General features: G+C 72.7%; 54 protein-coding genes (2 of these 54 only partly in view). 29 read left to right on the top strand and 25 right to left on the bottom strand.

Translation table 11 applies throughout. The features are described from left to right. A protein-coding gene (locus Aru02nite_RS19525; RefSeq protein WP_203659650.1) for an arylsulfatase crosses the window boundary here: on the bottom strand, positions 1-1,497 show its 5' portion. The gene continues 843 nt to the left of window position 1, outside the view; only the first 1,497 of its 2,340 coding nucleotides appear in the window; its start codon is at positions 1,495-1,497; its stop codon lies off the left edge, out of view. Between the two features lie 173 nt (positions 1,498-1,670). On the opposite strand from Aru02nite_RS19525, the gene Aru02nite_RS19520 reads away from it, so the two are divergent. The 9 genes from Aru02nite_RS19520 to Aru02nite_RS19480 all read left to right on the top strand — a co-directional run bounded on the left by Aru02nite_RS19520 (position 1,671) and on the right by Aru02nite_RS19480 (position 13,052). Continuing rightward, entirely contained in the window at positions 1,671-3,332 is a 1,662-nt protein-coding gene (locus Aru02nite_RS19520; RefSeq protein WP_203659648.1) for a SulP family inorganic anion transporter, read from the top strand. 70 nt (positions 3,333-3,402) lie between these two features. After that, positions 3,403-3,624 (top strand): hypothetical protein, encoded by a 222-nt coding sequence (locus tag Aru02nite_RS19515; protein WP_203659646.1) that lies wholly within the window; start codon positions 3,403-3,405, stop codon positions 3,622-3,624. Positions 3,625-3,839: 215 nt separating this feature from the next. Then, positions 3,840-5,093, top strand: a complete 1,254-nt coding sequence (locus Aru02nite_RS19510; protein ID WP_203659644.1) for a YeeE/YedE family protein — start codon at positions 3,840-3,842, stop codon at positions 5,091-5,093. Between the two features lie 66 nt (positions 5,094-5,159). Then, the gene (locus Aru02nite_RS19505; RefSeq protein ID WP_203659642.1) at positions 5,160-5,660 is read left to right on the top strand and encodes a hypothetical protein; all 501 of its coding nucleotides are present in this window, start codon (positions 5,160-5,162) and stop codon (positions 5,658-5,660) included. Beyond that, positions 5,660-7,030: a hypothetical protein gene (locus Aru02nite_RS19500; RefSeq protein ID WP_203659728.1), complete on the top strand. Its 1,371-nt coding sequence runs from the start codon at positions 5,660-5,662 to the stop codon at positions 7,028-7,030. The genes Aru02nite_RS19505 and Aru02nite_RS19500 overlap by 1 nt, the downstream gene beginning before the upstream one ends. After that, positions 7,027-8,352 (top strand): vWA domain-containing protein, encoded by a 1,326-nt coding sequence (locus Aru02nite_RS19495; protein ID WP_203659640.1) that lies wholly within the window; start codon positions 7,027-7,029, stop codon positions 8,350-8,352. The genes Aru02nite_RS19500 and Aru02nite_RS19495 overlap by 4 nt, the downstream gene beginning before the upstream one ends. Positions 8,353-8,362: 10 nt before the next feature. Next, a complete protein-coding gene (locus Aru02nite_RS19490; RefSeq protein ID WP_203659638.1) occupies positions 8,363-9,478 on the top strand; it encodes an ATP-binding protein in 1,116 nt (371 codons plus the stop codon). Continuing rightward, positions 9,475-12,243, top strand: coding sequence for a DUF5682 family protein (locus tag Aru02nite_RS19485; RefSeq protein WP_203659636.1), 2,769 nt, complete (start codon positions 9,475-9,477; stop codon positions 12,241-12,243). The genes Aru02nite_RS19490 and Aru02nite_RS19485 overlap by 4 nt, the downstream gene beginning before the upstream one ends. A 92-nt stretch (positions 12,244-12,335) precedes the next feature. Beyond that, positions 12,336-13,052 (top strand): VIT1/CCC1 transporter family protein, encoded by a 717-nt coding sequence (locus tag Aru02nite_RS19480; RefSeq protein ID WP_203659634.1) that lies wholly within the window; start codon positions 12,336-12,338, stop codon positions 13,050-13,052. A 110-nt stretch (positions 13,053-13,162) separates the two neighbouring features. On the opposite strand, the gene Aru02nite_RS19475 is transcribed toward Aru02nite_RS19480, so the two are convergent. Further along, entirely contained in the window at positions 13,163-14,158 is a 996-nt protein-coding gene (locus tag Aru02nite_RS19475; RefSeq protein ID WP_203659632.1) for a GlxA family transcriptional regulator, read from the bottom strand. 53 nt (positions 14,159-14,211) lie between these two features. Between Aru02nite_RS19475 and Aru02nite_RS19470 the strand changes: the two genes are divergently transcribed. The 5 genes from Aru02nite_RS19470 to Aru02nite_RS19450 all read left to right on the top strand — a co-directional run bounded on the left by Aru02nite_RS19470 (position 14,212) and on the right by Aru02nite_RS19450 (position 20,611). Then, complete coding sequence (locus tag Aru02nite_RS19470; protein WP_239076796.1) at positions 14,212-15,081, top strand: NAD(P)H-dependent oxidoreductase; 870 nt, start codon at positions 14,212-14,214, stop codon at positions 15,079-15,081. A 471-nt stretch (positions 15,082-15,552) separates the two neighbouring features. Continuing rightward, positions 15,553-16,512 (top strand): phosphatase PAP2 family protein, encoded by a 960-nt coding sequence (locus tag Aru02nite_RS19465; RefSeq protein ID WP_203659630.1) that lies wholly within the window; start codon positions 15,553-15,555, stop codon positions 16,510-16,512. Between the two features lie 145 nt (positions 16,513-16,657). Continuing rightward, positions 16,658-18,079, top strand: a complete 1,422-nt coding sequence (locus Aru02nite_RS19460; protein WP_203659628.1) for a sigma 54-interacting transcriptional regulator — start codon at positions 16,658-16,660, stop codon at positions 18,077-18,079. Continuing rightward, positions 18,076-20,034: a vWA domain-containing protein gene (locus Aru02nite_RS19455; protein WP_203659626.1), complete on the top strand. Its 1,959-nt coding sequence runs from the start codon at positions 18,076-18,078 to the stop codon at positions 20,032-20,034. The genes Aru02nite_RS19460 and Aru02nite_RS19455 overlap by 4 nt, the downstream gene beginning before the upstream one ends. Then, entirely contained in the window at positions 20,027-20,611 is a 585-nt protein-coding gene (locus Aru02nite_RS19450; RefSeq protein ID WP_203659624.1) for a DUF3592 domain-containing protein, read from the top strand. Before Aru02nite_RS19455 ends, Aru02nite_RS19450 begins: the two co-directional genes overlap by 8 nt. 34 nt (positions 20,612-20,645) lie before the next feature. Here the strand turns inward: Aru02nite_RS19450 and Aru02nite_RS19445 are convergent, their stop codons facing one another. Continuing rightward, the gene (locus tag Aru02nite_RS19445) at positions 20,646-21,014 is read right to left on the bottom strand and encodes a rhodanese-like domain-containing protein (protein WP_203659622.1); all 369 of its coding nucleotides are present in this window, start codon (positions 21,012-21,014) and stop codon (positions 20,646-20,648) included. Positions 21,015-21,100: 86 nt separating this feature from the next. On the opposite strand from Aru02nite_RS19445, the gene Aru02nite_RS19440 reads away from it, so the two are divergent. Further along, on the top strand, positions 21,101-21,619 hold the full coding sequence (locus Aru02nite_RS19440; RefSeq protein ID WP_203659620.1) for a hypothetical protein: 519 nt from the start codon (positions 21,101-21,103) through the stop codon (positions 21,617-21,619). A 43-nt stretch (positions 21,620-21,662) separates the two neighbouring features. On the opposite strand, the gene Aru02nite_RS19435 is transcribed toward Aru02nite_RS19440, so the two are convergent. Both Aru02nite_RS19435 and Aru02nite_RS19430 read right to left on the bottom strand, forming a co-directional pair. Next, a complete protein-coding gene (locus Aru02nite_RS19435; RefSeq protein WP_203659618.1) occupies positions 21,663-24,509 on the bottom strand; it encodes a penicillin acylase family protein in 2,847 nt (948 codons plus the stop codon). A gap of 622 nt (positions 24,510-25,131) precedes the next feature. Continuing rightward, positions 25,132-25,911: an HAD-IIA family hydrolase gene (locus Aru02nite_RS19430; protein ID WP_203659616.1), complete on the bottom strand. Its 780-nt coding sequence runs from the start codon at positions 25,909-25,911 to the stop codon at positions 25,132-25,134. A gap of 137 nt (positions 25,912-26,048) precedes the next feature. Here Aru02nite_RS19430 and Aru02nite_RS19425 point away from each other — a divergent pair, with 137 nt between their 5' ends. Further along, entirely contained in the window at positions 26,049-26,264 is a 216-nt protein-coding gene (locus Aru02nite_RS19425; RefSeq protein WP_203659615.1) for a hypothetical protein, read from the top strand. Positions 26,265-26,605: 341 nt separating this feature from the next. Here the strand turns inward: Aru02nite_RS19425 and Aru02nite_RS19420 are convergent, their stop codons facing one another. Continuing rightward, positions 26,606-27,823: an amidohydrolase gene (locus Aru02nite_RS19420; protein WP_203659613.1), complete on the bottom strand. Its 1,218-nt coding sequence runs from the start codon at positions 27,821-27,823 to the stop codon at positions 26,606-26,608. Positions 27,824-27,869: 46 nt separating this feature from the next. On the opposite strand from Aru02nite_RS19420, the gene Aru02nite_RS19415 reads away from it, so the two are divergent. Beyond that, positions 27,870-28,541, top strand: coding sequence for an HAD family hydrolase (locus Aru02nite_RS19415; protein ID WP_203659611.1), 672 nt, complete (start codon positions 27,870-27,872; stop codon positions 28,539-28,541). Here Aru02nite_RS19415 and Aru02nite_RS19410 read toward each other — a convergent pair. Then, positions 28,520-29,581 carry a phage baseplate protein gene (locus Aru02nite_RS19410; RefSeq protein ID WP_203659609.1) on the bottom strand — a complete coding sequence of 354 codons (1,062 nt, stop codon included), beginning with the start codon at positions 29,579-29,581 and terminating at the stop codon, positions 28,520-28,522. The two genes, Aru02nite_RS19415 and Aru02nite_RS19410, sit on opposite strands and share 22 nt — an antisense overlap. A gap of 263 nt (positions 29,582-29,844) precedes the next feature. Here Aru02nite_RS19410 and Aru02nite_RS19405 point away from each other — a divergent pair, with 263 nt between their 5' ends. Then, positions 29,845-30,627: a M50 family metallopeptidase gene (locus tag Aru02nite_RS19405; RefSeq protein WP_203659607.1), complete on the top strand. Its 783-nt coding sequence runs from the start codon at positions 29,845-29,847 to the stop codon at positions 30,625-30,627. 13 nt (positions 30,628-30,640) lie between these two features. Here Aru02nite_RS19405 and Aru02nite_RS19400 read toward each other — a convergent pair whose 3' ends face one another. Continuing rightward, positions 30,641-31,117 (bottom strand): MarR family winged helix-turn-helix transcriptional regulator, encoded by a 477-nt coding sequence (locus tag Aru02nite_RS19400; protein WP_203659605.1) that lies wholly within the window; start codon positions 31,115-31,117, stop codon positions 30,641-30,643. 75 nt (positions 31,118-31,192) lie between these two features. Here Aru02nite_RS19400 and Aru02nite_RS19395 point away from each other — a divergent pair, with 75 nt between their 5' ends. Further along, positions 31,193-32,011 carry an SDR family NAD(P)-dependent oxidoreductase gene (locus Aru02nite_RS19395; protein ID WP_203659603.1) on the top strand — a complete coding sequence of 273 codons (819 nt, stop codon included), beginning with the start codon at positions 31,193-31,195 and terminating at the stop codon, positions 32,009-32,011. A gap of 2 nt (positions 32,012-32,013) precedes the next feature. Here the strand turns inward: Aru02nite_RS19395 and Aru02nite_RS19390 are convergent, their stop codons facing one another. Further along, on the bottom strand, positions 32,014-32,997 hold the full coding sequence (locus Aru02nite_RS19390; protein ID WP_203659601.1) for a DUF5937 family protein: 984 nt from the start codon (positions 32,995-32,997) through the stop codon (positions 32,014-32,016). 75 nt (positions 32,998-33,072) lie between these two features. Here Aru02nite_RS19390 and Aru02nite_RS19385 point away from each other — a divergent pair, with 75 nt between their 5' ends. The 4 genes from Aru02nite_RS19385 (at position 33,073) to crcB (ending at position 36,796) form a co-directional block, all read left to right on the top strand. Beyond that, complete coding sequence (locus Aru02nite_RS19385; RefSeq protein ID WP_203659599.1) at positions 33,073-34,356, top strand: MDR family MFS transporter; 1,284 nt, start codon at positions 33,073-33,075, stop codon at positions 34,354-34,356. Positions 34,357-34,507: 151 nt separating this feature from the next. Continuing rightward, positions 34,508-35,731, top strand: coding sequence for a phosphoglycerate dehydrogenase (serA, locus tag Aru02nite_RS19380; RefSeq protein ID WP_203659597.1), 1,224 nt, complete (start codon positions 34,508-34,510; stop codon positions 35,729-35,731). A gap of 187 nt (positions 35,732-35,918) precedes the next feature. After that, on the top strand, positions 35,919-36,431 hold the full coding sequence (locus Aru02nite_RS19375) for a fluoride efflux transporter FluC (protein WP_203659595.1): 513 nt from the start codon (positions 35,919-35,921) through the stop codon (positions 36,429-36,431). After that, entirely contained in the window at positions 36,428-36,796 is a 369-nt protein-coding gene (gene crcB, locus Aru02nite_RS19370; RefSeq protein WP_203659593.1) for a fluoride efflux transporter CrcB, read from the top strand. The genes Aru02nite_RS19375 and crcB overlap by 4 nt, the downstream gene beginning before the upstream one ends. 45 nt (positions 36,797-36,841) lie before the next feature. Here crcB and Aru02nite_RS19365 read toward each other — a convergent pair whose 3' ends face one another. After that, a complete protein-coding gene (locus tag Aru02nite_RS19365) occupies positions 36,842-37,591 on the bottom strand; it encodes a hypothetical protein (protein WP_203659591.1) in 750 nt (249 codons plus the stop codon). Between the two features lie 288 nt (positions 37,592-37,879). On the opposite strand from Aru02nite_RS19365, the gene Aru02nite_RS19360 reads away from it, so the two are divergent. Next, positions 37,880-38,110: a hypothetical protein gene (locus Aru02nite_RS19360; RefSeq protein WP_203659589.1), complete on the top strand. Its 231-nt coding sequence runs from the start codon at positions 37,880-37,882 to the stop codon at positions 38,108-38,110. A 211-nt stretch (positions 38,111-38,321) separates the two neighbouring features. On the opposite strand, the gene Aru02nite_RS19355 is transcribed toward Aru02nite_RS19360, so the two are convergent. The 4 genes from Aru02nite_RS19355 to Aru02nite_RS19340 are packed head-to-tail and all read right to left on the bottom strand — an operon-like array spanning position 38,322 to position 42,423. Continuing rightward, positions 38,322-39,215 (bottom strand): carbohydrate ABC transporter permease, encoded by an 894-nt coding sequence (locus Aru02nite_RS19355; protein WP_203659587.1) that lies wholly within the window; start codon positions 39,213-39,215, stop codon positions 38,322-38,324. After that, positions 39,212-40,210 carry a carbohydrate ABC transporter permease gene (locus tag Aru02nite_RS19350; RefSeq protein ID WP_203659585.1) on the bottom strand — a complete coding sequence of 333 codons (999 nt, stop codon included), beginning with the start codon at positions 40,208-40,210 and terminating at the stop codon, positions 39,212-39,214. The genes Aru02nite_RS19355 and Aru02nite_RS19350 overlap by 4 nt, the downstream gene beginning before the upstream one ends. Next, a complete protein-coding gene (gene ngcE, locus Aru02nite_RS19345; RefSeq protein ID WP_239076805.1) occupies positions 40,207-41,613 on the bottom strand; it encodes an N-acetylglucosamine/diacetylchitobiose ABC transporter substrate-binding protein in 1,407 nt (468 codons plus the stop codon). Before ngcE ends, Aru02nite_RS19350 begins: the two co-directional genes overlap by 4 nt. 57 nt (positions 41,614-41,670) lie before the next feature. After that, on the bottom strand, positions 41,671-42,423 hold the full coding sequence (locus Aru02nite_RS19340; RefSeq protein ID WP_203659581.1) for a sugar isomerase domain-containing protein: 753 nt from the start codon (positions 42,421-42,423) through the stop codon (positions 41,671-41,673). A gap of 234 nt (positions 42,424-42,657) precedes the next feature. On the opposite strand from Aru02nite_RS19340, the gene Aru02nite_RS19335 reads away from it, so the two are divergent. Next, positions 42,658-43,659 carry an N-acetylglucosamine kinase gene (locus Aru02nite_RS19335; RefSeq protein WP_203659579.1) on the top strand — a complete coding sequence of 334 codons (1,002 nt, stop codon included), beginning with the start codon at positions 42,658-42,660 and terminating at the stop codon, positions 43,657-43,659. On the opposite strand, the gene Aru02nite_RS19330 is transcribed toward Aru02nite_RS19335, so the two are convergent. The 3 genes from Aru02nite_RS19330 to Aru02nite_RS19320 form a co-directional block, all read right to left on the bottom strand. After that, on the bottom strand, positions 43,604-44,443 hold the full coding sequence (locus tag Aru02nite_RS19330; protein ID WP_203659577.1) for a TrmH family RNA methyltransferase: 840 nt from the start codon (positions 44,441-44,443) through the stop codon (positions 43,604-43,606). The genes Aru02nite_RS19335 and Aru02nite_RS19330 overlap by 56 nt on opposite strands. An 84-nt stretch (positions 44,444-44,527) precedes the next feature. After that, positions 44,528-45,721 carry an SPFH domain-containing protein gene (locus tag Aru02nite_RS19325; protein ID WP_203659575.1) on the bottom strand — a complete coding sequence of 398 codons (1,194 nt, stop codon included), beginning with the start codon at positions 45,719-45,721 and terminating at the stop codon, positions 44,528-44,530. Continuing rightward, positions 45,721-46,158: an NfeD family protein gene (locus Aru02nite_RS19320; RefSeq protein ID WP_203659573.1), complete on the bottom strand. Its 438-nt coding sequence runs from the start codon at positions 46,156-46,158 to the stop codon at positions 45,721-45,723. The genes Aru02nite_RS19325 and Aru02nite_RS19320 overlap by 1 nt, the downstream gene beginning before the upstream one ends. Positions 46,159-46,329: 171 nt before the next feature. On the opposite strand from Aru02nite_RS19320, the gene Aru02nite_RS19315 reads away from it, so the two are divergent. Further along, entirely contained in the window at positions 46,330-47,631 is a 1,302-nt protein-coding gene (locus tag Aru02nite_RS19315; protein WP_203659724.1) for a serine hydrolase domain-containing protein, read from the top strand. A 197-nt stretch (positions 47,632-47,828) separates the two neighbouring features. Next, a complete protein-coding gene (locus tag Aru02nite_RS19310) occupies positions 47,829-48,992 on the top strand; it encodes a C40 family peptidase (RefSeq protein WP_203659571.1) in 1,164 nt (387 codons plus the stop codon). A gap of 9 nt (positions 48,993-49,001) precedes the next feature. Here the strand turns inward: Aru02nite_RS19310 and Aru02nite_RS19305 are convergent, their stop codons facing one another. Continuing rightward, positions 49,002-49,850, bottom strand: a complete 849-nt coding sequence (locus Aru02nite_RS19305) for a DUF3097 domain-containing protein (RefSeq protein ID WP_373324911.1) — start codon at positions 49,848-49,850, stop codon at positions 49,002-49,004. Positions 49,851-49,899: 49 nt separating this feature from the next. Continuing rightward, on the bottom strand, positions 49,900-50,541 hold the full coding sequence (locus tag Aru02nite_RS19300) for a LysE family translocator (RefSeq protein ID WP_203659569.1): 642 nt from the start codon (positions 50,539-50,541) through the stop codon (positions 49,900-49,902). A 55-nt stretch (positions 50,542-50,596) separates the two neighbouring features. On the opposite strand from Aru02nite_RS19300, the gene Aru02nite_RS19295 reads away from it, so the two are divergent. Further along, complete coding sequence (locus Aru02nite_RS19295) at positions 50,597-51,385, top strand: Rv1486c family protein (RefSeq protein WP_239076794.1); 789 nt, start codon at positions 50,597-50,599, stop codon at positions 51,383-51,385. A 32-nt stretch (positions 51,386-51,417) separates the two neighbouring features. Here Aru02nite_RS19295 and Aru02nite_RS19290 read toward each other — a convergent pair whose 3' ends face one another. After that, a complete protein-coding gene (locus Aru02nite_RS19290; protein ID WP_203659567.1) occupies positions 51,418-51,744 on the bottom strand; it encodes a hypothetical protein in 327 nt (108 codons plus the stop codon). A gap of 111 nt (positions 51,745-51,855) precedes the next feature. After that, entirely contained in the window at positions 51,856-52,494 is a 639-nt protein-coding gene (locus Aru02nite_RS19285) for a TetR/AcrR family transcriptional regulator (protein ID WP_203659565.1), read from the bottom strand. Positions 52,495-52,587: 93 nt separating this feature from the next. Between Aru02nite_RS19285 and Aru02nite_RS19280 the strand changes: the two genes are divergently transcribed. Beyond that, positions 52,588-53,316, top strand: coding sequence for an SDR family NAD(P)-dependent oxidoreductase (locus Aru02nite_RS19280; protein WP_203659563.1), 729 nt, complete (start codon positions 52,588-52,590; stop codon positions 53,314-53,316). A gap of 9 nt (positions 53,317-53,325) precedes the next feature. Here Aru02nite_RS19280 and Aru02nite_RS19275 read toward each other — a convergent pair whose 3' ends face one another. The 4 genes in view from Aru02nite_RS19275 to Aru02nite_RS19260 are tightly spaced (at most 48 nt apart) and all read right to left on the bottom strand, a layout consistent with a single transcriptional unit that may run on beyond the window. Then, positions 53,326-54,348 carry a ferrochelatase gene (locus Aru02nite_RS19275; protein ID WP_203659561.1) on the bottom strand — a complete coding sequence of 341 codons (1,023 nt, stop codon included), beginning with the start codon at positions 54,346-54,348 and terminating at the stop codon, positions 53,326-53,328. Positions 54,349-54,381: 33 nt separating this feature from the next. Beyond that, positions 54,382-55,152, bottom strand: a complete 771-nt coding sequence (gene fabI, locus Aru02nite_RS19270; RefSeq protein ID WP_203659559.1) for an enoyl-ACP reductase FabI — start codon at positions 55,150-55,152, stop codon at positions 54,382-54,384. A 37-nt stretch (positions 55,153-55,189) separates the two neighbouring features. Further along, positions 55,190-55,894: a beta-ketoacyl-ACP reductase gene (locus Aru02nite_RS19265; protein ID WP_203659557.1), complete on the bottom strand. Its 705-nt coding sequence runs from the start codon at positions 55,892-55,894 to the stop codon at positions 55,190-55,192. 48 nt (positions 55,895-55,942) lie between these two features. Then, a protein-coding gene (locus tag Aru02nite_RS19260) for a VWA domain-containing protein (RefSeq protein WP_203659555.1) crosses the window boundary here: on the bottom strand, positions 55,943-56,247 show its 3' portion. The gene runs 646 nt beyond the window's last position; the window shows 305 of its 951 coding nt (coding positions 647-951); its start codon lies beyond the right edge, outside the window; it ends in the stop codon at positions 55,943-55,945.

Raw genomic sequence — 56,247 nt, 5'->3', positions numbered from 1 at the left:
CCCGCGCGAGCCGAACATCTCGTAGTACTGGGTCTGCTTGCGGGTCGGCGCCTCCGCGTCGTCGAAGCTGTACCGCATGGACACGCCCGCCAGCGGCGTCTGCGGCACCCCGTTCACCACGTCCGGGAACTCGACGCCGCACGCCTCCAGGATCGTCGGCACCACGTCCACCGCATGGTGGTACTGGTGGCGCACCTCGCCGCGGGCCCGGATCCCCGCCGGCCAGTGCACCACCAGCGGATCGCACACCCCGCCCTGGTACGTGTAGCGCTTGAACATCCGGTACGGCGTGGAGAACGCCACCGCCCAGCCGGTCGGGTAGTGGTTGTACGCGTCGGGGCTGCCGAGCTTGTCCAGCAGCGGCATGTTGTCCTCGACCGTGTCCGGCCACGCGTTGAAGAACTTGCCCTCGTTGACGGAGCCGTTCGGGCTGCCCTCGCCGGACGCGCCGTTGTCCGCGCAGTACAGGATCAGCGTGTTGTCGAGCTGCCCGGACTCCTCCAGGTACTCGACGATCCGGCCGACCTGCGCGTCGGTGTACTCGCTGAACCCGGCGAACACCTCGGCCATCCGGCTGAACAGCCGCTTCTCGCCGGCGCTCAGCGACTCCCACGGCCGCACCCGGTCGTTCGGCGAGTACGTGCCGTCGGCCATCGGGTTGATGGGCGTGAGTTCGGTGCCCTCGGGCAGGATCCCGCGCTCGACCATCCGCGGCAGCACCCACTCCCGGTACGCCTCGTACCCGTCGTCGAACATCCCCCGGTACTTCTCGACGTACTCCGCCGGCGCGTGGTGCGGCGCGTGGTTGGCGCCCGGGCAGAACCACAGGTACCAGGGCTTGTCCGGCTCGGTCTGCTTCGAGTCCCGGATGAACTGCATCGCCCGGTCGGCCAGGTCCTTCGACAGGTGGTAGCCGTCCTCCGGCAGGTACGGCTGGTCGACGTAGTGGTTGTCCTCGGCCAGGCTCGGGTACCAGTTGTTGGTCTCGCCGCCGATGAAGCCGTAGAACCGGTCGTAGCCCATGCCCAGCGGCCACCGCGCCTTCGACGCGCCCATCGTCCACTCGTCCACCGGTACGTTGTGGTTCTTGCCGACCCAGAACGTCGACCAGCCCGCCTCCCGCAGTACGGTCGCCATCGGCGCGCACTCCGGCGGGATGTGCGAGCTGTACCCGGGGAACCCGGTGGACGACTCGGAGATGCTGGCGAACCCGTTCTGGTGGTGGTTGCGGCCGGTCAGGAAGCAGGACCGGGTCGGCGAGCACAGCGCCGTCGTGTGCCACTGCGTGTACGTGAGTCCGTTGGCGGCCAACCGGTCCATCGTCGGCATCGCGATCCGCCCGCCGTACGGGGACCACGCCGCGGTGCCCGTGTCGTCGTACAGCACGACCAGGACGTTGGGCGAACCGGCGGGTGCCTTCCGCGCCAGGAACGGTGTCCAGTCCGGCTGCGAATCCCGGACATCGAGTGCGATCTTTCCCGTGAACGGCGTGGCCATCGTGCTCCTCCCCCGTGTACGGACCCGGCCGGAGCCGCCGGTCGTCCACGCTCCACCGTACGGAGAACCGGGACGGCGGTGGAGCGGAACGCCGAACGCCGGGTTACCGGGAACCGCGCTCACCGCAGGCGATCCGGCCGTACCGTCGAGGTGCGGCACGGGGAGGTCGGGGCTTGGACTGGCTGCGGGGCTACCGGCGGGCGTGGCTGCGGCCGGACGTTCTCGCGTCGCTGACGATCTGGGCCCTCGTGGTCCCCCAGGCCATCGCGTACGCGCAGATCGCCGGGCTGCCACCGCAGTCCGGACTGTTCGCCGCGATCGCCGGCCTGCTCGCGTACGCGGTGCTCGGCAGCTGCCGGCAGATGGTGGTGAGTCCGACCTCGTCCACGGCGGCGATCTCGGCCGCGCTGGTCGCCCCGGCGGCGGCCGGCGACGCGCGCTCGTTCGCCGGGCTGTCCGCGGTACTCGCGATGCTGGTGGGCGCGACGCTGATCGGCCTGGCGGCGCTGAAGATGGGCTTCGTGTCGCGGTTCATCGCGGCCGGCGTACAGACCGGGTTCATGTTCGGGCTGGGCCTGACCATCATCGTCGGGCAGGTACCGAAGCTGCTCGGCGTCCCCGACTCCGGCGGGAACTTCGTCCCGAAGCTCGGCCACCTGGTCGGTCACCTCGGCGACGTGCACCCGGTGACCGCGGCCGTCGGACTCGGCGCCCTCGCCGTCCTGTTGGTACTGCGCCGTTTCGTACCGTTGGCGCCGGCCGCGCTGATCGTCGTGGTGGCCGGCGTCCTGGCCGTCGCGTTCGGCCACCTGGACCACCACGGCGTCGCCGTACTCGGCCGGGTGGACGGCGCGGTGCCCGTCCCGGCCGTGCCGCACGTACCGTTCGACGCGGTGGTGACGCTGGTGCCGGGCGCGATGGCGATCGCCGTCGTCGGGTACGCGGAGACCGCGACGGTCGGCGAGGCGATGGCCGACAGGCACGGCGAGGACGTCCGCCCGAACCGGGAACTGACCGCCGTCGGCGCCGGCAACATCCTCGCCGGTTTCCTCCAGGGCTTCATCGTCGGCGGCGGCGCCAGCCAGACCGCGGCGAACGACCGCGCCGGTGCGCGTACCCCGCTGGTGTCGCTGGTCGTCGCCGGGCTCACCGTACTCACCGCGGTCGCGCTGCTGCCGCTGTTCCGCGACCTGCCGCAGGCCGTACTCGGGGCGATCGTGATCAGCGCCGTCCTCGGCTTCCTGAACGTGGCGGCGCTGCGCCGCATCGCCCGGCTGCGCCGGGACAGCTTCGTGATCGCCCTCGCCGCGATGGCCGGCGTCCTCGTCCTCGGCGTACTGCCGGGTCTGCTGACCGCCGTCAGCGCCAGCATCCTCCTGCTGCTGAGCCGGATCGCCCGCCCCACCGTCGGACCGCTCGGCCGGGTACGCGGCACCGCGATCTGGGTCCGGGCCGACGCGCCCACCCCGGACCTGGTCACCGAGCCGGGTCTGCTGGTGTACCGGCTGAACGCCGCGCTGGTGTTCGCCAACGCGAAGCTGCTCCGCGACGGCGTCCGGTCCGCGGTCGCCGCCGCCGACCCCCCGGTCCGCGTCGTACTGGTGGACATGTCGCTGTCCACCGACCTCGACGTGGAGACGGTGAACGTGCTCGACAAGCTCGTCACCGACCTGGCCGCGAGCGGCGCCCGGCTCTGGCTGGGCGGCGTGCACACCCCGGCCCGTGCCGTACTCGACCGGTCCGGGCTGACCGCCCGCATCGGCGCCGACCACCTGTACCCGAGCGTGGGCGCCGGTGCCGGCGCGTACCCGGGGGCGGTGTCCCGCGAACCGTGAGCGAACCGCCCTGGACGCGGCATGCCATGCCGCATGCTGGTGGTAGTCGGCCGATCCGGGGGTGGTGGCGGTGGGACGCACGGGTGACGTACTGGACTCGCTCGACGCGATCGGACGCTCGCGCGCGAGGTACCACTACCTGCTGGCGGCCGACCGCCGCCGCGAACTGGACGACCTGCGGGCGCTGATCGTCCGGCAGGCGCAGCGGCTCATCGACGCCTGCACCGCGGCGCACCTGGCCGCCGACCCGAGCCCGCCCGTACCGGAGCCGGAGCCGGCCGCCGGACCGTGATCCCGGTCGCAGCACGGCGGTGCGCCCTCCCAGCACGCGGGAGGAGGGTGCCGCGCGGCCGCCGGGCGGGCTAGCCTCTCCGCCGTGACCGGGTACGCCGAGCGCCTGCAGATGGCTCTGCTGGCCGCCGCCTACGAGTGCACCGACGACGGGCTGTGTCGCTGACGCGACCGCCCCGCCGTCCCTGCCCGTACCCTTTCGCCCGGAGATCCCCCATGGCCGCTCCCGCCGTACCCGCCCGCGCCTTCCCCACCTCCGTACCGACCCCGGACGCCGCGCCCGCCCCCGCCGTACGGTGGGTGCCGCTGGCCGTCGCCGCCGTCCTCACCGCGCTCGCCGACGCGTACGTGTGGGTGCAGCACGGCGCGAAGCCGGGCGTCCTGCTGCTGCTCGGCGCCGGGCTCGGCCTCGCGCTGTTCCACTCCCGGTTCGGCTTCACGTCCGCCTGGCGGCAGCTCGTCGCCGTCGGCAACGGCACCGGGCTGCGCGCGCACGCCCTGCTGCTCGGTACCACCGCCACGCTGTTCGCGCTGATCATCGGCACCGGCACGGGGCTGTTCGGCAGTACGCCGGAGCCGTCGGCGGGGCCGCTCGGGCTGGCGCTCGTGGTCGGCGCGTTCCTGTTCGGCGCGGGCATGCAGCTCGGCGGTGCCTGCGCCTCCGGCACGCTGTTCGCGGTCGGTTCCGGGCAGTCGGCGATCGTCCTGACCCTCGGCGGCTTCGTCCTTGGCTCCACCGTGTACGCCTGGCAGTCGCCGCTGTTCACCGGCTGGCCCGCGCTGCCCGCCGTCGTACTCTCCGACCACGTCGGCTGGTTCGGCTCCTGGGCGGTCACGGTCGTGGCGCTCGCCGCCGTCGTCGGCGTCTCGTACCTGGTGCAGCGGCGGCGCACCCCGCCGCCGGTCGGCGTCCCGCCCACGGCGCGCGGCGCGGCGCGGATCGTACGCGGGTCCTGGCCGCTGTGGGTCGGCGCCGTCGTCCTCGCCGTACTCGGCGGCGCGGTACTGCTGGTCGGCGGTTCCGCCTGGGGCATCACCAGCGCGTTCGCACTGTGGGGCAGCAAGCTCGGCGGGGTGTTCGGCGCGCACCCGGAGCACTGGGCGTTCTGGCGGCAGCCGGAGAACGCGGCGAAGCTCGCCGGCCCCGTCCTCGCCGACAAGACCAGCCTCACCGACCTCGGCATCATGCTCGGCGCGGCCGTGGCCGCCGCGGCCGGCGGGGTGTGGACGCTGCACCGCCGGGTGCCGTGGCGTACCGCGGTGGCGGCCGTACTCGGCGGCGTCCTGATGGGTGTCGGTGCCCGGCTCGCGCAGGGCTGCAACATCGGCGCGTACCTGGCGGGCATCGCCTCGGGCAGCGTCTCCGGCTGGGTGTGGGCGGTCGCCGCGCTCGCCGGCACCTGGGTCGGCCTGCGGCTGCGCCCGCTGTTCCGGCTGGCGAACCCGAAGCCGTCCGACAGCATCTGCTGACCCCGCGCGACGGCGCTCCGGGCCGGCTCGACGAACAAGCGTTCGATGGGGTACAAAGACCCGATCATGATCGACTTGGGGACGGACGGCGACCGGGAGCGGTGCAGCGGCGCCACCCTGGTGCGACCGGTACGGGCACGGAAGCTGGCCAAGGTGCCGTTCGTCGAACTGGCGGACGGCCGGGTGCAGGGCGTGGTGTCGAGCGGCTCGGACATCGCCCGGGTGTACGTGTCGTCGGTGACGGCCGACGGGCACGGCCTGAGCTGCAGTACGAACAACAACCGGCCGTGCGGCGGGCTGTCCGGGCCGTACGCGTGCAAGCACCTGCGGGCGATGCTCGACGAGGCCGTCCTCCAGTACGGGCGGGAGCGGGTGGCCCGCTACCTGCGCGTCGAGGTCGGCGCGGACTCCGACGTGCTCGGCGCCCTCGACCCGCACCACGCGCCGGCGCCGGCGGCGACCGTGTTCAGCCGCTTCCTGCGCCACCTGGCGTACCTGGAGGTGCCGGAGGCGGACGGTCCCGTACCGGAGTTGCAGTGGTTCGGCGCGACGAGGACGGCGGGCTGATGCGGGGCACCCAGATCGGCGCGCTCACCGACGACGCCGTACCGGGGCTGGCCGAGGCGCTGGCGGTCGTCGACGGCCTCGACGACGCCCTGGCGAACGGCCTGGGCCGGCTCGGCGAACCCGAACGCGCGGCGCTCGCCGCCCTGGCCGCCGCCGCCGGCGCGTCCCCGCTGGCCACCGCGGCGGCGGACGCCGTGGCCACGCTGGCCGCCGGCACCGTGGCCGACGAGTACCTGGCGGCGGTGGCGGGGGCGCGTGCGGCGCTGCTCGGCGCGGTGCACGACGCGCTGCTCGCCGCGGCCGACACGGGCACCGGGCGCTCGCGCGCCGAGTGGGACGCGACCGGCGGCGACTCCCCGGGAGTACCGCTGGCGGCGGCGCGGTCGTGGCTGACGGAGCTGGCCGTGACCGGCTGGCGGGGTGTCGGGGAGGACCTGGTCGCGGCGTCCGCGCCGGTCGTGGCGACGCTGCTGGCGGAGCCGCGCACCCGGCGGCTGGCCGTCCTGCTCGACGGGTTCGCCGCGGAACTGCGCGCCTGCACGCCGATCGCGACGATGGAGCACCTGCCGTACCGCCGGTGGGGTGACCTGTGGTCGCGCGCCGTCCTGCTCGCGCAGGACACCTGGCCGGGGCCGCCCGCCGCGGCACCGGTGTCCGGCCGGCTGCTGCCGCTCGGCGTCGACGTGCACGAGCACGCGACGGCCGTCCAGTTCGAGGTGCACGGGGTACTGGAGACCGCCGGCGGCGCCCGGCTGGTACGGGTGGCCGCCGCCGCGGCGAAGGTGGACACGATCGTCGGCCCCGCCGTCTGGACCCTCGTCGACCGCCCCGTACTGCTCGGTGCGCTCGCCGCCGGCCGCGCGCTGGAGCTGACCGACATGCCGCTGCTGCCCGGCGGTGACCTGCTGTGGCGCGAGGACGCGGCGACGCCGGGCGAGCCGGCCGACCCGTTCACCACCGCCCGGCTCGTACTGCCGGAGGCCACCGCCGCGGGCGTACCGCCGCTGGACCGGCATCCGGTACGCATCGCCGAACCGGTACTGCTGGAGGACTACACGGTCACCGACCACGCCGCCGTACTGGACGGGCGGGCGCTGCCGTTCGACACCGACCGGCTGCCCGGCTGCGGCCCCCTCACCCCGGAGTTGGTGGCCGCCTCGACCGCGTGCATCGGCCTGCTGCGGTGGGACGCCGGCGGCTGGCGGGTGCAGCCGCTCGCCGTGCGTACCACGGTGAAGCGCAAGCCGGCGACGGTCGCGACGGCGGACTGGGCGCAGGGGCCGACGGATCCGAAGGTGGCCAAGGCGGAGGCGAGGAACGACGCCGTCGCCGTCCTGCGGGAGCGCGCCGGACGGCTGCTCCGCTCATGACCGCCGACACCCCGGACCCGACGGCCGACGCCGCGCGCCGGCAACTGCTCTACTGGCGGCTGCTGTCCCGGATCTTCGCCGCCGACGAGCAGCCGGCGCTGGAGTCCACCAGCGCCGAACTGCTCGACGCGCTCGGGTTGCCGGCGACGCTGCTGGACCCGACGGTCAGCGTGGACACGGTGGTACAGCGCCATCCGGAGCTGGCGGCGGAGTTCGACGGGCTGCTGCGGCCCGCGGAGACGGACACCCGCGACACCGCCGCCGAGGTACGCCGGGCCGCGCTCGCCGGCAAGCTGCTGCTCAACGTGTTCGCCACCGGCAGCGGCGACGTCAGCGCCAGCCAGCTCGGGCACTGGCAGGCCGACGCCGGCTGGTTCGAGCGGGGGCTCGGCTGCGAGCCCGGCCAGATCCGCGCCCGGCCGGCCGGGGACGAGCTGGGCGGTGTGCTCGCCGGCATCGAGGGCGACCTGGTGAGCCGGATGCGGCTGCGCGAGGTGCTGGCCAACCCGACGCTGGCCAGGCAGCTCACCCCGAGCATGTCGCTGATCGAACAACTGTTGCGGGACAAGGCGAACCTGTCCGGAGTCGCGCTCGCCAACGCCAAGGCCCTGATCCGCCGGTACGTCGACGAGGTGGCGCAGGTGCTGCGTACCCAGGTGGAGAAGTCCAGCGCCGGCACGGTGGACCGGTCGGTGCCGCCGAAGCGGGTGTTCCGCAACCTGGACGTGGACCGCACCATCTGGCAGAACCTCACGAACTGGAACCCCGAGGACGAGCGGCTGTACGTGGACCGCCTGTTCTACAAGCACACCGCGCGGCGTACCACGCCGGCCCGGATGATCGTGGTGGTGGACCAGTCCGGTTCGATGGTCGACTCGATGGTCAACTGCACGATCCTCGCGTCGATCTTCGCCGGCCTGCCGAAGGTCGACGTCCACCTCATCGCGTACGACACGCGCGCGCTGGACCTGACGCCGTGGGTGCACGACCCGTTCGAGGTGCTGCTGCGTACCAAGCTGGGCGGCGGGAACGACGGGCCGGTCGCGTTGGCGATGGCGCAGCCGAAGATCGCCGACCCGCGCAACACAGTACTGGTGTGGATCTCCGACTTCTACGAGTTCGACCGGTCGCAGCCGCTGTTCGACGGCATCCAGGCGGTGCACCGGTCGGGCGTGCGGTTCATCCCGGTCGGCTCGGTGACCAGCTCCGGCCGCGAGGAGGTGAACCCGTGGTTCCGGCAGCGCTTCAAGGACCTGGGTACGCCGGTGATCTCGGGCCACATCACGAAGCTCGTGTTCGAACTGAAGAACTTCCTCGGCTAGGAGACATCACGTGACCGACGACCTGCTGCGCGCGCCCGCCGAGGTCAAGTACGCCGACGAGCTGGACTGGCTGGAGTCGGTGGACGACGGCCCGAAGCCGTTCTCGTGGCGGCTGTCGCCGAAGATGGTGCGGCTGTTCGTCCTCGGCTCGGAGCGCGCCGACGGGCTGGACCGCGAGGTCGACCAGAAGTGGTTCGGCGACCGCAGCTTCGTCGAGCGCGCCATCGTCACCCTGGCGTCCGACCGGGGCCTGCTGCTCATCGGCGACCCCGGTACCGGCAAGAGCTGGCTGGCGGAGCTGCTGTCCGCGGCGATCTGCCGCAACTCGACGCTCGTCGTACAGGGGACCGCGGGGACCACCGAGGACCACATCAAGTACTCGTGGAACGTGTCGATGGTGATCGCGAAGGGGCAGTCGCGCGACTCGATGATCCCGTCGCCGATCATGACGGCGATGGAGGGCGGGGTGATCGGCCGGTTCGAGGAGCTGACCCGCTCCACCAGCGACGTACAGGACGCGCTGATCTCGATCCTGTCGGAGAAGTACGTGTCGATCCCGGAGCTGGACGACGACAACGTCGTGTTCGCGAAGCCGGGGTTCTCCATCATCGCCACGGCGAACAGCCGCGACCGCGGCGTGAACGACCTGTCGTCGGCGCTGAAGCGACGGTTCAACTTCGTCCGGATCCCGGTGGTGACGAACCGCAAGAGCGAGACGGAGATCGTCCGGTTCCGTACCGAGGAACTGTTGCGGCGGCACGCGATCGAGCTGGACGTGCCGCCGTCGCTGCTGGACATCCTGCTGCAGAGCTTCGCCGACCTGCGCGCCGCGGCGGCGTCGGCCGGCAGCGACGACGAGAAGCTGGAGTCGGCGCTGTCCACGGCCGAGCAGATCGGCGTACTGGAGGACGCGATCCTGTCCAGCCACTTCTTCGGCGACCGGCGCCTCACCGCGGAACGGCTCGCCGCGTCGCTGGTCGGTTCGCTGGCCCGGCGCAGCCCCGAGGACCTCGCCATCCTCAACAAGTACTGGCACGGGGTGGTGGAGCCGCGCAGCAAGGCGGAGGGCGGCGAGTGGCCGGTGTTCCTCGACGGCGGCCGTCAGACCATCGCCACCCTGTCATGAGCGCACCCGACGCGTCCGGACCGTTCGGGGCGCTGCGCGCGCAGCTGACCAACGCGGCCGGCGAGTTCGGCGGCGGGGACGCGGTGGCGGACATCCTCGCCGGGATCGTCGACGACGTCGACCGGGCGGTGGCCGAGGAACTGGAGATCTTCCCGGTCTGCCACCACTCGCCGGCGTCCGCGGCGGCGATGGCCCGCCGGTTGCGCGCCAAGCAACCGAAGGTGGTCTACCTGGAGCTGTGCGAGGATCTCCAGCCGCTACTTGCCGAGCTGCGCAACTGCACGCTGCCGGTGGCGCTCCAGGCGTACGCGTCGGAGCTGGACGGGTTCCCCGCCGAGTGGGGGCCGCTGTCGGTGGTCGCGCCGATCACCGAGGCGTCCGCCGAGTACCAGGTCATCGCGTACGCGTTGCAGACGCCGGGCGTCGAGCTGGTGTGCGTGGACCACTCGACCGACCACGTGTTCCAGGAGAAGCCGCAAGACCCGGAGCCGGAGCCGGACCCCTCGGCGCCGGACGACGCGGCGCTGCACGGGGACGCGGTCGGGGTGGAGCTGGGCGACCTGCGCCCCCGGTTCGCCGAGCTGGAGGCGTACCTGCTGCACCACGGCAAGGTACGGCACTGGTCGGAGTGGTGGGACCAGTACGTGGAGCAGCCGCTGGTGGGCGCCGACCACGACACGTACCGGCAGGTGATGGTGTTGATCGGCAGCCTGTTCCGGCGGTTGACGCCGGCCGGCGAGCGGCTGCGCGGCGACGAGACGCGCGAACGGTACATGTGGACCCGGATCCGCGCGCACCGCGCACAGTCCACAGTGGACACATCCGACTGCCTGTACGTGTGCGGCGCGTTCCATGCGGCCAGCCGGGTCGAGCAGTTCGGCGTCGCGTCGACGGCGCCGTACGAGATCGGGCCGCGGACGAGGACCGCCTGGCTGTACGGGCTGATCCCGTCCAGCCACTCGGCGATCGAGGCACAGTTCGGGCTCGCGCCCGGCTCGGTGTCGGTCGCCGCGGCCACCTGGGCCAAGGCCACGAGCGGGCGCGGCGGCGTCCGGCCGTACCGGCTGTCGGGGCAGAAGGCGCCCAAGGCCGGCGCGAAGGCCCGCGCCGCGATGCCCGGCCGGGACGGCGATCCGGTCGACGACCGGCTGTCCGGTTTCCTGTCCGCGCCGTCCCGGCCCGGCGGGCTCGACTCCGACGAGCTGCGCGGCTGGTGCGTGGACATCGTGCGGCTCGCCCGCCGCAACGGCTACCTGGCGAGTACCGCGGACGCGATCGCCGTGTTCGAGACCTCGGTACTGCTGGCCGGGATCCGCGGCCGGCAGCGGCCCACCCCGTACGACTTCACCGACGCGGCGGTCACCTGCATCGAGAAGGACACCGTACCGGGGCGGCGGGACGTCGCGACGCTGTGCGGGATCCTGCTCGGCGGCGACCGCGTCGGCCGGGTCGGGTACGACGCGCTCCCCCCGCTCGCGCGCGACGTGTACGACCGGCTCGCCCCGCTCGGCCTCGACCTGACCGCGCGTACCCAGAAGCGGGCGCTGCTCGACCTCGACGCGCGCCCCGACCTGCGGCCCTGCTCCGACCTGCTGTGGCTGCTGCGCCGCCTGCTCCCCACCGACGCGGTACGCCCGATCATGGGCGAGCGCACCCTCGGCGAACGGTCCGTCCAGGAGAGCTGGGACCTCGCGCTCGGCCGCAACCAGCGCGCCCTCATCGAGCTCGGGTACGACGGCGTCACCGTCGAACAGGTCCTCGAACAGCGGTTGCGGCGCGCCGCCTGGGATCCGACCGCGACCGCCGCCACCGCGCTCCGCGCCGTCGAGGACGCGGTGCTGTTCCTCGACAACCCGCGCTTCACCGCCGAACTCGGCGCCCGCGCCGTCACCCTGCTCGCCGCCGAACGCACCGTCGACGGCGCCCCCGAGGTACTGCGCCGGATCCGCCGTCTCCGCACGTACTACCGCGCCACCGCACCCACCCTGCCGGCCTGGGTACAGGAGTTCGTCACCGCCGGGTACGGCCACTACTGCACGCTGCTGCCCGTCGCCACCGTCGACGAGGCCACCACCGTCCGGCAGATCGCCGCCATGCTGGGCTTCCTGTTCAGCATGGAGAGCCTGGCGCTGTCCCTCGGCTGCGACCGCACCCAGCTCGAACTGGCCGTCGCGCAGTCGCATCCCGAGTCGCCCGCCACCGTCGCGCTGCTCTGGGCCGCCCGGTACCAGCTCGGCATCCTCGGCCTCGACGACCTGCGCGCCCGCTGCGACGGCCTGCTCGACAACCCGCTCACCGTGCCGTCGTTCCCGGCGTACCTGAGCGGGTTCGTGCAGGCGCTGGAGCCGGCACCGGGGCTGGCGCCGTTCGTGGTGGAGGCGCTGTCCGGCGCGTTCGCCCGGCTGCCCGACCACGTGCTGCTGCCGTGGCTGCCCACGCTGATCACCACGCTCCGGGCGGAGGCCGCCGAACTCGTCCCGCTGCTCGTCCGCGAGGCCGGGCGTACGTTCCCCGGCTCGCTGCGCGCCCTCGACACCTGGACGCCGCCGTGGTCCGCCGCGCCCGCCCCGGCCGTACCGGAGGCGCGGCCGGGCGGTCCGGTCACCGACCTGCTCGCCGCCCACCCGGCCGCCACGGACGCCGTCGCCGCCGTACTCGGTGCCACCGACCCCTGGAGTACCCCCGGCCCGTCGGCGCCGTCGTCCGGGCTGCTGGACCGGCATCCGGCCACCGCGCAGGCACTCGCCGCCCTCCTCACCCGGTGACCCGGCGCACCCCGGCGAGTTCGGGCAATGTCGTTCGGGTGGCGGGCGTACCGGCATAGCCTGGTGGCGCCGAGCGGGAGGGGGCACCGCCGATGGCCGGGACGTCGACGCATCCGGGCGAGCCGCACGACCAGTCGCTCGGGCAGCGCCTGAACTGGCTGCGCGCCGGAGTACTCGGGGCGAACGACGGCATCGTGTCCACCGCCGGTCTCGTCGTCGGCGTCGCCAGCGCCACCACCGAACGCGGCCCGATCCTCACCGCCGGGCTGGCCGGGTTGGTGGCCGGCGCGGTGTCCATGGCGCTCGGCGAGTACGTGTCGGTGTCCAGCCAGCGCGACACCGAACGCGCCATGCTCCACCAGGAACGCCGCGAACTGCGCGAGTCGCCCGAGGAGGAGCTGGCCGAGCTGGCCGCGATCTACCAGGCGAAGGGCTTGTCGGAGCAGACCGCGCGGCAGGTGGCACTGGAACTGACCGAGCACGACGCGTTCGCCGCGCACGCCGAGGCGGAGCTGGGCATCGACCCGCACGACCTGACGAACCCGTGGCACGCCGCGCTCGCCTCGGCCGCCTCGTTCACCGTGGGCGCGCTGCTGCCGCTCGCCGCGATCCTGCTGCCACCGCCGTCCTGGCGTACGCCGGTGACGTTCGTGGTGGTGCTCGTGGCCCTCGCCATCACCGGTACGGTCGCCGCCCGGCTCGGCCGCGCCCCGGCGTTGCGGGCCGCGGCCCGGGTGGTGATCGGCGGCGCGATCGCGATGGTGGTGACGTTCCTGATCGGCCACGCCTTCGGCACCACCACCGGCTGACCCGCCCCTTCGATATCCGCCGCGCGTCAACCGACCGTTGCCCGCCGAGCCACGTCCTGACGGTCGACCGACCGCCACCGGCTGACCCCCGCCCTCGACATCGCCGCGCGTCAGCCGACCGGTACGCCCCGGAACGTCGCCCGGTACGCGCTGGGCGAGGTGCGCAGCTCGGCCCGCAGGTGGGCGCGGAGCGACGCGGCGGTACCGAAGCCGGCGTCGGCGGCGATCCGGTCGACGGGCAGGTCGGTCTCCTCCAGCAGGTGCCGCGCCCGGTCGATGCGGCGCGCGGTCAGCCACCGGCCGGGCGACACCCCGACCTCCTCGCGGAACCGCCGGGTGAACGTCCGGACGCTCATCGACTCGCGCCCGGCCAGGTCGCGCAGCGTGAGCGGCCGGTCGAGGTGGTCGAGCGCCCACGCCCGGGCCGCCCCGGTCGACGACACCGCCGGCTCCGGTACTGGACGCGCCACGTACTGCGCCTGGCCGCCGTCGCGGTGCGGGGAGACGACGCTCGCGCGGGCCACCTCGTTCGCCACCGCCGCGCCGTGATCCGTACGGATCAGGTGCAGGCACAGGTCGATGCCGGCCGCCTCCCCCGCGGACGTCAGGACGTCGCCGGCGTCCTCGTACAGGACGTCGGGGTCGAGGTCGACGGCCGGGAACAGCGACCGGAACCGGGCCGCGGACTGCCAGTGCGTGGTGGCCCGCCGCCCGTCCAGCAGCCCGGCCGCCGCCAGTACGAACGCACCCGTGCAGATCGACGCGATCCGGGTACCGGGTCGGATCCGGTCGAGCGCGGCGCCCAGCCCCGGCTCCAACCGCCCCGTCTCGTCCGTACTCCCCGGCCCGTGTGCGGCGGGCAGGACGACGGTGTCGGCGCGCGCCAGCTCGTCCGGGCCGCGCCGTACGTCGATCGGGAAGTCGGCGTCGGTGGCGACCGGGCCGGGCCGCAGCGCGCAGGTGACCACCTCGTACAGCGGGGTGCCGTCGGCGGCGCGGGCGCGCCGGAACAGCTGGTGCACCAGGCCCAGCTCCATCGGCAGTACGCCGTCGCGGGCGAGGACGACGACCCGGTGCGGACGCGCGGGTACCTCGGCAAGGGTCATGGCCCGATCCTTGCACATGTTGGCAGCCGGGCCAATCGTCGGCGGTCGGCGCCGTGACCAGGCTGGACGTCATGGACAAGACGACACCGCACCGCGTCCTGTGGGTCTCCGCCCACCCCGAGCCCCGCTCGCTGAACGGCGCGCTGCGCACCGACGGCCTGCGTACCCTCGCCGCCGAAGGCCACGAACACCGCGAGTCCGACCTGTACGCGATGGGGTTCGATCCGGTCGTCCGGGCCGACGAGTACCCGGTGGAACCGCCCGGCCGGCTGGACGTGGCCGCCGCCTCGCAGCGGGCGTACCGGGACGGCACGCTGCCCGCGGACGTGCGGGCCGAGCAGGCCAAGCTGAACTGGGCGGACACCCTGGTCGTGCAGTTCCCGCTGTGGTGGTACGGGACGCCCGCGATCCTCAAGGGCTGGTTCGACCGGGTCCTCGTCAAGGGCTACGGCTACGGCGTCACCGATCCCGCCACCGGCCGCACCCGACGGTACGGCGACGGCATGCTCGCCGGCCGCCGCGCGCTGGTCGTCGTCACGGTCGGCGCGCGCGGCGCGAGCATCGGCCCGCGCGGCATCCACGGCGACATCGACGACGTGCTGTTCCCGATCACCCACGGCATCCTCTGGTACACGGGGATGTCGGTGCTGCCGACCGTCGTCCTGGACGGCGCCAACCGGGTGTCCGCGGAGCAGTACGCACGGATGTCGGCGCGGCTGCGGGAGCGGCTGCGCACCCTGTCGACCATCCCGCCCATCCCCTTCCGGTACGAGACGGGCGGTGACTACGACGACCACCTCGTACTCCGCCCGGACCGTGCGCCGGACCGCGTCGGGCCCGCCATCCACCGCGCCGACACCACCGCTGACCTGCCCGTACAGTGTGGCGGTGGGCACCCGGCGGGACGCCAAGTGGCCGTCTGAGCCGGGCCGAGGCATTCTTGATCAGCGGTACGCGGTGTCACAACGGCGTGGACACCACGTACCGCACGGTTTCTGCCGGGACGTTTTCGGGCGATACGAGAAGTTGCGCTGACGGCGAGTCCAGTCGGCACCACGCCTCGTTGAGTACTGGTGTGACCTCCGCCCTGCGGTTGGGCACACGACGGCCCGGTTTGCGATGATGTTCTACCGTGCCTACGCCGGGGGGCAGTGCGCAGCGGCTGTACGGCCCGGGTAGACCGAGGAGGGCGATCCGAGCACAGCGCCGGACCACGACGTCGACGATCGCCCGCGCCCACGCGGTGCGCCATCGCGGCGGAGCCAGTGGCCCTGGCTGACCGAGACCATCGGCTCCGGGCGGGGCCGACCGACGACCGGTAGAGGATCATGACCACGGGAGGCAACCGGCTGGTGAGTCGGGGCACGGGGATTCCGCGGCCACGCCATTCGGCCGTGCACACGTCAGACGGGTCGGGCCCACCGCGGGTCCGGCCGACCGGCTGGTGGTTCGACGCCGTGATGCTGGCCATCTTCGCCGTCATCACGGTCGGGCTCGTCCTCAACAACCGCTGGCTGCTCGACCTCGACCTCGCCGCGCTGCACTGGTCGGACAACCATCGCAACGCCCTGAGCTGGTGGTCGGCGTACGCGCTGAGCTGCCTCGGCCAGGGCGGTCCGCTGACGTACGGCACGCTGCTGATCTCGCTGTTCCTCGGCTGGCGGCGCCGGTCGATCCGGCCGGTGCTGATCCCGGTCGCCGCGTTCCTGCTGACGTACCTCGGCATCGGGCCGGTGAAGGTGTGGAGCAACCGCGCGGTGCCGCACCACGGCCCGGTCGAGATGTTCGCGCACCCCGACGGCCCGTTCAGCATGGCGTACCCGTCGGGCCACACCGGCAACGCCATCGTGTGGTACGGGGCGCTCATGCTGCTGATCGGCCCGTACCTGCCGCGCTTCCTGTACTGGCTGGTCCGGATCGGTGCGCCGATGACCGTCGCGCTGACGATGGTGTACATCGACTACCACTGGCTCACCGACGTCGCGGCCGCCATCCCGCTCGGCCTGGTACTGAGCCGGATCCTGTACCGGATCCCGTTCGACACGATGCGGCTGCCGCGCTTCGGACGCAGCCTGGAACTGGCGGAGCGGCCCGAGCAGGTGGAGCGGCCCAGCGCCAAGCCCGCCCTGCTGCCGGCGTCCTGGACCCGGCTGCCACAGCTCGCGGCCCGGCCGGCGCGCCGGGTGGGTCCGCTGTCCCGGCTCTGGTTCGGCAGCCGGCCCGGCGTGGCCGAGCGGCACGACTCGCCGCGCCGCCGGCGCCCCGCGTCCAGCGGTCCGGCCGGTCGTCAGCTGCGCTTCACGCACGGCCGAGGCGGCAGCGCCTCCGTCCGGTTCCGCGACGAGTTCGAGTAGCGAACCGGCGGGCGACCGCTGCCGTACCGGCGGGTGACGGGGCCGTGCCGGTCCGGCGAACGGTTCCGCGCCGGCGGTCCCGCCGGGCGGGTCCGGGGCGGTTGACCGGATTCGGCGTGGCCGGTCGGGCGATTCGCGCCGTAGCGTGGTGCGGGTGACGACTCCGACCGCACCGACCGGACTGGCCCGCACCGTTGGCGAGCTGCGGGCAACCGGACACCGACACCGCGGCGTCCGGGACGAACTGCGTGACAACCTGCTGACGGCGCTGCGCGCCGGCAAGGACCCCTGGCCCGGCATCGTCGGCTTCGACGGCACCGTGCTGCCCCAGCTCGAACGGGCCCTGCTCGCCGGACACGACGTCGTACTTCTCGGTGAGCGCGGGCAGGGCAAGACCCGGCTGTTGCGCAGCCTGGTGGGCCTGCTCGACGAGTGGACGCCCGTGATCGACGGTTCCGAGCTGGGCGAACACCCGTACCAGCCGATCACGCCGGCCTCGGTCCGCCGTGCCGCCGAGCTGGGCGACGAGCTGCCGGTGAGCTGGCGGCACCGCTCCGAGCGGTACACGGAGAAGCTGGCGACGCCGGACACCAGCGTGGCCGACCTGGTCGGTGACGTGGACCCGGTGAAGGTCGCGGAGGGCCGCAGCCTGGGCGACCCCGAGACCATCCACTACGGCCTGGTACCGCGGGCGCACCGCGGCATCGTCGCCATCAACGAGCTGCCCGACCTGGCCGAACGCATCCAGGTCGGCCTGCTCAACGTGATGGAGGAGCGCGACATCCAGGTTCGCGGGTACACGATCCGGCTGCCGCTGGACGTGCTGCTCGTGGGCAGCGCCAACCCGGACGACTACACCAACCGGGGACGGATCATCACGCCGCTGAAGGACCGGTTCGGCGCGGAGATCCGCACCCACTACCCGCTCGACGTGGCCGCCGAGATCACCCTGGTACGGCAGGAGGCGGCGCTCGCCGCGGACGTACCGGACGCGTTGGTGGAGGTGCTGGCGCGGCTGTCCCGGCTGCTGCGCGACTCGGAGGCGATCGACCAGCGGTCGGGGGTGTCGGCGCGGTTCGCGATCGCCGGCGCCGAGACGGTGGCCGCGGCGGCGCTCCGGCGTGCCGCGCTGACCGGCGACGACCCGCCGGTGGCCCGCCCCGTCGACCTGACCACGGTGCCCGGCGTACTGCGGGGGAAGCTGGAGTTCGAGCCGGGCGAGGAGGGCCGCGAGGACGAGATCCTGCACTACCTGCTGCGCCGCGCGGTCGCCGAGACCGGCCGGGCGCGGCTGGCCGGGCTGGACCTGACGCCGCTGGCCGACGCGGTCTCCGACGGGCACCAGGTACTCACCGGCGAGCGCGTACCGGCGGGTGAGGTGCTGGCCGCGCTGCCCACCCTGGCGGTCCTGGACGACGTGGCGCACCGGTTCGGGCTGGCCGCGGACGCCGACCCGGGGCACCGGGCCGCCGCCGTCGAGCTGGCCCTGGAGCACCTGTACCTGACGCGCCGGCTGGCGAAGGAGCCGGCCGACACCGACCCCGACTCGGTGGTGTACGGCGGATGACCAGTGACCCGGCGTTCCGGTACCAGCGCTGGCTGGGCGGCCCCGACCCGCTGGCCCCGCCGTACGATCCGCGCGCGGCGCTGGACGCCATCGGCGACGACGTACTCGCCGGCGCGTCGCCGCGGCAGGCGCTGAACGAGCTGCTGCGCCGCGGCCTCGACGACCGGCCCGGCCTGGACGAGCTGTCCCGGCGGGTGTACGAGCGCCGCCGCGAGCTGCGCCAGCGGTACCGGCTGGACGGCACGCTGGAGCGGGTGCGCGAGCTGCTGGCGCGGGCGCTGGACGCGGAACGGTCGGCGTTGGCGGCGGAGAGTTCGGACGACGCGCGGTTCCGGGAGATGCAGCTGGACGCGCTGCCCCCGGACCCGGCCGGTGCCGTACGCGAGCTGGCGGAGTATCCGTGGCGCAGCGCGGAGGGCGCCGAGGCGTACCGGGAGATCCAGGATCTGCTGGGCCGGGAGCTGCTGGACCAGCGGTTCGCCGGGATGCGGGACGCGATGCGGCAGGTGACCCCGGCCGACGTCGAACGGGTCCGGCGGATGCTCGCGGACCTGAACGACCTGCTCGCCGCGCGCGCGGCGAACGCGCCGGACCTGGACCGGCGGTTCGCCGAGTTCATGCGCAGGCACGGCGAGTTCTTCCCGGAGCAGCCGCGGAACGTCGAGGAGCTGATCGACGCGCTGGCCAAGCGGTCGGCGGAGGCGTCCCGGTTGATGAACTCGCTGACCCCGGACCAGCAGGCCGAGCTCGCCGAACTCTCCCAGCAGGCGTTCGGTGACCCGCGGATCGGTTCGGCGCTGGACGAGCTCGACGCCCGGTTGCGCGGGCTGCGGCCCGGTTTCGACTGGGGCGGCGGCGAGTCGTTCGACGGCGACCAGCCGCTGGGGCTGGGCGACGGCGCGCGGGCCCTGGGCGAGCTGGCCGAGCTGGACGCGCTGGCCGAGCAGCTGTCCCAGGCGTACCCGGGGGCGCGGCTGGAGGACATCGACCTGGCGGCGCTGGAACGTACGCTCGGGCCGCGGTCGGTGGCCGACGCGCGCCGGCTGGCGGAGCTGGACCGGGCGCTGCGCGCGGACGGGCTGTTCGAGCGCGCGCCGGACGGGTCGCTGCGGCTGTCGCCGCGCGCGCTGCGCCGGCTCGGCGAGACCGCGCTGCGCGACGTGACCGACCGGTTGTCCGCGCGCGGCGGGCAGCGGGAGACGCGGCGGGCGGGCGCGGCGGGCGAGCCGACGGGGTCGAGCCGGCCGTGGGAGTTCGGCGACACCGAGCCCTGGGACATCCCGCGTACGGTCACGAACGCGGTGCTGCGCCGCGCGACCGGCGGCGGCGACGCGCTGCTGACGCTGGACGACGTCGAGGTCGCCGAGACCGAGGCGCGTAGCCGGGCGGCGGTGGCGCTGTGCGTCGACACGTCCTGGTCGATGGTGGCGGAGGGTCGCTGGGTGCCGATGAAGCGCACCGCGCTTGCCCTGCACCACCTGGTACGTACCAGGTTCCGGACGGACGCGCTGGAGCTGATCACGTTCGGGCGGCTGGCGCACACGGTGACGGCGGACGAGCTGGTCGGCCTCGACGGGGCGTACGAGCAGGGCACGAACCTGCATCACGCGCTGCTGCTCGCCGGCCGGCACCTGCGCCGCCACCCCGACGCCCAACCCGTACTGCTGGTGGTGACGGACGGCGAGCCGACGGCGCGGCTGACGCCCGACGGGGAAGGCGTGTTCGACTACCCGCCGGATCCGGAGACGCTGCGGGTCACGATGGCCGAGCTGGACCACCTGGCCCGGTTGGGCGCGGCGCTGACCGTGTTCATGCTGGGCGAGGACCCGCGGCTGCACCGGTTCGTGGACCTGGTCGCCCGGCGTACGGCGGGGCGGGTCGTGACGCCCGATCCGGACGGGCTGGGCGCCGCGGTCGTCAGCGACTACCTGCGGGCCCGCCGCCGGCGTGGCTGAGCCGGTCACCGCGCCGGCCGGTACGGGTGTCGGCCCGGTGCCCCGGCCGGTGCGCGTCGCCGTCACCGCGACGTGGGCCGGCGTACTGGTGGCACTGGTCGCCGGCGCGCTGTTCGGCGGGATGGTGGCCGGCGCCTGGGTGTCGTGGGACCTGCTGCCCGCGCTGCTCGGCGTACGGCCGGGCGTGGCGGGGCTGCCGGTGGGCGCGGCGGCCGGGCTGGCCGCCGGGTTCACCGTCGGGCACCGTACCCGGGGGTGGGTGCGGGTGCTGCGGCTGCATCTGTTGCGGCGCAACGGAACGCACGCCGACGCGCGGGTGACGCGGGTGGAGCGGCGGCACCGGCACACCGCGCGCGGCGGCTCGACCACGGCGTACACGGTGGTGGTGGGGTGGGTGGACCGGGACGGGGCGCAGGGGTGCGTGCGGCACTTCCGGTTCCTCGGCGACGGCGACCCGCGCTTCCCGGCGCTGCTCCGCACCGGCGCGACGGTACGGGTGGCGTACCGGGCGGGGCGTGCGGCGCGCGCGGTGCTGGACGTGCCGTACGCGCCGGTGCTGGCGGACCTGCTGCCGTGACTCGCGGGCTGGACGAGGTCCCCGGGTGCCGCGGTCAGCCGAAGAGGCGGCGGAGCAGGCCGGAGCGGCGCCGCGTACCCGGGGTCGGGCCGGTCGTGACCGGGTGCCCGGCGGCGCGCCACGCCTTCGTGCCGCCGCGCACCGACAGCGCCGTACGTCCCTGGCGGGCCAGCAAATGCGCCGCGCGCCAGGACCGTCCGCCGCTGGTACACACCGTGATCAGTTGCCCGGCGGGCAGGTCGCGCGCCGCCACCGCGAGCCGCCCCAGCGGTACGTTGAGCGCGCCGGTCACGTGCCCCAGCGCGTACTCCTCCGGGGTGCGTACGTCGAGGACGGTGTCGCCGGCGGCCCACGCGGCGACCGCGACCGCCACGTCGACCTCCTCGGCGCTGCCCACGCTCATCCCCCGACGCTACCGCCCGCCGGGTCGCCGGCAACCCACACATCGTGCGCACGGAATCTCCACACCGCGCCGGCATACTCCTGGTCATGACGGATCGGACCCGGGTACGCCGGGTGCGGATGTGGTTGGTGCTGTTCGTGATCGGGCTGGTCGTCAGCGGGGTCACCGCGTTCCCGCTGGTGTCCGAGTCCCGGTTGCTGGTCGAGGTGCTGCACGGCATCGACGCGGCGCGCTGGCTGCCCGAGCCGGTCGCCTTCCTGGAACGTGTCGCGGACGGGCTGGCCGACGCCGGCCACCGCTACCCGTACCTGGCGTACGGGACGGACTGGTTGGCGTTCGCGCACCTGGTCATCGCGGTCGCCTTCTACGGCCCGCTGCGCGACCCGGTACGCAACGAGTGGGTCGTCCGGTTCGGCATGATCGCCTGCGTCGCCGTCGTCCCGCTGGCGCTGATCGCCGGCCCGCTGCGCGGCATCCCGTTGTACTGGCGCGCCGTCGACTGCTCGTTCGGCGTGGTCGGGATCGTGCCACTCCTGTTGGCGTACCGGCACATCCGGGTGCTCGCCGGCCGTACCGGGACGGTGCCGGGGACCGCGACGGCGTGACGCCCGGCGGGTGGCGAGGGGTGCACCCGCCGGGCGCGCGCCGTCAGCGGTGCGCCTGGTACTGCACGACCTGCTGGAACGTGGGGCGGTTCTGCCAGCCGATCGTCGGGTCGGTGATGCCGCCCAGCGGGTGCTGCACGATCGAGTCGGCGCACCACTGGTCCCCCGCGTCGCAGTCCGCGTCGCCCGGGTACACCTGGTCGGCCGGTTCGGCCGCCGCCTGCCGGAGGCTGTCCAGCAGCGCCGTACGGCAGGCGGACAGCTCGCCGCCCCCGCAGTACGCGCGGCCGAGCGGCGCCGACACCGGCTCGCCCAGCACCGTACGCAGGTCCTTGGAGCTGTAGCTCCACCAGCCGTACTGGAACGAGGATCCCTTGTGCGACTGGGACTCGTTCACGTCGCCGCCGCCGGTGCCGCCGTTCTGCCCGCCGGACGGGGAGTCGTTGAGCTGCAACGTACCCGTCTGTGCCTGGTAGAGGTCGTCGCCCATGCCGGGCGCGAACTCGGCGTGCACCAGCAGCGGCCACCAGGCGTCGAGTACCCGGATGGTGTCGGCGTCCACATAGGACTTGTCGCCGGCCTTCGCGGGCAGCCGGTGCGATCCGGCCGCCTGCCACGACTTCAGCGCGTTCACCACCTTCGCCAGGTCCGGATCGGTGACCGGCGCCGAGCCGATCACCTTGAGCGCCAACGGAAGTACGTCCTCGCCGCGCAGGTCGGTGTTCGCCGCGTCGGCCATCGCCCTCGTCAGGTCGGCCCGGGTCACCGGCTGTCCACTGTGGACGAGCGTGCGGACCCGGTCGTCCAGCAGGTTCACCCGGTGCACCGGGCCGTCGCCCGGACCGGCGGTACCGTAGTCCAGCGCCTGCTTGTTGTTCCAGCTCACGTAGTAGTCCTGGTTCACCGACTGCGGATGCGCCGCGAACGGCGTGTACGTCGCCGAGTTGTCGTCCGGGTTCCACCCCTGCCACTCGTACCGCTGCTGCGCCTTCACCGGCAGGTCGAAGTCCACGTCCGCCGGCCGTACCGGGTTGTCACCGGAGTTGAAGTACGCGGTGTCCCTGGAGTCCACGTAGAACCAGTTGAACGTGTAGTTCACGTCGGCCGCCGCGTGCTGGAAGTCGCTCGCCGAACGGATCGCGTCCGGGTCGTTGAACTCCTGGAAGCCGACGATCGAGTCCACCTCGCGCAGGTAGCTCGACCGCAGACTCGTGAACACCACCGGTTTCCCGCCCACCGTCGCCCGCGACTGCACCAGCCCGTACTTCGTCCGGTACATCACCAGCTTGTACGACCCGGCCGGCGTCTGGTCCGCCAGCGTCGGCGTCCACGCGTCGTCGCGCTCCAGCTTCTGCATCGGCAGACACGACCCGTGGTACTCGTACGACAGCGAATCCTTCGTCGGCGCCGACCCGTCCGCGTTGCACAACGGCACCGCGTACGTGTCGGTGATGTCCTGGCCGGCCGACGTCGCGCTCCACGAGTAGTCGGCGCCGCGGCCCAGCTGTACGTAGAAGCTCAGCCCGGCGAACGCCGCGCCCCGCGCGCTGATCCCCGGCCCCTCCAACTCCTCCAGCATCAGCAGCTGCGGCGCGTAGTACCCGGTCTGCGGGCCGAAGACGGCGACCGGGTGGCCGCCGGCCGAGTGCGCGGCCGAGACCACCAACGCGTTGGACATGCCGCGCTTCGGGGAATCCAGCAGGTCGGCCGGGAGTACGCCGTGGTTGAACATGCCGGCCGCGGCGCCGAGCCGACCGGGTACCGACTTCCGCGCCGCGGTCGCCGACGACCCCGCCGAACCCGTCGGATCGACCACGATCGGTTGCGGCGTCACGGATCCCGGGTCCGGCATCGCCACGCTCGGCGCGTCCGCACCGGCCCCGCCGTACGGGAACGTGTGTCCATCGTGGACGGTCAGGACCGCCTCCGGATCGTTCTGCTCCCGGAACGCCTGCCACAACCGGTCGCCCTCGGCCACCCCGTACTTCGCGTCGAACGCCTGCTTCACCAGCGCGTTGCCCACCTCACCGCCACCGCCGGCACCGAACAGCGCGCCGATCACCGACGCGATCGCGACCAGGTCCGTCGGCCGGAAATGGTCGATCCCGCCCGCGTTCGTGACCGGATCCACGTGCCCCGTCAGGTCGTACTCCCCCGGAAACGTCCGCGCCGGGTACACCGCGTCGATGTACGCGTTCACACCGTCCACATAGGACTTCACGTCCTGGTACGCCTGCGCCCCACGGGAACCCGACGCCGCCACCCGGTCCACCTGGTCCTGCAGATCCTGCTCCGAGTACGGCGCCTGCCGCCAGAACGCCTGCTCCAACGCGCGGTTCGCCGGCGCGCCACCCGCGAACCCCGTCAACTCACCGCGCCCCACGTGCCGGAACAGATCCATCAACCACAACCGGTCCTGGCCCGCCGCGTACCCCGCGCCGAACTCCGTCCCCGACCGCGTCGTCCCGTACACGTGCGGCACGCCCGTCGCCCTGTCCCGCACGATCGTCACGTCCGACCGCGGCGAGATGCTGCTCGCCACCTGGTCCGCCGGCACACCCAACGACGAATCGTTGAAGTACCGCCCGATCGTGTCGTCCGTCAGCTCCCGGTACCCCGTCGCCAGATCCCCGTACTTCCCCAACTGGTCCGCCGTGTGCGCCGGCCGCGTTCCGAGCGTACGGTTCGCCAGGATGTCCGCCAGCGTGGCGTTTCCGTTCTCCCCCGGCGGCAGGACGTCGTTGCAGTGCCCCTGGCAGTAGTCCGTCACCGCGCGCGGCGCGCCGGCACTCGCCGGCCCCGCCGTCAGCAGCGCGGCCACGCAGCCGAGCGCGACCAACAGGATCGGTCCGGTACGGCCGCGGGACAGGCGCGTTCGGCCACGAGACATGCGCGATCCCCATTCGTGGGCTGCCGCTCACCCGGAACGACAGGTCGCGAAATTTTCTCGGATCCGATGATGATGGCGCCCCGCCCCGAACCAGACAAATCCTCGATACCGGAATTCCCGGACGCCGCGCGGCCGTATATTGTTCAACTGTCGCATTGTTCAACAATGAGACAGTTGAACAATTGAACAATAATCGGTCGTACCGCTACCGTCGCCGCCCGCACGGCGCCCGCGCAGCCGCCCCCATCGGCGACCGCCCCGACCGCACTCCCGAACCGCCTACCCACGCCCCACCGCGGCCACGCCGTCTCCAACCCGGACCGCGCCGCAGCCCACATCGGTGACCGCCCGACCGCACTCACGACCACCCAGCCGCGCCTCACCGCGGCCACCGCCGTCTCGACTCCGGGCCGCACGCACCAGACCGCTGTCGATCGCTGGCACCACCCGCCGCGCCCGCGCACCCGTACCGCACGCCCCCGGGCGCGCCCGCGACGTACCCGCGCGCCCCACCGCGGCGCATCCACCGCCGTCTCGAACCACCGCGCCAACGCCCGGCGCCGCCGATCGCAGCCGCCCAACCCGTCGTACCACGAAGACACCGGCGCGGCACCACCACCCGTCACACGTCGGCGACGAGGTCCGCGATCGAGTCGACGACCCGCGACGGCCGGTACGGGAAGCGGTCGATCTCGTCCTTGCGCGTGATGCCGGAGAGTACGAGGACGGTTTCGAGGCCGGCTTCCATGCCGCAGAGCACGTCGGTGTCCATCCGGTCGCCGATCATGATGGTGGACTCGGAGTGGGCCTGCACGGTGTTGAGCGCGGACCGCATCATCATCGGGTTGGGCTTGCCGACGAAGTACGGTTCGACGCCGGTGGCCTTGGAGATGAGCGCGGCGACGGAGCCGGTGGCGGGCAGGGCGCCTTCGTTGGAGGGGCCGGTCGGGTCGGGGTTGGTGGCGATGAAGCGGGCGCCGTCGGAGACGAGCCGGATCGCCTTGGTGATGGCCTCGAAGCTGTACGTCCGGGTTTCGCCCAGTACCACGTAGTCGGGGTCGTGGTCGCTGAGCACGTACCCGACCTCGTACAGGGCGGTGGTCATGCCGGCTTCGCCGATCACGTACGCGGAGCCGCCGGGGCGCTGGTCGTCGAGGAACTGCGCGGTGGCGAGCGCGGACGTGAAGATCGCCTCTTCGGGTACGGCGATGCCCATGCGGTCGAGGCGGGCCTGGAGGTCGCGCGGCGTCTGCATCGAGTTGTTGGTGAGCACGAGGTACCGCTTGCCGGAGTCCCGGAGCCGGGCGATGAAGTCCTGTGCCCCCGGGACGGGCGACCCCTCGTGGATGAGGACGCCGTCCATGTCGGTGAGCCAGCAGTCGGCCGGCCTGCGCGTGGTCATGTCTCCATGCTCCCGCATGTACGTGTCCGCCGGCCCGCCGGTGGCGGGACACGCCGGTGCCACGGGTACGGCCGGCCCCGGGCGGCCGTGTGCGAGCATGTCGGCGGCACACCGCCCCTTGAGCTTGGAGGATCCGCGTGAGCGTGACGACCGACCTGGAGCTGATCCAGAAGATGTGGTTCGGCAACCCCGAGGAGGCGTTGGAGGCGGTGCAGGCCGCGGCCACCCTCGGGTTCGGTGTGGCGCTGCACAACGAGACGGCGGCCGACGAGGAGGACCCGACGGTCATCACCGAGCAGTGGGTCGTCGAGATCTACCCCGAGGTACCGGCCGCCGCCCCCGAGTCCGCCTGATCAACCGGCCCGCGGCCGGGCCCGACCCGACACACCGCCCAGGCTTGGGCCGGCACAACGCCCAGGCTTGAGCCGGCACACCGCTCGGCCCTGACCCGGCACACTGGCCGGGCCCGAGCCGGCGCACCAGCCGGCCAGGTCTCCGGCGTACGACCCGCGCCGTGATCGACGGCGCCACCGTCAGGGTCGGCGACACGGCCCGGCGGCACGGGCCCGTTTCGTCCGGCGGCGGATTCGGTTGCGCCGCAGGCGAAAGCGAAGGCAGTCGGCCCACGGAACACCCCCATGGAAGGGCCACGGGCCCGGCCACCGGATGGCCGGGCCCGTGTCGTACGCGGGGGTCAGCCGCGGTGGTACGGGTCGGCGACGACACCGACCCCGGAACTCTCGTCGAACCGGTACACGTCGCGGCCGGCGACGAACACGCGCAGCGCGCGGTTGCGTACGTCGAGGGGGTCGCCGGACCAGATGACGACGTCGCCGTCGAGGCCGGGGGCGAGCGCGCCGACCCGGTCGTCGAGCGCGAGCATCCGCGCCGGGTTCGTGGTGATGGAGCGGAGCGCCACGTCCGGGTCCAGCCCCTCCTTGACCGACAGCGCCGCCTGGTACACGAGGAACTCGATCGGTACGACGGGGTGGTCGGTGGTGAGCGCGATCTCGACGCCGGCGCGGGCGAGGATGCCCGGGTTGCGCAGCGACCGTTCCTTCACCTCGACCTTCGAGCGGCTGGTGAACAGCGGCCCGATGACGACCGGGATCTCCTTGTCCGCCAACAGGTCCGCGATCAGATGTCCCTCGGTGCCGTGGTTGACGACCAGCCGGTACCCGAACTCCTCGGACAGCCGGATGGCGGTGGCGATGTCGTCGGCGCGGTGCGTGTGCTGGCACCACGGCACCTCACGGTCGAGTACCCGGACCAGGATCTCGTACGTGGCGTCGCGGGTGAACGGCTTGCCCTCGGCCGCCGCGTAGTCCCGCCCGTACCGGTAGTCCTGCGCGCGCAGGAACGCGTCACGGATGACCGCGGCGACCCCGAGCCGGGTGGACGGCAGCTTCTTCTGCTCGGAGTACACCCGCTTGGGGTTCTCGCCGAGGGCGCTCTTGACGCTCGCCGGGTCGCGCACGATCATCTCGTCGACGGTGCGGCCCCACGTCTTGACCGCGACGGTCTGGCCGCCGATCGGGTTGGCGGAGCCGGGTTTGACGACGACGGTGGTGATGCCGCCGGAGAGCGCGTCGGCGAAGCCGATGTCGGCCGGGTTGATGCCGTCCGCGGCGCGCAGCCGGGCGCCGTTCGGGTCGGTCGTCTCGTTGTAGTCCCGGCCCTCCCAGCCGATGCCCTCCTCGCCGATGCCGACGTGCGCGTGCGCCTCCACGAAGCCCGGCAGTACCCAGCCGCCGGCGGCGTCGACGGTGGTCGCCCCGTCGGGTACGGGCACGTCCGCGGCGGGTCCGACCGCCGTGATGCGGCCGTCGGTCACCACGACCGTGCCGTTCTCGATCGGGTCGCCCAGCACCGGCACCACGCGGCCGCCGGTGATCACCAGTTGGTCAGTCATGCCGTCCATCCTGCCCCGCGGTACGTCGGCTGGCAGGGTGTGCGGCATGGACGCACGGCACGGGATCATCTTCGACCTCGACGGCGTACTCGTGGACTCCGAACGGTGGTGGGACGAGACCCGCCGCGGCGTGGTCGCCGAGTACGGCGGGGCCTGGACGGACGAGGCGACCACCGCGATGCTCGGCATGTCGACGCCCGAGTGGGCCGACTACCTCGTCACCGCCCTCGGCGTACGCCTGGCGCCGGCGGAGGCGGCGCGGACGGTCGTCGACCGGATGGCCGACCGGTACGCCGACGGCCCGCCGCTGCTGCCCGGCGCCGTCGACGCGGTACGCGACGCCGCCCGGCGTACGCCCGTGGCCATCGCGACCTCCTCGCCCCCGGTACTCGTCGACGCGTTCCTGTCCGGCACCGGGCTCGCCGGCGTGGTCGCCGCCGCGGTGTCGTCGGAGCAGGTCGGGGCCGGCAAACCCGACCCCGCCGTGTACCTGACCGCCGCCGAACGCATCGCCGTACCGGCCGGGTCGTGCGCCGCGATCGAGGACTCCACGAACGGTCTCCGCGCCGCACTCGCCGCCGGTACGACGGTGATCGCCGCGCCGAACCCGCACTTCCCGCCGGACCCCGCCGTACTCTCCCGCGCCGCGTACCGGATCGGCGGGTTGGCGGAACTGCCGGGCGTACTCGACGAGGTTCAGGCCAGCTGGTCGAGGTAGCAGACCACGGCGATCTTGTGGCTGTCGGTCGCCGAGATCGTCTCCGCGAACCCGAACGCCAGCCGCGGCCGCCCGCCGACCAGCTGGATCGCCATCCCCTCCGGCTCCCGGAACGCCAGATCCGCCGCCGCCGTGCACGGCTGCCGGTCCTCCACCACGCCGTCGCTCCACCGCACCCGGGTGATCACCGTGTTACCGGTCGGCGGCGTCGACCCCACGTGCCCGTACGCGTTGCCCTCGATCAGGTACAGGTACCGCCCGTACGTCGCGTACCCCTGGAAGTCGGTGGCCAGCACGTCCGGCTGCGCCACCTCCGCGATCGGCTGCACCACCCCGTGCGCCAACTGCTCCAGCCGGTACATCGCGTAGCGGAAGTGGCCGTCGACCCGGTGCCGCATCGTGAGCGTCCCGTACGCCGGGTCGATCGTCGCCGTGGTCCGGTCCGCCCCCGGCACCGGCGCGACCTGCGTCAGCCCCGGCGTGTCCGGCGTCAGCACCGCCCCGTCCACAAACGCGAACCGGCCCAGCACGCTCCCCCAGCCGTGCACGCCGTCGTCCGCGACCGCCTTCGTCTCCGTCCACAGGTACGCCCCGTGCGCCGCCGGCTGCACCCCGATCTGCACACCGTGCCCGAACCCCGTCAGGTACATGTGGCCCAGCTCGTTGCCCGCCAGGTCCAGCTTCGTCAGCGCCAGATCACCCCGCAGGTCCCGCTGCGCACCGCTCACCGGCGCCGACTCCCCCGGCAACTGCAACCCACCCTGTACGAGCTGCACCGTGTAGATGTGCCCGTGCACGTTGTCGAACGCCAGCGACTGCAACACCGTGTTGTTGTGCAACGGCTTGCGTCGCCACAACTCCCTCGGCTCCGCACCCAGCGCGAACCGCGGCGACGGCGGCAGCCCCGTCGTACCGGAGGCGGACGTGGGCGGCTCCGCCGCGGACGCCAGCGCACCCGCCGCCAACGCACCCGCGCCGGCCAGCGCCACACCACCCGCCACCAGCAGCCCGCGCCGGCTCACCCCACCCGACTGCCCCATCCCGACCTCCTCGTCCCGTGCCGTACCGGATGTGCGGCCCGACCAGCATGGCCCCGAGTGCCGACGAACGCAACGGGATCGGTGCGTTGTTTTCGCGGCTGATGACGAGAAGTTCGCGCGAATCGGCGGTGCCGCGGATTGTTCACTTGTCGCATTGTTGAACAAGTGCACAGTTGAACAATCGGGCGAAGATCAACTCCGAGCACCCGTACCCGCACCCCCGGTGACCCCACCGGACGGCCACAGCCCGTACTGGGATCCGCATGGCACCATCACATGTCACCCCCGACCCAGGAGGGCACATCGTGCACGGCTCGACGATCGGCCAGGTCTGGCAGCAGGTCATCGGCACCCAGCCCACCCCACCGCTGACCCTGGTACTGGTCACGGCCGTCGCGGCGCTGGTCGTGGTGCTGTTCGGGCCGGTGTGGCGGGTGGCGCGCAATGTCGTGACGATCGCGCACGAGGGCGGGCACGCGCTGGTGGCGTTGCTGTCGGGCCGCCGGTTGACGGGCATCCGGCTGCATTCGGACACGTCCGGGGTGACGGTGTCGGTCGGCAAGCGCACCGGCCCGGGGATGGTGTTCACGGGCCTCGCCGGGTACGTGACGCCGTCGCTGCTCGGCCTGGGTTGCGCGGCGTTGTTGACGGTGAACCATCTGACGGCGTTGTTGTGGATCGGGCTGTTGTTGCTCGCCGCGATGCTCGTCATGATCCGGAACGCGTACGGCGTGGTGTCGGTGGTGGCGACCGGCGTGCTGTTGTTCCTGGTCTCGTGGTTCACCTCGGCGACGGTGCAGGCCGCGGTGGCGTACCTGATCACGTGGTTCCTGTTGTTCGGCGGCATCCGCCCGGTGTACGAGCTGCAGTTGAAGCGGTCGCGGCGGCAGGCGCCGGATTCGGACGCGGACCAGTTGCACCGGTTGACGGGTGTGCCGGGGCTCGCGTGGGTGACGGTGTTCGGTCTGGTGGCGGTGGGCTGCCTGCTGGTCGGCGGCTACTGGCTGGTGCCGGACCTGCCCACGTTCGGCGACCTGACGAGCTGACGCGGGGCGTACGTCAGCAGTCGGCGGGCGGCAGCCCGGGCCGGTCGCGTACGCGGCGGAGGACCTGCTCGACCGCGTGGTCGAGGTGGCGGCGTTCGGTGGCGGACAGGTCGGCGAAGAGGTCCTTCTCGGCGCGGTCGAGTGCGCGGGACGCCGTGCGCAGTACGGCGCGGCCGTCGTCGGTGATCTCGACGAGGTGGCGGCGGCGGTCGGCGGGGTCGCGGCGGCGGCGTACGTGGCCGAGGCGTTCGAGGTCGTCGAGTACGGCGACGATGGTGGTGCGGTCGATGCCGGAGCGCTCGGCCATGCCCTGCTGGGACGGCACGCCGGACGCGGCGAGGGTGAGCGCGCGCAGGTGCCGCCCGGTGAGCCCGTGTTCGGCGAGGGCCGCGTCGGCGACGGCGAGGGCCGCCTTGCCCAGTTCGACCAGGCGGAATCCGGTGCGGCCGAGCAGTTCGGCGTCGGCGTTCGCCGGCGTGCTGTTCGACATGTCACCACTCTATTTCCCGTCGCCCCGGGCTGTCGCTAGACTGATCGTCAGTGCCGCTGACGATTTGGAGATCTGATGGACTACCGAGGCAGTACCGCACTGGTCACGGGCGCGTCCGGGGGCATCGGCGCGGCGTTCGCCGAGGAACTGGCCGCCCGCGGCGCCGACGTCGTCCTGGTCGCCCGCTCCGCCGAGACCCTCGCCGCGCTCGCCGCACGCCTGCACACCGACCACGGCGTACGGGCGGAGGTGGTGGCCGCGGACCTCACCGGCCCCGACGCCGCCGACACCGTGTACGAGGAGGTCGCCCGGCGCGGGATGCGCGTCGACCTGCTCGTCAACAACGCCGGGTTCGGCAGCGCCGGCCGGTTCGGCGAGATTCCCGTCGGCCGCAGCCGTACCGAGATCACGTTGGACGTGACCGCGCTCGTGGAGCTGACCCGGGCGTTCCTGCCGGACATGGCGGCGCGGGGGCGCGGCGGCGTGCTCAACGTCGCGTCCATCGCCGGCTTCCAACCCACCCCCTACATGGCCGTGTACGGCGCGGCCAAGGCGTTCGTGCTGTCGTTCAGCCGCGCGCTGTGGGCGGAGTACCGCGGGAGCGGGGTGCGGGTGACGGCGGTGTGCCCGGGGCCGGTGCGCACCGGGTTCGCGGACCGGCTCGGCACCCCGCCGCCGTACGCGGGGCAGTTCCGGAGCGCGCCGCAGGTGGTGCGGACCGCGCTGCGGGCGTACGAGCGGGGGCGGCACACGGTGACCCCGGGCATCGTCAACGCCGCGCTGGGGTACGGCCGGCTGTTGCCGGTGCGCGCCACCCTCGGCCTCGCGCGGTACCTGACGGGTCGGGTGGTCGGCGACAGCGCCAGCCCGGAGCTGGCCGCCGCGCCGCACTGACCTCAGCGGCCGGTGGACGCGGTGAGGAGGGCGTCGGCCACCGCGGTGCGGGCGTACAGGACGACGCGCCCGGCCCGGTGCGCGACCACCAGTCCGGCCCCGCGCAACGCGGTGAGCTGCTGCGACACCCCGCCCGCGGTCAACCCGGTACGCCGGGCCAGTTCGGTCGTGGAGGCGGGCGCCTCGAGTTCGGCGAGCAGGGCGGCGCGCGCCCGGCCGAGTACCGCGGCGAGGGCCGCCGGGCCGGACGCGCGTCCCGCCTCCCACACGGTCGCCACCCCGCGCGGCGGGTAGAGCAGCGTCGGTTGCCACGGCGGCTCGCTGATCGTGTACACCCACGGCCACGCGAACACGGACGGGACGAGTACCAGGCCACGGCCGTCCAGCGCGCGGGACCGGTGCCAGTGCTGGTGCCGCACGTACAGGGTGTCGCCGGACCAGCTGACGCGCTCGTGCAGGTCACCGAACAGCAGGTACGCGCCGCCCTCGGCGAGCCGGCGCGCCCGGTACGCGACCTCGCCCTCCAGCAGTCCGCGGATCCGCGGCCAGTCCGGCGCCAGCGCCACCTCCCAGTACTCGCGGAGCACGTCGGCGAGTTCGGCGAGCCCGGACGCCGGGTCGTCGGCGAGCCGCCCGGCGAACGGCCCCGCCGCCGGCCCGAGCCGTACCAGGTCGGCGCGTACCTGGTCGGCGGTGGTGGCGCGCATCGCGGCCAGTTCCGCGGCGAGGTCCGGGACCGGGGTGGTGGGTGGCGGGGTGAGGAAGTCGGGGATGTAGTGCGTGGGCGCGAGGACCAGGTCGAGCAGCGGTCCGAGGTCGGTGCCGGCGTCGGCGAGCGCGGCGCGGGCGCGACGTACCCAGGGCAGGTGCAGCGCCCGGTCGGCGGGGTGCCGGAGCGCGCGGACGCTGACCACGGCCTCCCACAGCGACGAGAACGCGAACCGGATGTGCAGTACGTCCTCGGTCGAAAACGCCAGCTCCAGCACGGTGCTCCGATCACGGGATTCAGCTCAGTCTAAATCTCTGGAAAGGGGCGCCTCCGTCGTACGACAGTTACCGCCGTGACTCGCACGCCCACCACCTCCCGCCCCACCGTCCCCACTCAGCGCCGCGGCGGCGTGTCCGGCCTCGTCCGCGCCGGCGCGTCCGCCCACCTCGGCGGCCTTCCCCGTACGTTCTGGATCCTGTTCGGCGGGCAGCTCGTCAACCGGATCGGCGGCATGGTCGCCGCGTTCCTCGTCCTGTACCTCGGCGCGCGCGGCCTGTCTGCCGGCCAGATCGGCCTCGTACTGCTCGCGCGCGGCGTCGGTTCGCTGGTGAGCCAGCCGGTGGGCGGGCTGCTCGCCGACCGGGTGGGGCGCCGGTTCACGCTGCTCACCGGGCTGGTCGCGACGAGCCTCACGCTGGTCGCGCTCGGCGCGGCGCACACCGTACCGCTGATGATCGTGGCGGCGGCCGCGCTCGGACTGGTCAGCGAGCTGTACCGGCCGGCGGCGTCCGCGCTCGTCGCCGACGTGGTGCCGTTCACCGCGCGGGCCAAGGCGTACGGGTTGATGTTCTGGGCGGTCAACCTGGGCTTCGCGGTGGCGAGCGTGCTCGCCGGTTTCCTCGCCGAGCACGGGTACTGGCTGCTGTTCGCGGTCGACGCCGGCTCGGGCCTGGCGTTCGCGGTGATCATCGCGGTCGGCATCCGCCGCGACCCGGTGACGCCGTCGGCGCCGGCGAGCGACGGGCCGCAGGCCGGCTACCGGACCGCGCTGCGCGATCCGCTGCTGGTCGCCCTCGTCCTGCTGACCCTGGCCTACGCGACGGTCTACAACCAGGCGCAGGTGGCGATCCCGCTGGCGATCCGCGACCACGGCCTGTCCGCCGCCGTGTACGGCACGACCGCCGCGCTCAACGGCATCCTCATCGTCGTACTCCAGCCGCTGCTCACGACCTGGCTCGCCCGGTTCGACCGGATGCGGGTACTGGCCGTGTCGTGGGCGCTGGTCGGCGCCGGCATGGCACTCACCGGCCTCGCGCACTCCGCCTGGCAGTACGCGGCGACGGTGGTGGTGTGGACCGTCGGCGAGGTCGGTACGGCCGGGTTCACCGCGGCGCTGGTCGCCGACCTGGCACCGGCCGACGCGCGCGGCAGGTACCAGGCGCTGTTCGGGTGGGGCTGGTCGGCCGCCTCCCTGCTCGGTCCCACCCTCGGCACCACCGTGTACGGCACGCTCGGCCCCGGCGCGGTGTGGACCGGCTGCCTGGCGATCGGCCTGGTCAGCGGCGTCTGCGCGGTCGTACTCTCCGGCCGGGTGGCCCGGCGGCGCGCCGTCGCGCTCGCCGCCGCGATGGGCTGACCGGAGCGGTACGGGACGTCCCGATCGGGTGGTTCCGCGCCCGATCGGGCGCCTGCATCGTGGTATCGGCCACCCGGAGGCACCGGTCACCGGGCGGGGGTCTCTAGTCTGGAAGACTCCGCTACCCGCACGGTGCACCGAAAGGATTCCCGTGGTCGCCGACAGTTCCACCCGACCCGTCCGCGCCCTGCTTCTCGAAGGCATCCATCCGGACGCGCAGAGCGTCCTGGAGAAGTCCGGTTACCAGGTGGAAAGCCTGGGCCGCGCGCTGGACGCCGACGAGCTCGCCGCCCGGCTGAGCGACGTGCACCTGCTCGGCATCCGATCCAAGACCCAGGTCACCGACGAGGTACTGGCCGCCGCGCCGGAGCTGCTCGCCGTCGGCGCCTTCTGCATCGGTACCAACCAGATCGACGTGGCGGCCGCCGCCCGGCGCGGTGTCGCGGTGTTCAACGCGCCGTTCTCCAACACCCGCAGCGTGGTCGAGATCGCGCTGGCCGAGATCATCGCGCTGACCCGCCGGCTCACCGAGAAGAACGCCAGCCTGCACGCCGGTGTCTGGGACAAGTCCGCGGCCGGCGCCCACGAGGTCCGCGGCCGGCGCCTCGGCATCGTCGGGTACGGCAACATCGGCACCCAGCTCTCCGTACTCGCCGAGAACCTCGGCATGAGCGTGTACTTCTTCGACACGGCCGACAAGCTCGCGCTCGGCAACGCGCGCCGCTGCGGTTCGCTGGACGAGCTGCTCAGCGAGGTCGACGTGGTCACGCTGCACGTGGACGGCCGCCCCGGCAACAGCGGCATGTTCGGCGCGGACGAGTTCGCGCGGATGCGGCCGGGCAGCCTGTTCCTGAACCTGTCCCGCGGGTTCGTGGTGGACCACAAGGCGCTGCGGGACAACATCACGTCCGGGCACCTGGCCGGCGCCGCGGTGGACGTGTTCCCGAGCGAGCCGAAGGGCCGGGGCGACGCGTTCACCTCGGACCTGCAGGGCCTGCCGAACGTCATCCTCACCCCGCACATCGGCGGCTCGACCGAGGAGGCGCAGCAGGACATCGGCCAGTTCGTGGCCGGCAAGTTCCGCGACTTCATCGACGACGGCGCGACCTCGATGAGCGTGAACCTGCCGCAGCTCGACCTCGGCTCCCGGCCCGGCGCGCGGCGGCTGGTGCACGTGCACCGCAACGTCCCCGGCGTACTGGCGAAGATCAACGGGTTGCTCGGCGAGTCGCACGTCAACGTCGAGGGCCAGCTGCTCGGCACCCGCAACGAGGTCGGCTACGTGATCACCGACATCGGCAGCGGCGACACCGACGCCGTCCTCGCCGGACTCGCCGCCATGCCGGAAACGGTACGACTGCGCGTCCTGTCCTGACCCACCCGCACGGTACGGCCGGGTCCGCCCGGTCGTACCGTGAGGTTCCGCACCGGCCCGTTCCAGTACGCGGGATGCGCCGGTAGCCTTGTGGATCATCGGCGGTGGGGCCCGCCGTCCGCTCCGGCGGAGAACCGCGACGACCGCCAACGGTCCCTGCCACGCGAATCACGCTGGTAGGAGCGTCATGCCCGCACACGACACGGAGTCCGGCGAACGCGCACATACCGGGGCGCCGCCGGTCGCGCCGCCCCAACCCACCGATCCCGACGTCGATCTGCACGTACCGGCGCAGCGCGACGAGCTGACGCACACGCCGGTACGGCTGCTCGGCACCATCGCCGCCGGCGGCGCGCTCGGCGGCCTCGCGCGCTACGGCCTGTCGGTGGCGTTCCCGCACCCGCCCGGCGGGTTCCCGTGGGTGACGTTCGGCATCAACGTGGCCGGGTCGTTCCTGCTCGCGGTACTGATGGTGCTGATCACCGAGCGGCTGACCGCGCACCCGCTGGTCCGGCCGTTCCTCGGGGTCGGCGTGCTCGGCGGGTTCACCACGTTCTCCACGTCGATCGTCGACACCCAGCAGCTCGTCGCCGCGGGCGCCGCCCGCACCGCCCTCCTGTACCTGGCGGGCACGCTGTGCTGCGCGCTGGCCGCCGCGTACGTGGGGGTCGTCGCGACGCGTCGGGTGGCGGTCCGATGACCGTCCTGCTCGTCGTACTCGGTGCGGCCGTCGGCGCCCCGCTCCGGTACCTGCTGGACCGTACTGTGCAGGCCCGGCACGATTCGGCCTTCCCGTGGGGCACGTTCACCGTCAACCTGATCGGCTCGTACCTGCTGGGTGCGCTCGTCGGTGGCGCGCACGCCACGCCCGGCCCGGTCACCGCGCTGCTCGGCACCGGCCTGTGCGGCGCGCTCACCACCTACTCGACCTTCTCGTACGAGACGCTCCGGCTGCTGACCACCCGAGCGCGCGGCCTCGCCGTCCTGAACGTGCTGGCCAGCGTCGCCGGTGGGCTGGGCGCCGCGTACGCCGGGCTCGTCACGGCCACCGCGATCTGGTCCTGACACGACGATGCCGGGCCCCGGAGGACCCGGCATCGCGTGCGCCGCTCAGTTGCCGTACGACGGGGCGTCGTTGACGGCGCCGAAGCTCTCCGAGTAGTCGCCGCCCTGGCCCGAACCCGAGCCGGAACCCGTGTCGTGGCTGCCCTGGCCGGAGCCGGAGCCGGAGTCCTGGCTGTTGCCCTGGCTGCCCGGCTGGTCCCCGGCGGCCGAGCCGCTGCCACCGCCGGAACCGGACGCGCCACCCGCGCTGGACGAGTCGCTGCCGTCGCCGCCCGCGTGGCTGGTGTCGCCGCCGCCGTCGTGGCCGCCGTCCCCACTGGGAACGCCGCCGCCCAGGTTCGGCACCGACGGAGCGCCCGACCCGCCACCCGCGCTGGACGAGTCGCCGCCCTGGCCCGAACCGGAGTCGTGGCCACCGTTGCCGCTCGGGTCGTCGCCCGCGCCGTGGTTCGGGTTGGTGTCCGCGCTGCCCGCGGCGTCGTGCCCGCCACCGCCGCCACCGCCGCCGACGTACGCGTCGTCGTGGCCGAAGTCGGCGCCGGACTGCTGGTCGTCCAGGTAGCCGTCGCCGTTCTCGTCGACCATGCGCTCGTCGAAGTGGCCGTCGTGGTTGGTGTCGTAGTCGGCGTAGTCGACGAGGCCGTCGCCGTTCGTGTCGTACCCGACGAAGTCGACCTTGCCGTCTCCGTCGGTGTCCGCGGTGTACTCGACGGTGCCGTTGGCATCGTGGTGCGCCGTGACGTCGTCGGCGTGGCCGTCACCGTCCGCGTCGATCCAGACGTCGCTGTCGCTCATTCCGCTTCCCCCTTGACTGGGCCCGGTGTGGGCTGCGGACCACGCGGGCCCGATTGCCTGACCTGTCTCTCCGCGACCTTGATCGGCCGCGCTGACCACCACGATAGGTGCAGGTGACCAGCATGGCTCTCCCCCATCCATGCCACTGATCACGGTCGACGGAGCGTGATCATCTGCTTGCCGTACCGGCGGGTGGATCGGCGGTCGTGAATTCGGGGAACCACCGCGTGTCGACTGGCCGACCTGCATACTGATCGTGTAACGCACAGACACTAGGGGTAAGCGATGATGACGACGTCGCCTGACCTGCGCACGGTCCTGCACCAAGTCACCGATGCGATGGAACTTCTGCCCTGCGGGGCCGAACACTCCTGTTCCGCGCAGTTGCGGCGCGACTCGTTCGCGCTGCGCGAGCGGGTGGTCCGGGCCGGTGGGCCGGACGGCGAGCTGGTCGCGGAGGCGGAGCAACTGCTCGGCCGGATCAGCGAGTACCTGGACGCCACCGGTACCGTGCGCTGAGCGGCGTCGGCCGTACGCACGGGTGGAGCGCCCGCACCGCCACCGGCGCCCGGGGTACGCCCGGAGCGCCGGTGGTCTTTTCGTGCCACCACACCGCATCCCGGCAACGCGTGCCACGGCACGACATCCCGGCGACCCGTGCCGCGCAGGCACGCCCGGCACCAGGTGACGGTGCGCCCGGGCCGCGCGGGGCGACCCGGGCGGATCCCGGCTACTTCACCGCACCGGCGACCACGGAGCCCCGCAGTTGCCGCTGGAAGATGATGTAGACGACGAGTACCGGAGCGACGGTGATGACGACGGCGGCGAACAGCGCGCCGAAGTCGACCGCGTACCCGGCCTGGGACTGGAACTGGGCCATCGCCTGGGTCAGCACCGAGTTGTCCGGCTTGAGCACCGTCGGCAGCAGGAACTGGTTCCACAGGCCGAGGAAGTTGAAGATCGCCACCGAGGCCAGTCCGGGCCGCGCCATCGGCAGCATCACCTGGAAGAACGTGCGCCACTCGCCGGCGCCGTCCACCTGCGCCGCCTCGTACACGTCGTACGGGAGGCGCTTGAAGAAGGCGTGCAGGAAGAACACCGTGAACGGCAACGCGAACGCCACGTACGTGACGACCAGGCCGGCGAGGGTGTTCAGCAGGCCGAAGTTCTTGAGGATGGAGAACAGCGGCACGATCGCGAGGAACACCGGGAACGTCAGGCCGGCGAGCATCAGGTAGTAGATGAAGCGGTTGCCGAAGAACCGGAACCGGGCCAGCACGTACGAGCACATCGCGCCCAGCACCATCACGATCACCAGCGAGAAGCCGACGACGATGACGCTGTTGATGAACGCCGGGCCGACGCCGGAGTCGTTCCAGGCGGTGGCGTAGTTGTTCAGGTTCAGGTGGTGCGGCAGGGTCAGCGGGCTGCCGAGCACTTCCTGGGTCGTCTTGAACGACGAGACGAACACCCACAACAGCGGGAGCACGACCAGCAGCGACCACAGGATCAGCAGCACGTGCGCGATCACGTCGAACGTCAGCGACCGGTCCCCCACGCCCCTGTGCTTGACGCCCGCCGACGGTGGCGTACCGGTCGGTTCGGTGACAGCGGTCTGGGTCATCGCCGCCCCTCCTTGTCGCGTCCACCGGTGACGCCGTTGATGATGAACACCAGCGCGGCGAACACCAGCGTCACGACGGCGAGCATCACGCCCATGGACGTGGCGTACCCGAACTGGCCCTTGGTGAATGCCGTGATGTAGAGGTCCTGCGACATCACCAGGGTCGAGTTCTGCGGGCCGCCGTCCGGGTTCATCGCCGCCATGTAGACGAACGAGTCGAGCGACGCGATGCCGAGGTAGATGTACGCAGTCTGCACGTTGTCCCGGATCAGCGGGACGACCAGCGACCACGCGGTACGCACCCGGCTGGCGCCGTCGAGCCGGGCCGACTCGAAGATCTCCGGGTCGATGCCGCGGATGCCGGCGATGAACAGCACCATGTAGAACCCGACGAAGCTCCACACGATCACGAAGATCGTCGCCGCCATCGCGGTACGCGAGTCGCCGAGCCACGGGTAGTTCTCGGCGCGCTGGAACCCGAGGCTGGTGAGCACCGCGTTCAGGATGCCGCGGCTCGGGTCGTAGATCTGCGCCCAGATGATGCCGATGACCACGGCGGGCACCGCGTACGGGAAGAAGGACACGACGCGGTAGAGGCTGGACCTGCGCAGGCCCCGGACGGCACCGGTGCCGCTGCCGCCGATCGTGACCACGCAGGCGAGCGCGAGTGCCAGCACGATCGTCACGAACGGTACGACGAGACCGAGGATCACGCTGTTGCGCAACGAAAGCAGGAACGTGTCGTCCTGGAACAGCTTCACGAAGTTGCCGGCCCCGACGAAGTTCATCGTCGCGCTGAACCCGTTCCAGTCGGTCAGCGAGTAGTAGATCGCCTGGACGAACGGCGACACGACGAAGACCAGGAAGATGACCAACGGGACGCCGAGGAACACCGCGAAGAAGCTCACCCGGTCGAAGGTGAGTCGCTTGCGGCGCCCCCGGCCGGCCGGCCGCGCGGGCCGGCCGGTCGAGGTGGTCGAAGCGGACGAACTCACGAAGTGACCTTGTTCTTCTTGATCGAGCTGTCGTTCGCGATCTTGTCGGTGATCTTCTGCAGCGCGGACGTCAGGCCGGCCGCGTCGATCTTGCCGGACAGGAACGAGTTCCACGGCACCAGCATGTCGGGGTTGATCCCGTAGAAGTCCACGAACTGGTAGTTGAAGACGTTCGAGCCGGCCTTGTCGAGCATCTGGGTCTGCGACTGGAGCGCGGTCGAGCCGAAGCCGTCCGCCGGGACCAGGCCCTTGACGATGGTCGGGGCGAGGCGCGTCTTGCTGAAGTTCGTCGCCGCCTCCTTCGACAGCATCGCCCGCATGATCTCCTTGCCGCCGGCCGGGTTCTTGCCCGTACTCGGCACCACGTACGGCTCACCGGCCGCGCTGCGGATCGTCTCGTACGGCATCTGCGAGCTGCTGGTGATCGTGAACTCCGGGATGCCCTTCATCTGGAACCCGGACTTGGTGGCCTTCTTCATCTCGTTCTCGATCCAGCCACCCGACGGGTACAGCAGGGCCTGCTGGTCGTTGCTCCACTTCGCCTGCGCCGCGGTGAACTGCGTGCCCGCGCCGCCCGGTACGAAGTAGCCCTTACTGACACAGGTCTCCAGGGCCTTGAACACCTTCTGGATGTTCGGGTCCGACCAGCACTTCGGCTTCAGGTTCTCCAGCGCCAGGCGGACCTCGGGGCCGCCCTCCTTGATCGCCGAGTCCATCGCGAGCGTCTGGTAGTAGGTCGCGGCCTCCTTGCCCCAGACGAAGAGGTACTTGCCCTTCTTCTTCGCCTGCGCGCCGAGCGCGATCGCCTCGTCCCACGTCTTCGGCGGGGTCCAGCCGTTCGACTCGAACAGCGAGCCCGAGTACCACACGCCGTAGACCGTCATCGCGTAGTTCATCGCGACGAACTTGCCGTCGAACGTGCCCGGGTCCTTGACGTGCGGGTACACCGTGTCGGCGATCTTGGTGCCTTCGTAGTTGTTCGCTTCGAAGACGTCGTCCAGCGTGGAGAGGCTCTTCAGAATCGTACTGAAGCCGATCGCGTTGGCGCCGGAGTTGTCGATCAGGTCCGGCGGGTTGCCACCGACGAACCGCGGCTGCAACTGCTGCGCGATCTTCGTCGACGGGGAGACCTTCGAGTTCGTGGAGAACTTCTTGTCCACTTCCTTGGCGGCGAAGGTGACGTAGTCGTACCCGTAACCGCCGTTGAAGATCACCGCGTCGATCGCGGAGCCTTTCGCCAGACCAAACGGATTGGTCGACGACTTCTTACCGGTCTTGGCGGTGTTCGAACCGCCCCCCGTGGCGCAACCGGCGAGTGTGGCGCCCAATGGCGCGACAGCGACGGCGGCCAGCGAACCCTGAAGCAGGCGCCGACGAGTCACGGGCCTGGCGTTCTCATCCATGGTGTCGTGCGGCCTTCCGTCGGAAACGGGACTCATGGTGGTCCTCGCCTTCGCTGGTCAGGCGGTGCGTCGGATCCGTCCGGCGTACCGCTCCTCAAGGATTCGGTTGTGCTCGTCCCCGCCGGGGACGTTGGCGGAAAGGTACACCGGCGGTTGCTCGCCGGCCTGGATCATTCGGCATACCACTTCGGCAACGATCAGTTGCGCCAGCAATGCCGCGGTGATCGACGAGACCGCACCGACCGAACCGCCGTCGGGCAGCGGCAGGACGGCATCGCCGAACGGTGCGCAGTTGTCGAGCACCACGTCGGCCACGTCCGACAACCGCTGCCCCGAAGGGTGCCGCGGTTCGGCCCTGGCCGTGTGGTCCAACGAGGTGATCGCGATCAGCTTGTGCCCGCGTTCCTTGACCGTACGGGCGAGTTCCACGGTGGAACCGTTGATCCCGGAACTCGACGCGATCACGAAGATGTCGGTGGGGTCGATCGGCGCCAGGTCGAGAATCCGGTGCGCGATGGCCGGATCCCGTTCCAGGAAGTGGTCGAACAGTACGTCCGGGGATTCGCCACCGAACACGACCACGTCGCGTAACGCGATCTTGTTCGTGGGCACGAGTCCGCCCGCCCGGCCGGCGATCTCCATCGCCAATGCCTCGGAATGCCCACTGCCGAACGCCTGGATCACACCGCCCGCGCGCAGGCTTTCCACGATCAGATCCGCGGCCCGTTGCACGCCCTCGTTCTGAGTGGCGATGACCCGGTCCTGCGCCTCGCGGACAGCGGCCACGTAGGCCGCACCGTCCACCGTCATGTGGTTCCTCCCCTACCTGGTTCGCGACCACCGTGCATGCCAACGGGAGGTTAGGCGATCCGGCGCTTCCCGGCGGGGCTTCCGCCGAGACTTTGAAGATTCTTATCTATCGAACCATGATGTCAAGTGCGCGAACGTAACGCTTTTCGATCAACCGTTGTCAGAGACTGCGCGTACCGTGCACGATCGTCGTACTCGGCGCGTTCGGCGCGTCGCCGACATCCGGGAGAGGCGATGCAGGCGGTCCTGGGTCTCGACATGGGCGGCACGGCCACCAGGGCCGTCCTCGCGACGACGTCCGGCACGATCCTCGGCAGCGGACGCGCCGGCCCCGGCAACCCGTTCGCGCATCCGCCCGAGCAGGCGGCCGACGCGTTGCGCAGTTCCGTGCGCGAAGCCCTCGGCGACCACGACCCCGCGACGGTACGACTCGGCGTCGTCGGTCTCGCCGGCGGCAACAGCCTGGCCGTACCGGCGGTCGCGGAGACGTTCGACCGGGCCTGGCGCGACACCGGGCTGCGCTGCCCGATGCGCGTCGTCGGCGACACCGACGTGGCGTACGCGGCGGGCACCGCCGACCCCGACGGCGCCGTCCTCATCGCCGGTACGGGAGCGTCCGCCGCCCGCATCGCCGCGCACCGCACCGCGCGCGCCGCCGGCGGGTACGGCTGGCTGCTCGGCGACGACGGCGCCGGGTACTGGCTCGGTCGCGAGGCGGTCCGCGCGCTCCTCGCCGTCACCGACGGCGTACGCCCGCCCGGCGTGCTCACCGAGCTGGTCGCCGCGCACCTAGCCATCGACCCGGCCCACCCGGGTACGGACACCGAGCGCGTGATCGCCGCCGTCGACCACGCCCACCCGGTACGGCTGGCCCGGCTGGCGCCGCTGGTCAGCGAGGCCGCCACGGCCGGCGACGCGGTCGCCGCGGACATCGTCACGCGGGCCGCCGGGCACCTGTGCGCGCTCGTGGCCGGGGCGTACGCGGGTGGGCCGGTGGTGCTGTCCGGCAGTGTCGTCGCCCCCGGTACGCCGATCGGCGACGCGGTCCGCACCGACCTTCCCGTACTTCTCGGCGGGGTGGCGGTGCTGAGCGCGGGGCACGGGGCGGCCGGCGCCGCGTGGCTCGCCGCGACCGCGCTGCCCGACACGCCGGATCCGTTGGTACTGCACCGAAGCATCGTCAGTCGGTACGACACAGCTCCCAGCACGCCACCGCCGCCGACGCCGCCACGTTGAGCGAGTCCACACCGCCGCGCATCGGGATCCGTACCCGGACGTCGCTGCGGCGCTGCGCCGTACCGGAGAGGCCGGGCCCCTCCGCGCCGAACAGCAGCGCCGGGCGACGCCGCTGCCCGTCGGTCAGCTCCTGGATGGGCACCGCGTCCGGCGCGGGCGTCAACGCCAGCACCGTGAATCCCTTGGTACGAACCAGATCCAGCGCGTCCGGCCACGGGTCGAGCCGCGCGTACGGGACGGCGAAGACCTCACCCATGCTGACGCGCACGCTGCGCCGGTAGAGCGGATCCGCGCAGGACGGCGACAGCAGTACCGCGTCCATGCCGAGGCCCGCCGCGCCGCGGAACACGGCGCCGACGTTCGTGTGGTTGTTGACGTCCTCCAGGATCAGTACCCGGCGCGCCGCGGCCAGCACCTCCGCCGCGGACGGCAGCGGACGCCGGTGGAACGACGCCAGGATCCCCCGGTGTACGTGGAAGCCCGTCACCGCGGTCAGCACGTCCGGACCCGCCGTGTACACCGGGGCGTCCGCGGCGAGGTCCGCGACCTGCTCGTACCGCTTGGTCTCGACCAGGATCGACCGGGGACGGTACCCGGCGCGCAGCGCACGACGCAGCACCAGCTCGCCCTCCGCGATGAACAACCCGTGCGGCGGCTCGTACCGGACGCGCAGCGCGACGTCCGTCAGTTCGCGGTAGTCGGCCAGCCGCGGGTCGGCGGGGTCGTCGATCGGGACGGCGCCCGGCGCCTGGTGAACATGCGACACCCGACGATTCAACCGCACCGTACGGACGCGCCGCGCGCGGCGTGGTGGACACGCCGCGGGGAGCGCACCACCCGGTGGCGCGCTCCCCGCGGGGATCCGTTGCTACTGCTGGCCGTTCGGCGGCTGCTGCGACCGGTACACCCCGCCGGCGGGCGGCGGCGTCTGCCCCGTCACCGGCGCCTCGACCGGGGCCGGCTCGGGCGCCGACTGGACACCGAGCACCGAGTCCGCCGGTACGCCACCGGCAGGCAGCTCGTTGGTCCGCGGTACGCCCTGGTTCGGCCCGCTCACCTCGGCCGACGCCTCCGACGCGGCGTCCGCGGCGGCCTGCGCGGCCTTCTCCGCCTCCGCCTCGGCTGCCGGCGCGAACTGCGCGACCTCCTCGTCCGGCACGTACTCCTCGCCGTCGCCGGTGTTGCCGCCCATGATCTTGCCGAACGCGCCGCCCAGGCCCTCCAGGGCACGGGTCAGCTCGGCCGGCACGATCCAGACCTTGTTCGACTGGCCCGCCGCGATCTGCGGCAACGTCTGCAGGTACTGGTACGCCAGCAGCTTCTGGTCCGGGTTGGCCCGGTGGATCGCGTCGGCCACCTGACGGATGGCCTTCGCCTGGCCCTCGGCCTGGAGTACGCGGGACTCCCGGTCACCCTGGGCCCGCAGGATCGCGGACTGCTTCTCACCCTCGGCGGTCAGGATCTGCGACTGCTTGTGGCCCTCGGCGGTGAGGATCGCGGCACGCCGGTCCCGCTCCGCCCGCATCTGCTTCTCCATCGAGTCGCGGATCGACGGCGGCGGCTCGATCGCCTTGATCTCCACCCGGTTGACCCGGATGCCCCACTTGCCGGTCGCCTCGTCGAGCACCCCGCGCAGCTGGCGGTTGATGTCGTCGCGGCTGGTCAGCGTCTTCTCCAGGTCCATCGAACCGATCACGTTCCGCAGCGTGGTGACCGTGAGCTGCTCGATGCCCTGCAGGAAGTTCGCGATCTCGTACGTCGCCGCGGCCGGGTTGGTGATCTGGAAGTAGAGCACCGTGTCGATCGAGACGACCAGGTTGTCGGAGGTGATCACCGGCTGGGGCGGGAAGCTGACCACCTGCTCGCGCAGGTCCACCTTGGTACGCACCCGGTCGATGAAGGGCGCGAGGATGTTCAGCCCCGGCTGCAGCGTCTTCAGGTACTTTCCGAGCCGCTCCACGATGTACGCCTGCTGCTGCGGCACGATCCGGACGGACCGGATCAGCACTATCAGCACGATCAGGACGATGATCGCGACGAGTACCCCGAGCACCGCTTCCATTACGGCATCCTCCATACGAGGGCGGTGGCGCCCTTGATCTTGATTATCTGGACCCGCTCACCAGGTTCGAACGTCTGAGTCGCGTCGAAGGCACGGGCGGTCCACTCCTCGCCCGAGACCCGGACCAGACCGTTGTGCGCGTCGACCGACTCGATCACCAGCGCGTCCGCGCCCTCCAACGCCGCGATGCCCATCGGCTCGGCGTCCGGCTGCCCCGTCGCCCGCTGGTACTTCCGGATCACCGGACGCACCGCGAACAGCGCCGCCGCCGTGACCCCGGCGAACACGACGCCCTGCACCAGCACGGGAGCACCCAGCGCGGCCGCACCCGCGGCCGCGAACGCGCCCGCGGCCACCATGATCGCCACGAAGCTCAGCGAGAACGCCTCGGCGACCGCCAGGACGACGCCGAGGACCAACCATATGATCGCCGCCACACGTCGATCGTGACATGCCCGGGCACCCGATGACACCTCGCCGCACCCGCGACGTGACCGGGAACCGCCGGGACGACGTGGTACGGTCCGGCCGCCGTCGAGCCGACAGGAGACACCGTGCCCAGCGAACCCACCGCCCTGCGCGCCGAGACGACCGCGCGGATCGACACGATGGTCGCCGAGGCGCAGGCGGCCGGACGTGTCCCGTCCCTGGTCGCGGGCGTGGTACGGAACGGGCGGCTGGCGCACCTCGCCGCCGCCGGCACGACACCGGCGCCCGGACCGGACACCCAGTACCGGATCGGGTCGATCTCCAAGACGCTCACCGCGACGCTTGCACTGCGGCTGCGCGACGCCGGCGCGCTCAACCTCGACGACCTGCTCTACCGCCACCTCCCCGGTACTCCCGTCGGTGGCGTCACGGTGCGCCAGCTGCTCGGGCACGTGTCCGGGCTGCAGCGCGAACCGGAGGGCGAGTGGTGGGAGCGGTCCGCCGGCGGCGACGTCGCGGCGCTGCTCGACGGGCTGACCGCGGACAAGCTCAGCCGCCCGCCGTACCGGGGCTACCACTACTCGAACCTGGCGTACGGGCTGCTCGGGGCGCTGTTGGCGGCCGTCACCGGCACCGACTGGTGGACCCAGGTACGCGAGGGGCTGCTCGGGCCGCTGGGCATGGCGCGCACGACGTACCAGGCGGCGGAGCCCTTCGCCCGCGGGTACGTGGTGCACCCGTTCGACGGGACGTTGCGCGAGGAGCCGCGGCACGACGCGGGCGCGATGGCACCGGCCGGGCAGCTCTGGAGCACGGTGTCCGATCTGGGCCGGTGGGCGGCGTTCCTGGCGGATCCGGCGTCGGCGGGCAACGGCCCGGACGGCCGGCCGGTACTCGACCCGGCGACGATGACCGAGATGTGCGCGCCGGTGACGATCAGCGACCTGGAGTCGTGGACCGCCGGGCACGGGCTCGGCGTCGAGCTGTGGCGCCGCGGCGACCGGGTGTACGTCGGGCACACCGGCTCGATGCCCGGCTACCTCGCCGTCCTGGCGGTGCACCGGCCGAGCCGCACCGCCGTCGTCGCGTACGCGAACGCGTACACGATGCTGGGGTCGGGGATCGCGGGGCTGGGCATGGACCTGCTGACCGCGGTGCTCGACGCCGAGCCGGTACCGCCGGCGCCGTGGCGGCCCGGCACCGAACCGCCCGCGGACGTCGCGCCGCTGACCGGCCGCTGGTGGTGGATGGGCCGGGAGTACGAGGTGGGTTGGGCGGACGGCGAGCTGGTCGTCCGGGCGCTGACGACGCCGGGCGCGACGCCGTGGCGCTGCACCCCGGACGGTACGGACCGGTGGCGCTGCCGTTCGGGCATGAACGACGGCGAGGTGCTCCGCGTCCTGCGCGCCCCGGACGGGACGCCGCGGGCGCTGGACATCGCCACGTTCGTGTTCACCCGAGACCCCGCGACCGAGGGCTGAGCCGGATCGCTCTCGGGAGCGACCGTTGTCCCCGCAGAACGGGACGAGCCGCCCGCAATCCTCGTACCAAGAGTGATCTTGTCGGTACTGTCCGACGAAAGCTCGACACCCGATCGAGCTAATTCCGCGATCTTGGGAGCGGGCCGGGCGGGATCCACCTTGACTGGTGCCACGTGCTCTCGTGGGAGGTGTCCGCCGTGTCGACCGTTCGCTCGGCTTCGTCCCGCTCCTGGCACCGGTGGGCCCTCGTGGTCGCGCTCGTGGCCGGACTGGTCGCCGTGGCCCGGCCCGCGTCGGCCGCCCCGAACGGCATCCGGTCCACGGACGACGTCGCCGCCGAGGTCGGCCGGCTCAGCGCCCGGCTCACCCAGGCCGACGCCGACCTGCGGCAGGCGTCCGTCGACGCGTCCGTCGCGATCGAGAAGTACGAGCGGGCCAAGGTCGACGCCGGGCGGGCGCAGCGCGCGCTCCGGAAGGCGCGGGCGCGTACCCGGGACGCGGCGCGGCGGGTGGACCGGCAGCAGGCCGAGGTCGGGTCCATGGCCCGGCAGAACTACGAGATGGGCGGCACCGTCGGCGCGATGGCGCTGGTCGTCGGCGGCCGCCCCTCCGACGTACTCGACAACCTCGGCTACCTGCAGTACGTCGGGAACCACCAGGCGCGCACGCTCGGCACGTACCGGCAGGCGAAGGGGCGGGCGGTGCTCGCCGAGGGCACCGCGCGCTCGGCGTACCGGGTGGCGGAGGCGGCGCGGCGGAAGGCGGGCGCGGCGAAGACGGCGGCGCAGCGGGCGGTCTCGCAGCGCTCCCGCACCGTGGCCGATCTCAAGGCACGCCGGGCGTCGGTGCAGCGCCAGCTCGACTCGATCGAAGCCCACAACGCCTCGGTACGCCGGGCCGCGGCGGCGGCGGAACGGCGCCGTGCCGCCGCGGCCGCCAGCGAACGGAGCAACGCGGCCACCGCCACCGCCGACGTACGGGGCGGTTCCGGTGGCGGGGCGATGGTCGCGGTCCGCGCGGCGCTCGCCCAGCTCGGCAAGCCGTACGTGTGGGACGCGGCCGACCCGTCCGTCGGCTTCGACTGTTCCGGCCTCGCGCTCTACGCGTACCAGCAGATCGGGATCGAGCTGCCGCACTCCGCGGAGTACCAGTACCTGCAGGGGTGGCATCCGTCGACCGACCAGCTCCAGCCCGGTGACCTGCTGTTCTACTCGTACAACGGGCGGGTGTCCGGGATCCACCACGTGACCATGTACATCGGGCACGGGCAGATCGTGCAGGCCGCCGACTTCGGCATCCCGGTGCAGGTCGTCCCCGCGTACTTCACCTTCGGGTACATCGGGGCGACCCGGCTGGCCTGACCCTGGCGGCTACTCCCCCGGGTCGGTCACGAAGTCGATCAGGCGCTCCACCGCGCCGAGCAGCGGCGCCTCCACGTCCCGGTAGTCGTGCACCGAGCGCAGGATGCGGCGCCACAGCGCGGCCGGGTCGCTGACCCCGAGCGCCGCGCACACACCCTCCTTCCACGGCTGCCCCTTCGGTACGTCCGGCCACGCGCGGATGCCGACCGCGGCCGGCTTCACCGCCTGCCAGACGTCCACGTACGGATGGCCCGTGACCAGCACGTACGGCGAGGTGACGCGCTCGACGATGCGGCTCTCCTTGCTGCCCGCGACGAGGTGGTCGACGAGCACACCGAGCCGGCGACCCTCCCCCGGCCCGAACGCGTCGACCGCCGCGACCAGGTCGTCCACCCCGGACAGCGGCTCCACCACGACACCCTCGACGCGCAGGTCGTCGCCCCAGATCTTCTCCACCAGCGCCGCGTCGTGGATGCCCTCGACCCAGATCCGGCTCGCCCGCGCCACCTTGGCCGGCGAGTCCGCCACCGCCACCGAGCCCGACGCCGTACGCCGGCGGACCGGTGGCGCGGGCGCGCGCTGCGGCCGGCGCAGCGTCACCACCTGGCCGTCGAGCAGGAATCCCCCTGGTACCAAGGGAAACAGTCGGGTCTGGCCGTGCCGGTCGGCAAGGACGACGGCGTCGGCCTCGAAGCCGACGACGGCGCCGCAGAAGCCGCCGTCGGCGTCCTCCACCACCAGGTCGGGTTCCGCGTCGACGACCGGCACCGTCTTACGCCTGCGCCAGTCGCCGGCCAGGACGTCCCGGCCGTAGTCCACGCTCTGCCGGTCGTCCCGGCGTCGAAACGGGCTCCGCACGCTGCGACCGTAGCCGCACCCCGGCGCCCTCGTACGGCGGCGCGCCGGGTCAGTCCTTGCGGCCGGTGAGCGCGACGCTGACGCCGAGGCCGATCATGGCGATGCCGCCGGCCCCGCCGACCAGCTCCATCCGCCGCTCGGAGCGGCCGAACCACGCCCGGAACGTGCCCGCCGCGAGCGCCTGCATACTGTCGCTCACCAGCGCGATCGCCACGAACACCAGGCCCAGTACGATCAGCTGCGGCGTCATCGAACCCGCCGACCGGTCCGCGAACTGCGGCAGTACGGCCGCGAAGAAGATCGCCGTCTTGGGGTTCGTCACACCCACCAGGAACCCGCTGAGCACGCTGTGCCGGCCGGGCGGCGCCGGGGCGTCGGCGGCCTGCATCGCCGCGGCCAGCGACCGGCGCGCGCGGAACGCACGGACGCCGAGGAAGACCAGGTACGCGGCGCCGGCCAGCTTGACCGTCGTGAACAGCAGCGCGCTGGCCGACAGCACCGGCCCCAGTCCCAGCGACACCGCCACGACCAGTACGAGCGCACCGATTCCGTTGCCCAGCGCGCCGAGCACGGCCACCCGCCGCCCGTACGACAGGGCGCGGCCGAGGACGAACAGCACGCTCGGCCCGGGCACCACGATGATCACCGCAGCCACCGCGGCGAACGCCAGCAACCGATCCATCGACACCATCGCGCCACCGTACAGCCGGGCGGCGATCGGCCGCACCGGCCTTTACCCTCGTGGTATGTCCGCAGACCCGGTCCAGTCCGTCGCAACCGCCGTCCGGCCGTGCGTCCGCCTGACCCCGTGGATCCGGGCCTGGCGGGCCGGGCTCGTGCCGTTCGACGACGCGGCCGAGACCCTCACCGACGGCACCGACCACGTCGTACTCGACATGCCCGGAAGCTGGCAGGAGGAGTCGCTGCGGGAGGCCCTGGCCCGGTTCGCGGCACTGCGCCCCGAGCAGATCCGGCTCGTACTGCCCGCGCCCGGCGACCCGCGCGGACTCCCCGGCCCCGGCCCGTTCACCGGCGCCGCGCTCGTCGCCGGGGAGGGCATCGTCGCCGGTGAGGTCGGCCTGGTGCCCGAGCCGCGGGAGTACACGTCGGGGTCGGGTGACACGTGGCTCGCGATCACCTGGCGGGCGTACCCGGTGCCGGCCGGCCCGGTGCCCGTCGAGCTGGTCACGCCGTCGGAGGCGGAGGCGGAGCTGGCCACCGCGCTCGCCGAGTCGACCGACGCGCTCGCCCGGCTCGACGTGGCGCGCTGGCGGCCCGAACTGGCCCCCGCGCTGACCGCGCTGCGTCGCGGCGGCGGCACCGCCGACCTGCCCACCGGGTACGACCCGCGCAGCCGCCGGCTGTACGCGCGCGCCGGTGTCCTCGACCGGGTACTCGCGCTCGCCGAGCACGACGAACCGGGTGGCGCGGTCAACGCGTACGAGGCGAACCAGCGGTCGGCCGCGCTGCGCCCGCTCGCCACCGCCTGCCGCCGCGCGCTCGTCGCCGCATGCAATGCGCCGCTCGGCCAGTGACCCCGCCGCTCGGCCGGTGATCCCGCCGCCGGTCAGCCGGCCCGCACGTACGCCAGCGCCTCGTGGGCGAGCGGTACCCACGGCAGCGCGCTCGCCGGGTCGAGGCTGAGCCACTCCTTCATCGGCGTGCCCTTGTTCGCGTCGAACCGCACCCCGGCACCGGACTCGACCAGCTGGTCGACCCGTACCCTCGGCAGCTTCACCACGAACCGGCCGCGCACCAGCATCGCGAAGATCTTCCCGTCGACCCGCAGCGCGGTGCGGCCGAACCCGCGCGACGCGCCCGGCGGGGTCACCCCCGGCAGCCCGGCGAACTCGTCGACCACGTCCTCGAACCGGTCCTCGGCCGTGACGTCCATCGCCGCCCCCTCTCCCCGCACCGTAACCCCGGCACCGTAGCCCCCGGGTACGACGAGAACGGCTCCCCACAAGGCAACCACGCGTCGCCGCTCGCGCGTGGCGTCCCTGGCTCAGCAGCCGCCGGGGCCCATCGCCCGCTCCACCTGCGCCGGGTCCAGCGGCGGTACGGGCAGCGGGTGCGCGCCCTCGCTGCGCAGCCCGTCGAGCAGCAGGCCGAGGTGCCGGCGCCAGGCGTCGGGCGCGATGTCGGCGGTGGCGGCGACCGTGCCGGCATGCCCCCAGAACACGAACGCCAGGTCGGCCAGCGTCACGTCGGACCGCAGCGCCCCGGCGTGCTGCGCCCGTTCGACGATCCGTTCCATCTGCCGGTACCCGTCGCGCAGCGCCGCCGCCGTCTCCGCCGACCGCGGCACGCTGCGCGCGGCGAGATCCCGGTATCCACGGTCGGTCGCCTGCAACTCGCAGATCCGTTCCAGGAAGTACGCGAGGCCGGACCAGGGGTCGTCGTCGGCGAGCGCGTGCTCGGCGAACCGGGCGGTCGCCGCGACCCGGTCCGCGAAGGCCGCGTCGATCAGCGCGTCCCGGCTCGGGAACCGGTTGTACAGCGTGCCGATGCTGACGCCGGCGCACCGGGCGATCTCGTCGAGCGGCGCGTCGAGTCCGCGCTCGGCGTACACGGTGCGGGCGGCCTCGATCAGGCGCTCGCGGTTGCGGCGGGCGTCGGCGCGCAGCGGCCGGGTCTCGCTCATGCCGGCGATCCTAGCCGAACTTGAGGACATCCTCATGTTGGTGCTACGGTCCGGCACAGAACTTGAGGGAGTACTCAACTTGAGGAGGCGCGGATGGACAGGACCATGGCGATCGTCGGCACCGGACCCGGGCTCGGCCTGGCCACGGCGTACCGGTTCGGGCGGGAGGGGTTCCGGGTGGCGCTCGTCGCCCGCAACGGCGACCGGCTCGACCGGTTCGTCACCGAACTGGCCGGTGCCGGGATCACCGCCACGGCGTACCCGGCCGATCTGACCCGGCCGGGGGCGGTGGACGCGGTGGCCGGCGCGATCGACCGCACCCACGGCCCGCTCGACGTGCTGTACCTCAACGGCCAGCCCGTCGCCGACCGGATCGCCACCCCGCTCGACGTCGCCGACGACAACCTGCGCGCCCAGCTCGACGCGCTGGTGTACAACCCGGTCGCGCTCGTCCGGCGGTTCCTGCCGGCGATGCTGGACCGCGGCGACGGCGCCGTACTCGTCAGCCTCGGCGCGTCCGCGACCACACCGCTGCCGGTCCTCGCCAACGTCGGGATCGCCATGGCCGGACCGCGCAACTACGTCCACACGCTGCACGACACCGTCGCCGACCGCGGCGTGTACGCGGGGGTGCTGACCGTCGGCGCGCTCGTCCGGGGCAGCGACCCCGAACGTACGATCAGCACCAACCGGGCCGCGTCCGCCGAACCGCTGCCGCCCGGCCTCGACGGCACGCTCGACCCGGCCGACCTCGCCGACACCCTCTGGCACATGTACGACGAGCGCACCCGTACCGAGGAACGGGCCGGCGCCCTCGCCTGACCCGCGAGATCAGTGCGCGGGGCGCGGGGGCAGCGCGCAGCAACCGTCCGCGCAGGCGTCCCACACCGGGATGCCGCCCAGCTTCCGCCGCGGTACGGCCGGGTCGAGCCGCTCGGTCACCAGTTCCCGGACCATCGCGACGAACCGCGGGTCGGTACCGGGGGTCGCGGCGCGCGCGTAGTCCAGCCCGAGCCGCTTCGCGGTGTCCGCGGCCTCGTTGTCGAGATCCCAGACCACCTCCAGGTGGTCGGACACGAACCCGATCGGGCTCACCACCACGCCCGTCACGCCGTCCGCGGCGAGCCGGGCCAGGTGGTCGTTGACGTCCGGCTCCAGCCACGGCACCTGCGGCGGGCCGGACCGCGACTGCCACACCAGGTCGTACGGCAGGCCGGCGCCGGACCCGTCCGCCACCAGCCGCGCCACCTCGGCGAGCTGGTCGGTGTACCGGTTGCCGGCCGGCCCCGCCGTCCGCGCCATCGACATCGGTACGGAGTGCGCGGTGAACACCAGCCGCGTGCTGTCCGGCGCCGCCGGCAACGTACCGAGCGCCGCGCGGACCGCGTCCACGTGCGGCTCGACGTACCCGGGATGGTCGTGGAAGTGGCGCAGCTTGTCGATCACCGGGGCGCCGGCGCCGACCGTCGCCCGCGCCGCGACGATGTCCTCCAGGTACTGCCGGCACGACGAGTACGAGCCGAACGGGCTGGTGACGAACGCGATCGCGCGCCGTACGCCGTCGTCGCGCATCGTCGCCAGGGTGTCCGCCAGGTACGGATCCCAGTTCCGGTTGCCCCAGTAGAGCGGCAGGTCGAGGCCGTGGTCGGCGAACTCGGTGCGGAGCGCGGCGAGCAGGTCGCGGCACTGCTGGTTGATCGGCGAGACGCCGCCGAAGTGCCGGTAGTGCTCGGCCACCTCCGCCAGCCGTTCCTCCGGTACGCCGCGACCGCGGGTCACGTTACGGAGGAACGGCATGACGTCGTCGGGGCCCTCGGGGCCGCCGAAGGACAGCAACAGGAACGCGTCGTACACGGTCCTATCTTCTACCACCCGTAGATGGGGGTGTCAGGCGCCCACCGCGTGGTACCCGCCGTCGACGTGGACGACCTCACCCGTCGTCGCCGGGAACCAGTCCGACAGCAGCGCGCAGATCGCGCGACCGGCCGGCTCCAGGTCGGTCAGCGACCAGCCGAGCGGCGCCCGCGCCTGCCACGCGTCCTCGAACTCCACGAAGCCCGGGATCGACTTCGCCGCCATCGTCCGGAGTGGGCCCGCGGACACCAGGTTCGACCGGATGCCCTGCTTGCCCAGATGCATCGCCAGGTAGCGGCTCGCCGACTCCAGGCCCGCCTTCGCCACGCCCATCCAGTCGTACACCGGCCAGGCGGTGGTCGCGTCGAACGTCAGGCCCACGATCGACCCGCCCGGCCGCATCAACGGCAGGCACGCCATCGCGAGCGCCTGGTACGAGAAGGTCGAGATCTGCAGCGCCGTCGAGACGTCGTCCCACTTCGCGTTCAGGAACTCGCCGCCCATCACCGACTGCGGCCCGAACGCGATCGAGTGCACCACCCCGTCGAGCCCGTCGACCTGCTCGCGGACCCGGTCCGCCAGCCCGTCCAGGTGCTCCGGGTTCGTCACGTCCAGCTCGATGATGTCGCCGACCGGCTTCGGCAGCCGCTTCGCGATGCGCTCCACCAACGACAGCCGCCCGTACCCGGTGAGCACCAGCTCGGCGCCCTCCTCCTGGGCGATCTTCGCCGCGGAGAACGCGATCGACTGGTCGGTCAGGATCCCGGCGATCAGCAGCCGCTTGCCGGCGAGAAGTCCACTCACGTTGTGCTCGTCTCCCACTCGTGTCCGATGGCCGGGCTCAGTGGCCCATGCCGAGGCCGCCGTCGACCGGGATCACCGCACCGGTCACGTACGCCGAATCGTCGGAGGCGAGCCAGGTGACCGCCGCCGCGACCTCGTCCGTACTCGCGAAGCGGCCGGCCGGGATCTCGCCGAGGATCTGCTTGCGCCGCGCCTCGGGCAGCTCGGCGGTCATGTCGGTCTCGATCATGCCGGGGGCCACCACGTTCGCGGTGATGTTGCGGGTGCCCAGCTCGCGGGTGATCGACCGGGCCAGGCCGACCAGGCCGGCCTTGCTGGCCGCGTAGTTCGTCTGGCCGGGGTTGCCGGACAGGCCGGCCACCGACGAGATGAAGATCATCCGGCCCCAGCGGGCGCGCAGCATCTTCGTCGCCGCCCGCTTCGCGCAGCGCCACGCGCCGGCCAGGTTGGTGTCCACCACCGACGAGAACTGGTCCTCGCTCATCCGCAGCAGCAACGTGTCCGCGGTGATCCCGGCGTTCGCCACGAGTACCTCGACCGGGCCGAGATCCTGCTCGATCTGCGTGAACGCGGCGTCGACCTGCTCCGGGTCGGTGATGTCGCAACGCACCCCGTACAGCTCGGGGTCGACCTCACTGCCGCGGTGCGTCACCGCGACCCGGTCGCCCTGCTTCGCGAACCGCTTCGCGATCGCCAGGCCGATCCCGCGGTTGCCGCCGGTCACCAGAACCGTACGAGGCACCTGTGCTCCCTCCGTCGAACGTGCGCACCGAGACTACCGCCGGTGCCGTCACGGCATCCGGGAGGACCAGAGCAGGCTCATCACCGCCGCCGCGAACGCGAACACCAGGCCGAACCCGATGAACCACTGCCCGATCTCCTGCGCCACCGTACGGTGCCCGATCGACGAGCCCATGTCGGTGTACACCTGTCTCAGCTCGCCGGCGCTGGCCGCCTCGTAGTAGTGGCCCTTGGTCATCTCGGCGAGCTTGTGCAGCGACACCTTGTCCACCGGCACGGGGGTGGTCTGGCCGCCGATCGTCACCCGCCCGCTGTCCGTGCCGAACGCGATCGTCGACACCGGTACGTTCGCCG

Source organism: Actinocatenispora rupis (assembly GCF_016861975.1).
GTDB lineage: Bacteria > Actinomycetota > Actinomycetes > Mycobacteriales > Micromonosporaceae > Actinocatenispora > Actinocatenispora rupis.
Note: the sequence above shows the minus strand (reverse complement) of the source record. Positions and strands in the feature narration are given on the sequence as shown.

Bases quoted from the DNA above. Each gene is read 5' to 3' on its own strand.
- Aru02nite_RS19415 (WP_203659611.1), top strand. From the start codon at position 27,870: ATGGACGCACGGCACGGGATCATCTTCGACCTCGACGGCGTACTCGTG.
- Aru02nite_RS19500 (WP_203659728.1), top strand. From the start codon at position 5,660: ATGCGGGGCACCCAGATCGGCGCGCTCACCGACGACGCCGTACCGGGG.
- Aru02nite_RS19360 (WP_203659589.1), top strand. From the start codon at position 37,880: ATGACGACGTCGCCTGACCTGCGCACGGTCCTGCACCAAGTCACCGAT.
- Aru02nite_RS19435 (WP_203659618.1), bottom strand. From the start codon at position 24,509: ATGTCTCGTGGCCGAACGCGCCTGTCCCGCGGCCGTACCGGACCGATC.
- Aru02nite_RS19375 (WP_203659595.1), top strand. From the start codon at position 35,919: ATGCCCGCACACGACACGGAGTCCGGCGAACGCGCACATACCGGGGCG.
- Aru02nite_RS19285 (WP_203659565.1), bottom strand. From the start codon at position 52,494: ATGAGCGAGACCCGGCCGCTGCGCGCCGACGCCCGCCGCAACCGCGAG.
- Aru02nite_RS19455 (WP_203659626.1), top strand. From the start codon at position 18,076: ATGACCAGTGACCCGGCGTTCCGGTACCAGCGCTGGCTGGGCGGCCCC.
- Aru02nite_RS19365 (WP_203659591.1), bottom strand. From the start codon at position 37,591: ATGAGCGACAGCGACGTCTGGATCGACGCGGACGGTGACGGCCACGCC.
- Aru02nite_RS19440 (WP_203659620.1), top strand. From the start codon at position 21,101: ATGACGGATCGGACCCGGGTACGCCGGGTGCGGATGTGGTTGGTGCTG.
- Aru02nite_RS19340 (WP_203659581.1), bottom strand. From the start codon at position 42,423: ATGACGGTGGACGGTGCGGCCTACGTGGCCGCTGTCCGCGAGGCGCAG.
- Aru02nite_RS19290 (WP_203659567.1), bottom strand. From the start codon at position 51,744: ATGGACGTCACGGCCGAGGACCGGTTCGAGGACGTGGTCGACGAGTTC.
- Aru02nite_RS19315 (WP_203659724.1), top strand. From the start codon at position 46,330: ATGGTCGCCGAGGCGCAGGCGGCCGGACGTGTCCCGTCCCTGGTCGCG.
- Aru02nite_RS19355 (WP_203659587.1), bottom strand. From the start codon at position 39,215: ATGACCCAGACCGCTGTCACCGAACCGACCGGTACGCCACCGTCGGCG.
- Aru02nite_RS19510 (WP_203659644.1), top strand. From the start codon at position 3,840: ATGGCCGCTCCCGCCGTACCCGCCCGCGCCTTCCCCACCTCCGTACCG.
- Aru02nite_RS19295 (WP_239076794.1), top strand. From the start codon at position 50,597: ATGTCCGCAGACCCGGTCCAGTCCGTCGCAACCGCCGTCCGGCCGTGC.
- Aru02nite_RS19335 (WP_203659579.1), top strand. From the start codon at position 42,658: ATGCAGGCGGTCCTGGGTCTCGACATGGGCGGCACGGCCACCAGGGCC.
- crcB (WP_203659593.1), top strand. From the start codon at position 36,428: ATGACCGTCCTGCTCGTCGTACTCGGTGCGGCCGTCGGCGCCCCGCTC.
- Aru02nite_RS19430 (WP_203659616.1), bottom strand. From the start codon at position 25,911: ATGACCACGCGCAGGCCGGCCGACTGCTGGCTCACCGACATGGACGGC.
- Aru02nite_RS19300 (WP_203659569.1), bottom strand. From the start codon at position 50,541: ATGGTGTCGATGGATCGGTTGCTGGCGTTCGCCGCGGTGGCTGCGGTG.
- Aru02nite_RS19420 (WP_203659613.1), bottom strand. From the start codon at position 27,823: ATGACTGACCAACTGGTGATCACCGGCGGCCGCGTGGTGCCGGTGCTG.
- Aru02nite_RS19495 (WP_203659640.1), top strand. From the start codon at position 7,027: ATGACCGCCGACACCCCGGACCCGACGGCCGACGCCGCGCGCCGGCAA.
- ngcE (WP_239076805.1), bottom strand. From the start codon at position 41,613: ATGGATGAGAACGCCAGGCCCGTGACTCGTCGGCGCCTGCTTCAGGGT.
- Aru02nite_RS19400 (WP_203659605.1), bottom strand. From the start codon at position 31,117: ATGTCGAACAGCACGCCGGCGAACGCCGACGCCGAACTGCTCGGCCGC.
- Aru02nite_RS19505 (WP_203659642.1), top strand. From the start codon at position 5,160: ATGATCGACTTGGGGACGGACGGCGACCGGGAGCGGTGCAGCGGCGCC.
- Aru02nite_RS19485 (WP_203659636.1), top strand. From the start codon at position 9,475: ATGAGCGCACCCGACGCGTCCGGACCGTTCGGGGCGCTGCGCGCGCAG.
- Aru02nite_RS19405 (WP_203659607.1), top strand. From the start codon at position 29,845: ATGGCACCATCACATGTCACCCCCGACCCAGGAGGGCACATCGTGCAC.
- Aru02nite_RS19480 (WP_203659634.1), top strand. From the start codon at position 12,336: ATGGCCGGGACGTCGACGCATCCGGGCGAGCCGCACGACCAGTCGCTC.
- Aru02nite_RS19475 (WP_203659632.1), bottom strand. From the start codon at position 14,158: ATGACCCTTGCCGAGGTACCCGCGCGTCCGCACCGGGTCGTCGTCCTC.
- Aru02nite_RS19280 (WP_203659563.1), top strand. From the start codon at position 52,588: ATGGACAGGACCATGGCGATCGTCGGCACCGGACCCGGGCTCGGCCTG.
- Aru02nite_RS19410 (WP_203659609.1), bottom strand. From the start codon at position 29,581: ATGGGGCAGTCGGGTGGGGTGAGCCGGCGCGGGCTGCTGGTGGCGGGT.
- Aru02nite_RS19325 (WP_203659575.1), bottom strand. From the start codon at position 45,721: ATGGAAGCGGTGCTCGGGGTACTCGTCGCGATCATCGTCCTGATCGTG.
- Aru02nite_RS19395 (WP_203659603.1), top strand. From the start codon at position 31,193: ATGGACTACCGAGGCAGTACCGCACTGGTCACGGGCGCGTCCGGGGGC.
- Aru02nite_RS19445 (WP_203659622.1), bottom strand. From the start codon at position 21,014: ATGAGCGTGGGCAGCGCCGAGGAGGTCGACGTGGCGGTCGCGGTCGCC.